This is a genomic window from Anoxybacillus sp. TBDG-1, from assembly GCF_054815885.1.
The window spans coordinates 1-56782 of the sequence record NZ_JBTZSY010000012.1 but is presented as its reverse complement, the minus strand read 5'-3'; the positions used below and the strand labels follow the sequence as shown (position 1 = coordinate 56782).

At 41.3% G+C, this 56782-nt stretch carries 62 protein-coding genes and 2 pseudogenes (1 of these 64 cut by a window edge); 53 read left to right on the top strand and 11 right to left on the bottom strand.

Annotated elements, in window-relative coordinates; genetic code table 11:
• The 3 genes in view from ACYQY7_RS05565 to dgt are tightly spaced (at most 22 nt apart) and all read left to right on the top strand, a layout consistent with a single transcriptional unit that may run on beyond the window.
• Positions 1–1115, top strand: the 3' portion of a protein-coding gene (locus ACYQY7_RS05565) for a restriction endonuclease subunit S (RefSeq protein WP_461201115.1). The gene continues 172 nt to the left of window position 1, outside the view; 1115 of the gene's 1287 nt are visible here — the last part of the coding sequence; the start codon falls outside the window, past its left edge; it ends in the stop codon at positions 1113–1115.
• A gap of 12 nt (positions 1116–1127) precedes the next feature.
• Positions 1128–4094, top strand: a complete 2967-nt coding sequence (locus tag ACYQY7_RS05560; protein ID WP_461201114.1) for a type I restriction endonuclease subunit R — start codon at positions 1128–1130, stop codon at positions 4092–4094.
• 22 nt (positions 4095–4116) lie between these two features.
• Positions 4117–4518, top strand: coding sequence for a dGTP triphosphohydrolase (gene dgt / locus ACYQY7_RS05555; RefSeq protein ID WP_461201113.1), 402 nt, complete (start codon positions 4117–4119; stop codon positions 4516–4518).
• Between the two features lie 433 nt (positions 4519–4951).
• Here dgt and tnpC read toward each other — a convergent pair.
• Positions 4952–6397 (bottom strand): annotated as a pseudogene (gene tnpC / locus ACYQY7_RS05550) (IS66 family transposase).
• Positions 6398–6562: 165 nt separating this feature from the next.
• Here tnpC and ACYQY7_RS05545 point away from each other — a divergent pair.
• Positions 6563–6901: pseudogene (locus ACYQY7_RS05545) on the top strand (AAA family ATPase); the annotation flags it as partial.
• A gap of 81 nt (positions 6902–6982) precedes the next feature.
• A complete protein-coding gene (locus ACYQY7_RS05540; RefSeq protein WP_461201124.1) occupies positions 6983–7201 on the top strand; it encodes a hypothetical protein in 219 nt (72 codons plus the stop codon).
• 127 nt (positions 7202–7328) lie between these two features.
• Here ACYQY7_RS05540 and ACYQY7_RS05535 read toward each other — a convergent pair whose 3' ends face one another.
• Positions 7329–8336 carry an SDR family oxidoreductase gene (locus tag ACYQY7_RS05535; RefSeq protein WP_461201112.1) on the bottom strand — a complete coding sequence of 336 codons (1008 nt, stop codon included), beginning with the start codon at positions 8334–8336 and terminating at the stop codon, positions 7329–7331.
• Between the two features lie 133 nt (positions 8337–8469).
• Here ACYQY7_RS05535 and ACYQY7_RS05530 point away from each other — a divergent pair, with 133 nt between their 5' ends.
• Complete coding sequence (locus tag ACYQY7_RS05530; RefSeq protein WP_461201111.1) at positions 8470–9264, top strand: DUF4405 domain-containing protein; 795 nt, start codon at positions 8470–8472, stop codon at positions 9262–9264.
• A gap of 36 nt (positions 9265–9300) precedes the next feature.
• Here the strand turns inward: ACYQY7_RS05530 and sigK are convergent, their stop codons facing one another.
• Complete coding sequence (gene sigK, locus ACYQY7_RS05525; RefSeq protein WP_461201110.1) at positions 9301–10014, bottom strand: RNA polymerase sporulation sigma factor SigK; 714 nt, start codon at positions 10012–10014, stop codon at positions 9301–9303.
• Between the two features lie 178 nt (positions 10015–10192).
• Here sigK and ACYQY7_RS05520 point away from each other — a divergent pair, with 178 nt between their 5' ends.
• On the top strand, positions 10193–11506 hold the full coding sequence (locus ACYQY7_RS05520; RefSeq protein WP_461201109.1) for a TrkH family potassium uptake protein: 1314 nt from the start codon (positions 10193–10195) through the stop codon (positions 11504–11506).
• 25 nt (positions 11507–11531) lie between these two features.
• Here the strand turns inward: ACYQY7_RS05520 and motB are convergent, their stop codons facing one another.
• The 3 genes from motB to pssA all read right to left on the bottom strand — a co-directional run bounded on the left by motB (position 11532) and on the right by pssA (position 13728).
• Positions 11532–12287, bottom strand: a complete 756-nt coding sequence (gene motB / locus ACYQY7_RS05515; protein ID WP_461201108.1) for a flagellar motor protein MotB — start codon at positions 12285–12287, stop codon at positions 11532–11534.
• Positions 12271–13071: a flagellar motor stator protein MotA gene (gene motA / locus ACYQY7_RS05510; protein ID WP_055441037.1), complete on the bottom strand. Its 801-nt coding sequence runs from the start codon at positions 13069–13071 to the stop codon at positions 12271–12273. Before motA ends, motB begins: the two co-directional genes overlap by 17 nt.
• Before the next feature lie 117 nt (positions 13072–13188).
• Entirely contained in the window at positions 13189–13728 is a 540-nt protein-coding gene (gene pssA / locus ACYQY7_RS05505) for a CDP-diacylglycerol--serine O-phosphatidyltransferase (protein ID WP_032100118.1), read from the bottom strand.
• 127 nt (positions 13729–13855) lie between these two features.
• Between pssA and ACYQY7_RS05500 the strand changes: the two genes are divergently transcribed.
• Positions 13856–14653, top strand: coding sequence for a phosphatidylserine decarboxylase (locus tag ACYQY7_RS05500; protein ID WP_461201106.1), 798 nt, complete (start codon positions 13856–13858; stop codon positions 14651–14653).
• A gap of 5 nt (positions 14654–14658) precedes the next feature.
• Here the strand turns inward: ACYQY7_RS05500 and sda are convergent, their stop codons facing one another.
• Positions 14659–14805: a sporulation histidine kinase inhibitor Sda gene (sda, locus tag ACYQY7_RS05495; protein WP_461201105.1), complete on the bottom strand. Its 147-nt coding sequence runs from the start codon at positions 14803–14805 to the stop codon at positions 14659–14661.
• 279 nt (positions 14806–15084) lie between these two features.
• Between sda and ACYQY7_RS05490 the strand changes: the two genes are divergently transcribed.
• The 8 genes from ACYQY7_RS05490 to ACYQY7_RS05455 are packed head-to-tail and all read left to right on the top strand — an operon-like array spanning position 15085 to position 20073.
• On the top strand, positions 15085–15597 hold the full coding sequence (locus tag ACYQY7_RS05490) for a YqeG family HAD IIIA-type phosphatase (protein ID WP_461201104.1): 513 nt from the start codon (positions 15085–15087) through the stop codon (positions 15595–15597).
• 5 nt (positions 15598–15602) lie between these two features.
• Positions 15603–16706 carry a ribosome biogenesis GTPase YqeH gene (gene yqeH, locus ACYQY7_RS05485; protein ID WP_461201103.1) on the top strand — a complete coding sequence of 368 codons (1104 nt, stop codon included), beginning with the start codon at positions 15603–15605 and terminating at the stop codon, positions 16704–16706.
• A gap of 20 nt (positions 16707–16726) precedes the next feature.
• Entirely contained in the window at positions 16727–17554 is an 828-nt protein-coding gene (gene aroE / locus ACYQY7_RS05480) for a shikimate dehydrogenase (RefSeq protein ID WP_461201102.1), read from the top strand.
• Positions 17548–17841 (top strand): ribosome assembly RNA-binding protein YhbY, encoded by a 294-nt coding sequence (gene yhbY / locus ACYQY7_RS05475; RefSeq protein WP_461201101.1) that lies wholly within the window; start codon positions 17548–17550, stop codon positions 17839–17841. Before aroE ends, yhbY begins: the two co-directional genes overlap by 7 nt.
• Before the next feature lie 10 nt (positions 17842–17851).
• Positions 17852–18418, top strand: a complete 567-nt coding sequence (locus ACYQY7_RS05470; RefSeq protein ID WP_461201100.1) for a nicotinate-nucleotide adenylyltransferase — start codon at positions 17852–17854, stop codon at positions 18416–18418.
• Positions 18408–18983: a bis(5'-nucleosyl)-tetraphosphatase (symmetrical) YqeK gene (yqeK, locus tag ACYQY7_RS05465; RefSeq protein WP_461201099.1), complete on the top strand. Its 576-nt coding sequence runs from the start codon at positions 18408–18410 to the stop codon at positions 18981–18983. Before ACYQY7_RS05470 ends, yqeK begins: the two co-directional genes overlap by 11 nt.
• Positions 18980–19336 carry a ribosome silencing factor gene (gene rsfS / locus ACYQY7_RS05460; protein ID WP_461201098.1) on the top strand — a complete coding sequence of 119 codons (357 nt, stop codon included), beginning with the start codon at positions 18980–18982 and terminating at the stop codon, positions 19334–19336. Before yqeK ends, rsfS begins: the two co-directional genes overlap by 4 nt.
• Entirely contained in the window at positions 19333–20073 is a 741-nt protein-coding gene (locus tag ACYQY7_RS05455) for a class I SAM-dependent DNA methyltransferase (RefSeq protein ID WP_461201097.1), read from the top strand. The genes rsfS and ACYQY7_RS05455 overlap by 4 nt, the downstream gene beginning before the upstream one ends.
• Before the next feature lie 52 nt (positions 20074–20125).
• Here ACYQY7_RS05455 and comER read toward each other — a convergent pair whose 3' ends face one another.
• Positions 20126–20956: a late competence protein ComER gene (comER, locus tag ACYQY7_RS05450; protein ID WP_461201096.1), complete on the bottom strand. Its 831-nt coding sequence runs from the start codon at positions 20954–20956 to the stop codon at positions 20126–20128.
• A gap of 77 nt (positions 20957–21033) precedes the next feature.
• On the opposite strand from comER, the gene ACYQY7_RS05445 reads away from it, so the two are divergent.
• The 3 genes from ACYQY7_RS05445 to ACYQY7_RS05435 all read left to right on the top strand — a co-directional run bounded on the left by ACYQY7_RS05445 (position 21034) and on the right by ACYQY7_RS05435 (position 24388).
• The gene (locus ACYQY7_RS05445) at positions 21034–21621 is read left to right on the top strand and encodes a helix-hairpin-helix domain-containing protein (protein ID WP_461201095.1); all 588 of its coding nucleotides are present in this window, start codon (positions 21034–21036) and stop codon (positions 21619–21621) included.
• Positions 21622–21667: 46 nt separating this feature from the next.
• Positions 21668–22135: a ComE operon protein 2 gene (locus tag ACYQY7_RS05440; protein ID WP_021095129.1), complete on the top strand. Its 468-nt coding sequence runs from the start codon at positions 21668–21670 to the stop codon at positions 22133–22135.
• An 84-nt stretch (positions 22136–22219) separates the two neighbouring features.
• On the top strand, positions 22220–24388 hold the full coding sequence (locus ACYQY7_RS05435) for a DNA internalization-related competence protein ComEC/Rec2 (RefSeq protein WP_461201123.1): 2169 nt from the start codon (positions 22220–22222) through the stop codon (positions 24386–24388).
• A 48-nt stretch (positions 24389–24436) separates the two neighbouring features.
• Here ACYQY7_RS05435 and ACYQY7_RS05430 read toward each other — a convergent pair whose 3' ends face one another.
• Positions 24437–24571, bottom strand: a complete 135-nt coding sequence (locus tag ACYQY7_RS05430) for a YqzM family protein (protein WP_003393868.1) — start codon at positions 24569–24571, stop codon at positions 24437–24439.
• Between the two features lie 239 nt (positions 24572–24810).
• Here ACYQY7_RS05430 and holA point away from each other — a divergent pair, with 239 nt between their 5' ends.
• The gene (gene holA, locus ACYQY7_RS05425) at positions 24811–25791 is read left to right on the top strand and encodes a DNA polymerase III subunit delta (protein WP_461201094.1); all 981 of its coding nucleotides are present in this window, start codon (positions 24811–24813) and stop codon (positions 25789–25791) included.
• Between the two features lie 8 nt (positions 25792–25799).
• Here holA and ACYQY7_RS05420 read toward each other — a convergent pair whose 3' ends face one another.
• Both ACYQY7_RS05420 and rpsT read right to left on the bottom strand, forming a co-directional pair.
• The gene (locus tag ACYQY7_RS05420; RefSeq protein WP_461201093.1) at positions 25800–26483 is read right to left on the bottom strand and encodes a Crp/Fnr family transcriptional regulator; all 684 of its coding nucleotides are present in this window, start codon (positions 26481–26483) and stop codon (positions 25800–25802) included.
• Between the two features lie 59 nt (positions 26484–26542).
• The gene (gene rpsT, locus ACYQY7_RS05415; RefSeq protein ID WP_021095125.1) at positions 26543–26809 is read right to left on the bottom strand and encodes a 30S ribosomal protein S20; all 267 of its coding nucleotides are present in this window, start codon (positions 26807–26809) and stop codon (positions 26543–26545) included.
• A 191-nt stretch (positions 26810–27000) separates the two neighbouring features.
• On the opposite strand from rpsT, the gene gpr reads away from it, so the two are divergent.
• The 33 genes from gpr (at position 27001) to ACYQY7_RS05250 (ending at position 56703) form a co-directional block, all read left to right on the top strand.
• A complete protein-coding gene (gene gpr, locus ACYQY7_RS05410; RefSeq protein ID WP_461201092.1) occupies positions 27001–28104 on the top strand; it encodes a GPR endopeptidase in 1104 nt (367 codons plus the stop codon).
• 73 nt (positions 28105–28177) lie between these two features.
• Positions 28178–29338 carry a stage II sporulation protein P gene (gene spoIIP / locus ACYQY7_RS05405; RefSeq protein WP_461201091.1) on the top strand — a complete coding sequence of 387 codons (1161 nt, stop codon included), beginning with the start codon at positions 28178–28180 and terminating at the stop codon, positions 29336–29338.
• Between the two features lie 9 nt (positions 29339–29347).
• Positions 29348–29653, top strand: coding sequence for a YqxA family protein (locus ACYQY7_RS05400; protein WP_461201090.1), 306 nt, complete (start codon positions 29348–29350; stop codon positions 29651–29653).
• A gap of 96 nt (positions 29654–29749) precedes the next feature.
• Positions 29750–31576 (top strand): translation elongation factor 4, encoded by a 1827-nt coding sequence (gene lepA, locus ACYQY7_RS05395; RefSeq protein ID WP_461201089.1) that lies wholly within the window; start codon positions 29750–29752, stop codon positions 31574–31576.
• A gap of 51 nt (positions 31577–31627) precedes the next feature.
• On the top strand, positions 31628–32770 hold the full coding sequence (gene hemW / locus ACYQY7_RS05390) for a radical SAM family heme chaperone HemW (protein WP_461201088.1): 1143 nt from the start codon (positions 31628–31630) through the stop codon (positions 32768–32770).
• 77 nt (positions 32771–32847) lie between these two features.
• Positions 32848–33882, top strand: coding sequence for a heat-inducible transcriptional repressor HrcA (hrcA, locus tag ACYQY7_RS05385; protein WP_461201122.1), 1035 nt, complete (start codon positions 32848–32850; stop codon positions 33880–33882).
• Between the two features lie 66 nt (positions 33883–33948).
• A complete protein-coding gene (gene grpE / locus ACYQY7_RS05380; RefSeq protein WP_461201087.1) occupies positions 33949–34527 on the top strand; it encodes a nucleotide exchange factor GrpE in 579 nt (192 codons plus the stop codon).
• A 13-nt stretch (positions 34528–34540) separates the two neighbouring features.
• Positions 34541–36358: a molecular chaperone DnaK gene (gene dnaK, locus ACYQY7_RS05375; RefSeq protein ID WP_461201086.1), complete on the top strand. Its 1818-nt coding sequence runs from the start codon at positions 34541–34543 to the stop codon at positions 36356–36358.
• Between the two features lie 131 nt (positions 36359–36489).
• Positions 36490–37611 carry a molecular chaperone DnaJ gene (gene dnaJ / locus ACYQY7_RS05370; RefSeq protein WP_183240956.1) on the top strand — a complete coding sequence of 374 codons (1122 nt, stop codon included), beginning with the start codon at positions 36490–36492 and terminating at the stop codon, positions 37609–37611.
• 23 nt (positions 37612–37634) lie between these two features.
• The gene (gene prmA, locus ACYQY7_RS05365) at positions 37635–38573 is read left to right on the top strand and encodes a 50S ribosomal protein L11 methyltransferase (protein WP_461201085.1); all 939 of its coding nucleotides are present in this window, start codon (positions 37635–37637) and stop codon (positions 38571–38573) included.
• A gap of 14 nt (positions 38574–38587) precedes the next feature.
• Positions 38588–39337 (top strand): 16S rRNA (uracil(1498)-N(3))-methyltransferase, encoded by a 750-nt coding sequence (locus tag ACYQY7_RS05360; RefSeq protein ID WP_461201084.1) that lies wholly within the window; start codon positions 38588–38590, stop codon positions 39335–39337.
• 10 nt (positions 39338–39347) lie between these two features.
• A complete protein-coding gene (gene mtaB, locus ACYQY7_RS05355; RefSeq protein WP_461201083.1) occupies positions 39348–40700 on the top strand; it encodes a tRNA (N(6)-L-threonylcarbamoyladenosine(37)-C(2))-methylthiotransferase MtaB in 1353 nt (450 codons plus the stop codon).
• Between the two features lie 100 nt (positions 40701–40800).
• Positions 40801–40974 (top strand): 30S ribosomal protein S21, encoded by a 174-nt coding sequence (rpsU, locus tag ACYQY7_RS05350; RefSeq protein ID WP_003393897.1) that lies wholly within the window; start codon positions 40801–40803, stop codon positions 40972–40974.
• A gap of 14 nt (positions 40975–40988) precedes the next feature.
• Positions 40989–41432 carry a GatB/YqeY domain-containing protein gene (locus ACYQY7_RS05345; RefSeq protein ID WP_003393899.1) on the top strand — a complete coding sequence of 148 codons (444 nt, stop codon included), beginning with the start codon at positions 40989–40991 and terminating at the stop codon, positions 41430–41432.
• Positions 41433–41523: 91 nt separating this feature from the next.
• Positions 41524–42186, top strand: coding sequence for an NfeD family protein (locus ACYQY7_RS05340; RefSeq protein WP_461201082.1), 663 nt, complete (start codon positions 41524–41526; stop codon positions 42184–42186).
• Entirely contained in the window at positions 42183–43172 is a 990-nt protein-coding gene (gene floA, locus ACYQY7_RS05335; protein WP_461201081.1) for a flotillin-like protein FloA, read from the top strand. Before ACYQY7_RS05340 ends, floA begins: the two co-directional genes overlap by 4 nt.
• 10 nt (positions 43173–43182) lie before the next feature.
• Positions 43183–43512: a hypothetical protein gene (locus ACYQY7_RS05330; RefSeq protein ID WP_461201080.1), complete on the top strand. Its 330-nt coding sequence runs from the start codon at positions 43183–43185 to the stop codon at positions 43510–43512.
• 53 nt (positions 43513–43565) lie between these two features.
• Positions 43566–43850 (top strand): sporulation protein YqfC, encoded by a 285-nt coding sequence (yqfC, locus tag ACYQY7_RS05325; protein ID WP_055441010.1) that lies wholly within the window; start codon positions 43566–43568, stop codon positions 43848–43850.
• Positions 43851–43862: 12 nt separating this feature from the next.
• Entirely contained in the window at positions 43863–45050 is a 1188-nt protein-coding gene (gene yqfD, locus ACYQY7_RS05320) for a sporulation protein YqfD (protein ID WP_461201079.1), read from the top strand.
• Between the two features lie 3 nt (positions 45051–45053).
• Complete coding sequence (locus ACYQY7_RS05315; RefSeq protein WP_461201078.1) at positions 45054–46016, top strand: PhoH family protein; 963 nt, start codon at positions 45054–45056, stop codon at positions 46014–46016.
• A gap of 60 nt (positions 46017–46076) precedes the next feature.
• Positions 46077–46544, top strand: coding sequence for an rRNA maturation RNase YbeY (gene ybeY / locus ACYQY7_RS05310; RefSeq protein ID WP_461201077.1), 468 nt, complete (start codon positions 46077–46079; stop codon positions 46542–46544).
• Positions 46545–46550: 6 nt separating this feature from the next.
• The gene (locus ACYQY7_RS05305) at positions 46551–46937 is read left to right on the top strand and encodes a diacylglycerol kinase family protein (RefSeq protein ID WP_461201076.1); all 387 of its coding nucleotides are present in this window, start codon (positions 46551–46553) and stop codon (positions 46935–46937) included.
• 66 nt (positions 46938–47003) lie between these two features.
• A complete protein-coding gene (era, locus tag ACYQY7_RS05300; protein WP_461201075.1) occupies positions 47004–47912 on the top strand; it encodes a GTPase Era in 909 nt (302 codons plus the stop codon).
• Between the two features lie 99 nt (positions 47913–48011).
• Positions 48012–48155, top strand: coding sequence for a YqzL family protein (locus ACYQY7_RS05295; protein WP_461201074.1), 144 nt, complete (start codon positions 48012–48014; stop codon positions 48153–48155).
• Between the two features lie 19 nt (positions 48156–48174).
• Positions 48175–48936 carry a DNA repair protein RecO gene (gene recO, locus ACYQY7_RS05290; RefSeq protein ID WP_461201073.1) on the top strand — a complete coding sequence of 254 codons (762 nt, stop codon included), beginning with the start codon at positions 48175–48177 and terminating at the stop codon, positions 48934–48936.
• Positions 48937–49027: 91 nt separating this feature from the next.
• Positions 49028–49657 carry a helix-turn-helix transcriptional regulator gene (locus tag ACYQY7_RS05285; protein WP_082180317.1) on the top strand — a complete coding sequence of 210 codons (630 nt, stop codon included), beginning with the start codon at positions 49028–49030 and terminating at the stop codon, positions 49655–49657.
• A 12-nt stretch (positions 49658–49669) separates the two neighbouring features.
• A complete protein-coding gene (locus tag ACYQY7_RS05280) occupies positions 49670–50476 on the top strand; it encodes a pyruvate, water dikinase regulatory protein (RefSeq protein ID WP_461201072.1) in 807 nt (268 codons plus the stop codon).
• A 306-nt stretch (positions 50477–50782) separates the two neighbouring features.
• On the top strand, positions 50783–52597 hold the full coding sequence (dnaG, locus tag ACYQY7_RS05275; protein ID WP_461201071.1) for a DNA primase: 1815 nt from the start codon (positions 50783–50785) through the stop codon (positions 52595–52597).
• Positions 52590–53708 carry an RNA polymerase sigma factor RpoD gene (gene rpoD, locus ACYQY7_RS05270; RefSeq protein ID WP_461201070.1) on the top strand — a complete coding sequence of 373 codons (1119 nt, stop codon included), beginning with the start codon at positions 52590–52592 and terminating at the stop codon, positions 53706–53708. Before dnaG ends, rpoD begins: the two co-directional genes overlap by 8 nt.
• Positions 53709–53782: 74 nt before the next feature.
• The gene (locus tag ACYQY7_RS05265) at positions 53783–54319 is read left to right on the top strand and encodes a hypothetical protein (RefSeq protein WP_461201069.1); all 537 of its coding nucleotides are present in this window, start codon (positions 53783–53785) and stop codon (positions 54317–54319) included.
• Between the two features lie 110 nt (positions 54320–54429).
• Positions 54430–54792, top strand: a complete 363-nt coding sequence (gene cccA / locus ACYQY7_RS05260) for a cytochrome c550 (protein ID WP_461201068.1) — start codon at positions 54430–54432, stop codon at positions 54790–54792.
• 91 nt (positions 54793–54883) lie between these two features.
• A complete protein-coding gene (locus ACYQY7_RS05255; protein WP_461201067.1) occupies positions 54884–55588 on the top strand; it encodes a tRNA (adenine(22)-N(1))-methyltransferase in 705 nt (234 codons plus the stop codon).
• A complete protein-coding gene (locus ACYQY7_RS05250; RefSeq protein ID WP_461201066.1) occupies positions 55585–56703 on the top strand; it encodes a Nif3-like dinuclear metal center hexameric protein in 1119 nt (372 codons plus the stop codon). Before ACYQY7_RS05255 ends, ACYQY7_RS05250 begins: the two co-directional genes overlap by 4 nt.
• Positions 56704–56782 lie beyond the last annotated feature (79 nt).

Sequence of the window (56782 nt, the reverse complement as noted above, 5' to 3'; positions counted from 1 at the left end):
AGCTCGAAAATGTCGCCAAAACCATACATAATGAAAACAGAAAAAAAGTATTAAAGGGCGATATTGTGATTAATAGTCGTTCAGATAGACGAGGCGCAAGCGGTTTAGCGATGTTGGATGGGTCTTGTTCGCTTATTAATCACGTACTCGAACCGAGAGTCGAACTTGAAGGGAAATATATTCACTATCTTTTCAAAAGTGTACCGTTTTGTGATGAGTATTATAGATGGGGTACTGGAATTGTAGACGACCTATGGTCTACGCAAAAAGATCGAATGAGCCAAATACAAATACCTTTTCCGCCGATTAATGAGCAGAAACGTATTGCTCGATTTTTAGATGATAAAACTAATGCTATAGCTAAGTTAAAAAAGATGCTAGAAGAAAAGATTAATAAATTAAAGGAATACCGTTCCTCTTTAATCACCCAAGCCGTCACAAAAGGACTCGATCCAAACGTTCCAATGAAAGACTCAGGGATTGAGTGGCTAGGGGAAGTGCCGAAACATTGGAGAATAAGTAAGATAAAGTACTTGGCTCATCCAACAGCAGAGAAGGTAGGAACTGGGTTCCAAGGATCATATATTGGGTTGGAAAACATTGAATCATCCACAGGTAAATTAATTGGAAATATGGCTATAGCTGAGATTACAGGGGAAGCACTTCTCTGTAAAAGAAACAACGTCTTATATTCCAAATTAAGACCATATCTGAAAAAGTGCATAACAGTAGACAAGGAATATGCATGTACAACAGAACTGATTATATTAAAACCTAACATGAAAGTCCTGCCTGATTTTTTAAAATATTTACTTATTTCTGATGGAATCACAGGTTGTATAGATTCTACAACATATGGTGCAAAGATGCCGAGAACTAACTGGGATGTAATCGGAAATGTATTGGTTTACATCCCACCTTTAGATGAGCAATCTAGAATCGTAGGTTTAATAGATAATAAATTAAAGTTGATTGATAATTTGATGCATAAGTTAAATGAAAAGTTGCATAGTTTAGACACCTACCGCTCTTCGCTTATTACCGCAGCGGTGACGGGGCAGATAGATGTTTCTGATTGGAAAGAAGCGGAGGAGGAGCTAGAGACGATTTTGTAAGGGGCGATGAGGATGGCAGTGGATCGTTCAGAAAGAGCGCTTGAAACGGCGATTGAAGTGGATTTATTGGAAGCTGGCTACGTGCGCGGAGTAGGCTACAACCGCGAGACGTGTTTAGACCATGACACGTTAATCGCATTCATCCAAACATCACAGCCTGCCGTATGGCAAAAGCTCGAAAAACATTTTAAATCGGATACAGCCGATCAGATTATTGCAAGATTAATGAAAGAATTGGAGCTTCGCGGTACGTTAGACGTATTGCGAAAAGGGATCGATTTGTTTGGACAACAAATTAAGCTCGTTTATTTTAAGCCGGAGCATGAACTTTCCGAACAGGCGTTGGCTCGCTATGAAGCGAACCGATTTACCGTGTCACGGCAAGTACACTACTCTAACCAACACCAAAAATCGCTAGACATGGTGTTAGGAGTGAACGGGATTCCGATTGTTACGATGGAGCTGAAAAACCGTCCCACCGGGCAAAACGTCAACCACGCGAAACGGCAATATAAACAAGACCGTGATCCAAGGGAAACGATGTTTAAGTTCACCAAACACCCGATTCGGACGCTTGTCCATTTTGCCGTTGACCATGATCTTGTGTATATGACGACTAAACTTGCCGGCGAATCGACGTATTTTCTTCCTTTTAACAAAGGATATAACGGTGGGGCGGGAAACCCTCCTTCCGCTGGATTCCAAACAGAATATTTATGGAAAGAAGTTCTCGTTCCCGATTCTTTGTTGGAGATTTTGCAGCGCTTTATGCACTTAGAAGTAGAAGAAAAGGACGGGAAGAAAAAAGTTGCGATGATTTTTCCGCGCTATCATCAACTCGATGCCGTTCGGAAGATCATCGCCGATGTGAAAGAGAAAGGGGCAGGAGAGTCGTATTTAATCCAACACTCCGCTGGTTCAGGAAAGTCCAACACAATCGCTTGGCTCGCTCATCGCTTGAGTGGTCTTCATAAAAATAACGAACCAGTTTTTCACTCTACCATTGTCATTACCGACCGTGTCGTTCTTGACCGACAGCTTCAGGGGACGATTGCCCAGTTCGAACAAACGTTAGGGGTTGTGCAAAAAATCGATAAAAACTCTGCACAACTAGCCGAAGCGATTCAAACCGGAAAGAAAATTATTATTACAACGCTGCAAAAATTCCCTTTCATTCTTGATAAAATCGAACAACAACAAGGGAAGCGCTTTGCCATTATTATGGACGAAGCCCATTCTTCACAAACGGGCGAAACAGCGCAAAAAGTACGTGAAGCGTTGCGCGATTATACGGTTAGCGAAAGGGAAGAAATAGAGGCGGAGCTTGCCGAAGCGACAACAGATAGTGAAGCGGAATTAATTAAAGAAGTGTCCAAGCGTGGACGTCCTTCTAATATTAGCTTTTTCGCCTTTACCGCAACACCAAAAGCGAAAACGCTTGAAATGTTCGGAACGTACGACGGAGAAGTGCCGCGCCCTTTCCATCTATACACGATGCGCCAAGCAATTGAAGAAGGATTTATTTTAGACGTATTGGCGAACTATATGACGTACAAAACGTATTACAAACTTTCCAAAGCGATTGACGATGACCCGGAATTAGATCAAAAGAAAGCGAAAAAAGCGTTGGCAAAATATATGGCGTTGCATCCGTATAACGTAGCACAGAAGGTAGAAATTATTGTGGAGCATTTTAAAACGGCTGTACGCCATAAAATCGCTGGACAAGCAAAAGCAATGGTTGTTACCGGAAGCCGCCAGCAAGCGCTTCTCTACTACCGAGCGATGCAACGTTACATGAAGGAAAAAGGATATCCATACGGGGTGTTAGTTGCCTTTTCCGGCACGCTGTATGACGATGTAACAGGAGAAGAAGTAACGGAAGCTCAAATCAATGGATTTGCAGAAAGTGAGTTACCAAAAAAATTTAAGACGGACAAATACCAGTTTTTAATTGTCGCCGATAAATACCAAACGGGTTTTAACGAACCGCTATTGCATACGATGTACGTCGATAAAAAACTTTCCGGCATACAGGCAGTACAGACGCTTTCTCGCTTGAACCGGACACATCGAGCGAAGCAAGATACGTTTGTCCTTGACTTTGTGAACGAAGCGGAAACGATTTATGAAGCATTTAAACCGTACTATGAGGCGACAAAATTGTCAGATGTAACAGACTTAAACGTAATATATGATTTGAAAAACCGTTTATTCGGTTATCAAATTTTTGAACAACGGGAAGTTGACGCGTATGCGGAAGTGTTTTTCCGTCCACAAAGCCGCCAGCGCAAAGGGGAATTGGCAGAGCTCCATCGCATCGTCGATCAGGCAGTTGTTCGGTATAACCGATTACCGGAAGAAGAGAAAGCAGAATGTAAAAGTGCATTAAATAAGTTTGTCCGCTCGTATTCGTATATTAGTCAAATTGCACCGTTTACAGATGCCAATTTGCACAAGCTGTTCGTATATGTACAAATGCTTGTGAAAAAGCTGCCCAATACAAATACAGGCGCTCTCCAATTGGATGATGAGGTGCAGTTAACGTATTATCGGTTAGAGAAAACGTTTGAAGGATCGATTGATTTATCAGAAGGCGAAGCGAAAGAGTTAAAAGGATTAACAGACGGAGTTGGAACGGCAGAGGAAAAGAAAGACCGATTAAGCGCCATTCTCGAATTAATCAATCAGCGGTTTGGCACAGACTTTAAACCGAGCGACCGCGTCTTTTTCGAGCAGGCAAAAGAAGAAATGCTTCATGACGAAATTACGATTCACCAAGCGAAAAACAGCTCGCGGGAAAACTTTATTCGCTCAAAAACCCCGCAAGCATTAAAAAGCTTCCTAGCAACAAAAAACTCTAACGAACAGCTATTTAAGCGGCTATTTACAGACAAAGACTTTCAAGAAACAGTGCTGCATGCGTTCTTAAACGAGGTGTATGAAGCGGCACGAGAGATTGACGTACAAAATAGTTGATAAATTTTGAGAGGTGAGTATGATGGATACAAAAATGAGTTGGGATTGCTTACTTAATACGAAAAGACAAAGGGAATCAAAGTCAAAAACTATGCTCCATCGTAACGAATTTGATAAGGATTATGAAAGAATAATTTATTCATCATCTTTGCGTAGACTCCAAGATAAGGCGCAAGTTTTTCCCCTGCAAGAAAACGATTTTACAAGGACCAGATTAACTCATTCCTTAGAAGTAGCATCTTTAGGAAGATCATTGGGCTGGCGTATCGGTAGATGGTTGCGTAAGATTGGAGAATTAAGAAGTTTTTGGCATGTTAAACAGTTAGCATCTTTAGTTGAAGTCGCATGTTTAGTTCATGACTTAGGTAATCCACCATTTGGACATTATGGAGAGGATGTTATCAGAAAGTGGTTCACTAATTGATTTGAAAGTAATAATTTTAAAGAAATAGAAAATACCTACGAAAGAATGGGATTTGGTCGCTTAAGTACGCAGCAAAAAAATGATTTTAAATATTTTGAGGGTAACGCTCAAACAATAAGAATATTATCAAAATTACAGTTTCTAAACGATCAATATGGAGCAAACTTTACCTATGGCACCCTAGCCACACTAATGAAATATCCGTGGTCATCAGATCATCCAAAAGCTATTGAGAAAAAAATTTGGTTATTTTTATGCTGAAAGAGAGCTTTTTGAAAAAATAAGAAATGAAGTTGGAATTGGGGAAAGAAGACATCCAGCTACTTATTTACTAGAGGCTGCAGATGATATTGCTTATTTGTAACTATTCACCCTGATAGTAGTATGTAAAGAAGCGCAACACAAATAGGGCATCCTCGTGATAGAAAATGCCCTAAGTGGTAGGAAGAACACGATCGAGCGTTTCGCCTGTCAACAGAAGACATAACGAGTCCCACACGTTTTTTTCGTGTTTCGTCAGTGTGGAAACGATGCTTCTTGTGATGCAAAACGACTGGGCGAATGTTTCTTCGCGAAACGTACCCGAAATGTTCTCTTTGATTTTGACCATGCGAAGATCGCGTTCGGCTTGGTTGTTGTCAAAAGGAACATGCACTTCACGTAAGAAACGCAGCGCTTCTTCCTTTCGTTTTTGAAGCCGTCGAACAAAAGCGAGTGCTTTTTTCGGAAGAGGCGTCATCGTTTCTAATCGGTGCTGTGCTTTCGCTAGGATGCGATCATACACTCGTTCTCATCGTTTCGCTTCTTTTTCGGAAAGTGCACCGTGACGGGCTTCGACGGCTTGTTTGGCGGCTAACAGAAACGTGGTCATGCGCGATGCCCATGTATGCCCTTGTTCGATGAAGCCCTTCAATTCACGCAAATGATGGGCGTGACAAAGGGCATGGGTGGCTTGCGTGTATTTTGGATACGTACCGAACCCATCGTGCATCATCGTCCCTTGATATCGCGGAAGAATCCCGATGTCATCGGTCGCTTTCTTTCCGCGAGAAACGTGAGGAGCCAAGTACGTATATTTCGATGTACATGCGACATGCACCCATGCGAGTTTCCCGTGGATGCGCAAACTCGTTTCATCGACATGCAGGATGTTGGATTCAAGTAAGGCGTCTTCGATCATGTCCATATTCGATTCTAGCTCTTCGCGTCCTCGTTTCACCATATTGGCAAGGGTTCCTGTACTGATTGGGTGTTGATATCATGCTTCGATCGTATCACTCAAACGTTTGTAAGGGATCAATTGAATATGGTGCAAATATACAGCGAGCGCCGTGAGCCGTGGACCGTATTGCACATGATTCGTGACATAGGATGGGAATTCGGCTTGTTGAACATATCGGCAATGTGGGCAGGATTTCACTTCACGCTCATGTTGTGTTACTTCGATCGTCACGGGAGGGAGATCGAACACTTGACGGACATCGACTTTGAACGGTTTGACTTCACACAAAGAAGCCCCACATCCTTGACACGTGTTCACACGATGGACGACACGATGATGTTGATGTTCCACTTGACGGAGCGTCGTTCCTTGATGTCCTTCTTGTCCGCCTGGCTTGTTGCCAGATGGCTTACGAGAAGAATGGGTGTGAAAACGGTCAGAAGATGGGGGCAAATGGCTATTAGAGCTGTTTTTTTTCGTGCGTGCTTCCAGCTCTTGAACGCGGTACTTGAGTTGTTCATTTTCTTTGCGCAGCTGTTTGTTTTCGTGACGCAAATGTTCATTTTCTTGAACGAGTTGATGAATGAGCTGTTTTTGTTGTTGGACTTTGCCGATGAAGCTCTCAACTGTAAATACAGCTTGTTGTACCGTCAACATGCGATTCACCTCCTTGTCTATCAGTATTCACATCATAGACAGGAAAAGCAAAAAATATTCAGCTCACTTTATGATGTGGCTGAATAGTTACCGGGAAACGAATCGATCTTTACGAGATCTGTCGCTACATATGATGTTAGTTGGTAATCCTGAACAGGGAAAACAGAAACAGCCCGAATGATCGCAAAAATATATGAAGCGCTAGGCATTTCAGAGAGAGGCGATCTAGTTGAGATTAAAAGGGATGATATTGTCAATACATTTGGTCCACCTGAGGAGATGATGGCGAGATATGTAGAAAAGGCGATCGGTGGGACTTTGTTTATTGACGAAGCGTATCAACTAACACAGTATGGGGCGCAGGATCCAGGACATAAGGCGGTAGAAGTATTATTAAAGGAGATGGAAGATCGACGTGGGCAGTTTATAGTCATTGTAGCCGGATATCCACAAGAGATGCAAAAGTTTTTAGCAAGCAATAAAGGACTAAGTAGACGGTTTGATTTAAAACTTGAGTTTGTTGATTATAATCCAGAAGAGCTCCTGCAAATTTCCGAGCAAATCGTACAAAAACGAGATTATATCTTGTCAGAAGAGGCAAAAGAAAAACTATTGCAATATTACAAATATGCTTATGAACACCGTGACGAAACGTTCGGAAACGGTGGTTTTGCCCGTAAAACTGTAATCGAGTCTATTAAAAATACCGACTTTCGTGTTTCAAACATGCCAAAACATTTACGTACAGAACAAGCCATTAAAACGATTTTACCTGAAGATATTGACTGTCATATTCCTTTGTAAAAGATTAAAATTGTCGTCGATCTCCAATATTAAAAAAGGGGATCGACGACAGATTGTTTTTGTGTAAATAATAAATTAATAAAGTAGTTTATATCTAAGTGTAAAGACTCCAATGAGGGTGTTTATTTTATCTTTTCAAAACACACTCAAAGATTTCCCGGCTAAACTCATATCCTCTCTCTTTTTCAATCAATTTGTTTGTGTTTGTATGTTCAAATTCGATGCGACGGTTTAAATATGGTTGAAATGGAGAAAGAGCGATCATTAGTCGTCTTTCTAATGTTGTCCAATCGTCGAATGGTGTTGATATAATTTGTAATTGTCCAAAAGAGGCAAGTTCTTTTAATGATTTCATAATTTCTAACATATGTAAATGATTGCTTGTGACAATATGATAAATGCGGTTTTTTTCGGCACGTTCTATCCCTTTCACTAGAGCATCTACGACAAAATCTACTGGGATAAAGTTTGCTGTCGCATGGTCTGATATAAATAATCGAATATGGTCTTTTTTTCTTTTTTCGCAAAAATCACGGAATGCTTCAAATACTTTTATAACTCCATAAATCGTATAGTCCGATTGAGCCACCCCATTTTGAGAATCACCGACAATAATTGAAGGTCTAAAAATACTAATATCAAATGTATCTTTATATTTCCAAACCTCATGTTCAGCTATGCATTTACTTTCTTCGTAAGGATTAGAAAAAAGTCTGTTTGTATCATATAGGGCTTCTTTTCCGTGTTCTTCACACCCTAATGTGTAGGCTGTACTTACGTGAAAGAATCTAGGAATATTCAACTCTTTAGCTAATTGCAACGTGTGCTTTGTTCCATCTATATTCGTTTGGAAAATTTGTTCTCTTAAATCCTCATCAAATTTGACAAGGGCAGCACAATGATAAATGATATCGATTTTATTTTTTATTGTTTGTCTCTCATTTTGCGATAATCCTAAAAAAGGAAGGCGAACATCTCCTTTAAGTATTCGAATATGAGGCATTTCATCTTGAAATATTTGTCGTGTTTTTTCCTCATCCCGTACAATTAAGTAAGTTGTATACCCCTTTCTTACTAGTGTTTTAACTAAGTTTTGTCCTAAAAAGCCTGTAGCTCCAGTAACAAGAATATTCATTTTTTCCTCCTAATTCGACATATTTTTCATTTTTACATTATTCAACATGAAAAACAGAAATTCCTTCTAGAATAACCCCTCCCCTTTTCACTTAATTTTCACCATCGGCTAGTACATTTACGGTATACGGTAAATGATATGTGAATGCGGGGGGATATGTGTTGAAGAAAAATATTGTAAAAATCATATTGATGTATTGTTGGCGATTACGTTTGTGTTGTTAATGAATCCGAGGGTATTTAATGGGCTGCCGTTTCATGAAGTGACAGGGTTAGTGATTGGCGTCGCTATTTTCGTTCATATTGCATTAAACTATAAATGGGTTGTCAATACGGCGAAAAAAATGTTTGATCGTTCACTTTCGGGGAAGACGAGATTTAGTTTTTTGCTAAATATATTGCTGCTTATGTCGATGACGGGAATGATTGTGACAGGCATTCTTATTTCCAAAGTCGTTTTTCCGCATATTGCAGGTGGGGAAAATCACGTTTTGCGAGAGCTTCATGATGTTTTTTCGAATGTGACGCTTGTGCTTGTCGGCGTTCACATTGCGTTACATTGGCACTGGATCATGGGTGTATGCCGAAAAATATTTAAGACAAAAGAAGGGCATTGGCGGAAAGGAGTGCTTGTGGCTTCCGCGTTGGTGCTTGCGTTATTTTTCGGAAGCATGCACTGGCTTGTGGTTCATGTAAAGCCGAGCGAAGAGGCGTTCAAGTCGAAATTTGAACATGAAGTGGCTCATGTGGGAGATATGCCTGCACTGCCGAGAAAGTTTCGCGAAGGGGAGTTTCCTCATAAAGAACATCACGGCAACAGCCATCCGTTGCTTGTTATTTTTGGTCACTTTACATTTTGGGTCGTTGTTATTGTTCTTGTTTACCACATTGAAAAACGAATGCGTCATAAACGACAAGTTCGTGTATGAAAAAAGGTGTCCCGAGTGTGGGGGACACCTTTTTGTTCATGAACCTTTTTTTCCTTTATCATGCTTATAACATTCATGAAATAACTTCATTAATGCACGTTTTTCGATACGTGAAACGTAGCTGCGGGAAATACCGAGTTCTTTGGCGATTTCGCGCTGGGTGCGTTCAGGTTGCATGTTTAAGCCGAAGCGGCTAATGATGACTTGACGTTCGCGATCGTCAAGGACGTGCAAATGTTGGGCAATGTTTTCAAGCTCGTTACTTTTTTCAATCATATCAATAATGTCTTCCTCTTCCGATTTTAATACATCCAATAAACTAATTTCGTTTCCGTCACGATCTTGCCCGATTGGATCGTGAAGAGAAACATCTTTTTTTGTTTTTTTGAGTGAGCGTAAATGCATAAGTATTTCATTTTCAATACAACGTGCCGCATAAGTGGCGAGCTTCGTTCCTTTTCCGGTTGAGTAGCTTTCGATCGCTTTAATTAAGCCGATCGTGCCGATTGAAATTAAATCTTCTGGATCTTCTCCGGTGTTTTCAAACTTTTTCACAATGTGCGCAACGAGACGTAAATTATGTTCGATCAGCTTGTTTCGGGCGTGTTCATCTCCTTTAGCCATCTGTTTTAAATACATCGCTTCCTCTTTTGCATCAAGCGGTTGTGGAAAGGCATTGTTTTTCACATAAGAAACTAAAAAGACAAGCTCTTTTATAAATAAAGCAAGTGCAGAAAAAATGGTGCCCATGATCGTTCACCTCACAGATGGTCATTTGTTGCTTATGTATGTATATGCATTAGAAAACTTGTTCGTGTTTGGACATTCGATTTTCTTTTTTATTCTTTGCTTGTTAGAAAACATCGTGTATAATCGAAAAATATAAAAACATGACGTGAAAGAAGGATGAATCGTGAGAAGGGCGATGATGAAACCGTTAAAACTGACACCGCCGCAACTATTAGCGTTTATGTTTCTTTTTCTCGTCGTTGTTGGTGGCGTGTTGTTGAAGTTGCCGATTGCAACAGATAAACATATTAGTTGGATTGATGCGTTCTTTTTATCCACGTCAGCAGCGACAGTAACCGGACTAGCGCCGATCGATCCCGGCTCTACGTTCACTTTGTTTGGGGAAGTCGTTTTAATAGTGCTCATTCAAGTTGGTGGGCTCGGGATTATGACCTTTGCCGTGCTTGTTGTCATTGTGCTCGGAAAAAAAATCGGAATGAAGCAGCGCATGTTGATGCAAGAAGCCCTAAATCAACCATCGCTTGGCGGCGTTATTCGTTTGGCGCGCAATGTATTATTGTTTGCTTTATTCATGGAAGTTGTCGGAGCGGCGTTGTTAGCGATCGATTGGGTTCCGAAAATGGGATGGGCAAAAGGGTTGTATTACAGTCTTTTTCACACCATTGCATCGTTTAATAACGCAGGGTTTGCCTTATGGCCTGATAATTTGATACGCTTTGTCGGCGACCCGATCGTCAACGTTACTGTTTCTTTGCTCGTTGTCATCGGAGGTCTTGGTTTTACCGTTGTGTTTGACGTATTGTATCAACGGCGCTGGAGAAAATTGTCTCTCCATACGAAGCTCATGTTAGTCATGACGCTTGTTGTGAATGTTGTGGCGATTGTCGCTATATTTTTATTTGAACATCATAATCCGAAAACGCTCGGTTCACTTTCGCTTCGTGAACAGCTATGGGCTGCATATTTTCAAGGCATTACACCAAGAACGGCAGGATTTAATACAATCGACATCGGCTCATTAGAGCAACCAACAGCGATGCTTATGATTTTTCTTATGTTTATTGGAGCGGGAAGCACATCAACCGGTGGAGGGATTAAGCTAACAACGTTTGCGGTCATCGTTTTTGCGGTGATGAGCTTTCTAAAAGGAAAAGAAGAAACAGTGATCGGGATGAGAACGATTCGCCATACGATCATTTTACGTGCGTTAGCGATTGCATCGATGAGCATGTTGTTTATTTTCGTTGTGACGATGATTTTAACGCTTACAGAAGATGCTCCATTTTTAGTTCTTTTATTTGAAGTTGTATCTGCGTTCGGTACCGTTGGACTCTCGATGAATTTGACACCTCATTTGTCAGCGGTAGGAAAAGGATTCATCATTGGTATGATGTTGTTCGGAAAACTTGGTCCGTTAACGCTCGTTTATTCGATTGCGAAGCCGAAAAAAACAAATATTCGTTATCCAAATGGCGATATATTGACAGGATGAAAAAGCGAGGGGGCGTCCCTCGCTTTTATTGCGTCGGCTCTTGTGGCATAATTAAAATTTCTACACGTCGGTTTTTCGCGCGTCCTTCAGGGGTAGCATTTGAGGCGATTGGCTTAAATTCGCCATACCCTTTGGCGCTAAATAGTTGCGGATCTAACTTTGTATTTTCAAGCAACAGTTTCATAAAGTTGACAGCGCGCATGACGCTTAGTTCCCAGTTTGAAGCAAATTTTGCATTATTGATCGGCACATTGTCTGTATGTCCGCTAATGACAATGTTGCGTGGCGGATTCATGACAAGCAAATTCGATATTTTTTTCGCAACATCGCGATATTGCGGTTTAATATCAGCACTACCTGAATCAAACAGCACATCGTTTGCGATCGTGACAAGTAGCCCTTCTTCCGTCATAGCGACAGATAATTCGCCGCTTAATTGATTCGTCTTGACGTATTCGTTAAATTTACTTTGAATCTTTTTTAATTCCTCGTATTCTTCTTTTGAAATTTTTACATAAGGCTTTTGATTTGGCGAGTCTTTAATGACAGAGTCCATTTCCTCTCGTTCAATCGGACTTAAATATTGCAACGCTCCTGTACCGCCTGTAAATACGCTATTAAAGGCGCGCGCAATTTCCATAAACTTTTGTGAGTCAATTTGACTACTTGCGAATAATACAATAAATAACGCAAGCAACAATGTCAATAAATCCGCATACGGAATGAGCCAGCTTTCATCGACATGTTCTTCGTGGTGATGTTTTTTATGCTTTTTCGCCATTATTTTGAGCTCCTTGTCCTAAAAGTTTTTGACGTTCGCTCATCGGTAAATACGAAGCTAATTTTTGTTCAATCGCCCGCGGTGCTTGTCCTTCAATAATCGAAAGCACACCTTCAATCATCACTTGCCGCACTTTAATTTCTTCTTTTGATTTCCGTTTTAATTTGTTCGCAAAAGGGTGCCAAAGAACGTATCCTGTAAAAATTCCCATGAGTGTCGCAACGAACGCGGCACTAATCGCATGGCCGAGACGCTCAATATCAGACATATCTTGCAAAGCAGCGATCAATCCAACGACGGCACCAAGCACCCCGAGCGTTGGGGCATATGTACCAGCTTGTGTAAAAATGGTAGCGTTCGCTAAGTGTCGTTCTTCCATCGCTTCAATTTCTTCTGTCATGACATCGCGAATAAATTCTTGTGACTGTCCGTCGATCGCTAAACTTAATCCGTTACGTAAAAATGGGTCATCAATTTCAGCTACTTTTGCTTCTAACGCTAGCAATCCTTCGCGACGAGCGATGTTTGCCCATTCAACAAACAGCGGGATAAGTTCTTCAATTTTCGGCGTTTTTGACTCTTTGAAAATAATCCCAAATAATTTTGGCACTTTCGAAATTTCTTTCGTTGGAAAGGCGATCGTGACGGCGGCCGCTGTCCCTAATAAAATGATTAAAATCGCAGCAGGGTTAATGAGCACAGCTGGGCTTACCCCTTTAAACACCATTCCGACACCGACAGCGATAATGCCAAGAATGAGCCCAATTAAGGACGTACGGTCCATGATATCACCTCTAGTTGTAGAATGAAAAATAAATCCAAGTTTATCATATAATTTATCCGAATGTTTGAAAAGGGAAATTTGTACGAAAAAAACCCTTGAAGTGGAAAACTCCAAGGGTTAAATTTTCTTTAGCTTGAATGGACCAACCATTAAAAGAGAAAGCGTAAAAATAATAAAAATAAAGACGTAAGGCGGGAAGTAATGAATCGTTAAATAACTAAGCGTCAATAAACAACCTGCCGCTGTAATCGGCAAACCAGTGAAATATCCGTTGCTTTCAGTAATGTTAAATCGTGCTAGGCGAAAAGCTCCACAACCGATATAAAAAATCGTAAAAAATGAGCCAGGTGCGCCAAATTCGTGCAATAATCCTTGATAAAGTAATAGTGCAGGTGCTACTCCAAATGATATAATATCACTCATTGAGTCCAATTGTTTCCCCAAGTCCGATTCAATGTTCATTTTCCGAGCGACTGTCCCGTCAAAACGATCGGCAAGTGCTGCTAAAAAAATAAATAATACAGAGACGTTCAGCTGACCTTTCACCGCAAATAAAATGGCGAAACCGCCTAAGCTTAAGTTTGTCAACGTCAATACGTTTGCCGTATGCGCTTTAAGTTTTTTAATGGTATGATCAATATAATCCGATAAAAACATACTATATTCACTCCTTATATTAAAATCGTGACGATCCACTTGCCAAACATATCACTCGGTTACTAATATTTTATTGATAATAAGCAAACTAGTAAAGGATATTCTTTACTTTAGGAGGGAAAAATCATTGGTTAAATGGCTATATCGCCTATTTATTGAATTAACAAATCAACCATTGACATCGAAATGGCTCGCTTCGTTTACACGTTCGAAATGGAGTCGCTTAGTTATTCCATCTTATGCGAAAGTATACAAAGTCAATGAAGAAGAAATGGAAAAAAAGTTGCATGAATATGAAACGCTTCAACAACTGTTCGTGCGCACGTTAAAAGAAGGGCTTCGCCCAGTTGATGCACATCCAGATAGCGTCGTCAGCCCTGTCGATGCGGTCATTGAAGATGTCGGCATCATTACGGATCAAAAAGAAATCATTGTCAAAGGAAAAACATATTCGATTCGTGAAATGCTCGGTGATGACCGAATAGCTGAAAAATATTTGCATGGAACGTTTATTATTTTGTATTTAAGTCCGAGTCATTATCATCGCATTCATAGCCCAATATGTGGGGAAGTTGTGAAGCAATGGGCGCTCGGGGGCAAGTCATACCCTGTCAATCGTCTTGGATTGAAGTATGGTAAGGATCCACTTTCTAAAAATTACAGAAGAATTACGGAATTGTGTACAAATGGCATGTATACAGCTATTGTGAAAGTCGGAGCGATGTTTGTCAACAGCATCGAATTAACGCACGAACATGGTTATGTGAAAAAAGGGGAAGAAATTGGATATTTTTCGTTCGGCTCAACCGTTGTGTTATTGTTTGAAAAAGATACGTTCACGTTAGATGAACAAATCGTTCCCCCACTCGAAGTAAAAATGGGACAACGGATCGGCTTTTTGACGCAAAAGAAAAAGAGCCAATAAGAGGCTCAAGCGGATGACGATTTCTTTAGTTTATGGTCAAGGCGACGACGGAAAATTTCACTTTCAATTAGTTCAATAAAATCTTTACTTAATTGTAATTCTTTCGCTTTGTAGTATGATTCAATTAACAAGTCATCAGGTAAACATTTCATTTTTTCGCCTCCTCGGTATACATTTACGTATGTATACATATAATGGTAGGTTTATCTTCACTTTACCATAAATCAACGACGAGAACAATTGTTCCGATTATCCACAAGTGGTGGTGGATAAGTTGTGGATTCATTGTTCATAATGTGAAGAAAAAGTTGATAAATATGTGTGGGTAATGTGTATAAAGTTATCCACAATACACGAAAGTCGTCGGGTTTTGTCGAAAAATTTTACAATTTGTTTATTTATGTAAAAAATTAAAGAAGGAATGAGGAAGTATGTTAAAATATTTTTTGCCAAACGAACATGCGAAAAGTATTTTTGAAATTACCCCACAACATTTAAAACAAAAAGGAATTAAAGGGATTATTACTGATTTAGACAATACGTTAATTGAATGGGATCGTCCGCTAGCAACGCCTGACGTTGTTCGGTGGTTTGAACAAATGAAACAAAGCGGCATTCAAGTCACCGTCGTATCCAATAACAATAAAAAGCGAGTGGAAGCGTTCGCTAAGCCGCTTGGCATTCCGTTCATTTTCGAGGCACGCAAGCCGTTGATGCGAGCGTTTCAACAAGCGTTGCGCGACATGAAGCTAAAAAAGGAAGAAGTCGTCGTCATCGGTGATCAGCTTCTTACCGATGTATTTGGTGGCAATCGTCTCGGATTACATACGATTTTAGTCGTTCCTGTTGCGCAAACAGACGGCTTTTTTACTCGTATAAACCGAAATATTGAACGGAGAATTTTAAATATGATGCGAAAAAAAGGTATGATTCATTGGGAGTGATGATGATGGGTGAACGAATGATTTGTATTGGATGTGGAGTAACGATTCAAACCGAAGATGAAACGAAAATCGGATATGCGCCTCCTTCAGCGCTTGAACGCGATCCGATGATTTGCCAGCGCTGTTTTCGGTTAAAACATTATAATGAAGTGCAAGATGTATCGTTAACGGATGATGACTTTTTAAACATTTTGCATGGCATTGGACAAGCGGATGGGCTCGTAGTAAAAATTGTTGACATTTTTGACTTCAATGGCAGTTGGTTGTCGGGCTTACATCGATTTGTCGGAAAAAAAGATGTGTTACTTGTCGGCAATAAAGTTGATTTGTTGCCAAAGTCTGTGAAACATGAAAAGGTTACGCGTTGGATGAAACAAACGGCGCGTGGGCTCGGATTGCAGCCATGTGATGTCTTTTTAGTGAGCGCCAATAAAGGATATGGAATGAAAGAAGTGATGGCAGCGATTGATGAGTATCGCAATGGAAAGGATGTATATGTCGTCGGCTGTACAAACGTTGGAAAATCGACGTTTATTAATCGCATCATTAAAGAAGCGACGGGAAAAGGAAACGTCATTACGACATCATATTTCCCGGGAACGACATTAGATATGATTGAAATTCCGCTCGATGACGGATCGGCGCTTTATGATACGCCAGGCATTATAAATCATCATCAAATGGCGCATTTCGTCGATAAAAAAGATTTAAAAGTCATTACGCCGAAAAAAGAAATTAAGCCGAAAGTATATCAATTAAACGAACAACAAACGTTATTTTTTGGCGGGCTTGCTCGGTTAGATTATGTGAGCGGCGGAAGACGTCCGTTTGTATGTTATATGTCAAATGAATTATTTATTCATCGGACAAAACGCGAACATGCGGATGAATTGTATGAGAGACATCTTGGCGAACTGTTGCAGCCGCCGCGTAAAAGCTATTGTGACCAATTGCCACCACTTGTCGCCCATCATTTTACGTTAAAAGAACCAAAAACAGACATCGTTTTTTCGGGGCTCGGTTGGGTGACATGTCACGAACCGGGAGCACAAGTCATTGCGTATGCACCAAAAGGTGTCGGTGTTATGTTGCGTAAATCGCTCATTTAACATAAAAGGGGGAGAGGGATTTGAAACTATTTGGGCTTATCGGCTGTCCTGTTCATCATTCGCTATCGCCACTTATGCATAACGATGCGTTTCAATCGTTACATATCGATGCGCATTATCATGCGTTTCACGTCGAGCCGCATATGTTAAAAGAGGCGGTAGAAGGTTTAAAGGCGTTACAATGTGCCGGGTTTAATGTGACGATCCCACATAAGACAGCGGTGATGGAATATATGGATGAGCTTGATGAAACGGCAAAACAAATGGGAGCAGTGAATACAGTTGTTAATGAAAATGGGAAATGGGTTGGCTATAATACAGATGGGGAAGGATTCGTTCGAGCGTTATGCGAGCAAATGAACATCGCCTTATCGGGTGCGCGCATTTTGCTTGTCGGTGCAGGTGGAGCAGCGCGCGGCATTTATTTTACCCTTTTAAGACATCAAGTGTCCGCTGTTGATATATGTAATCGCACACTAGGAAGGGCGGAAGCGTTTATTAAAAAAGAAAAGTCAGCTGTGTATTCGCTTGAACAAGCAGAAGAGCGTTTATCGGAGTATGACATCGTCATTAACACAACGTCTGTCGGCATGTATCCGCATGTCGATGAGATGCCGATTTCCCTTCGGAATTTAAAAAAAGATACAATCGTCAGCGATATCATTTATAATCCACTGATGACGAAATGGTTGCAAGAAGCAAAAGAGAAGGGAGCGCACGTGCAAAACGGCGTCGGGATGTTTGTCTATCAAGGGGCGCTAGCGTTTGAAAAATGGACAGGCATCTTCCCAAATACGAAACGAATGGAACAAGTTGTAATGCAACAGTTAGGAGGAAAAATATGTTAACAGGAAAACAAAAACGATTTTTACGTTCTTTAGCTCATCATTTAACACCGATTTTTCAAGTAGGAAAAGGTGGCGTCAATGACAATATGATTAAACAAATTGCGGATGCGCTTGAAGCGAGAGAGCTCATTAAAGTGAGTGTACTAAAAAATTGCGAAGAAGAAAAAGAAGTAGTTGCAGAGCAATTAGCGAAAGGTGCAGGGGCGGAAGTCGTCCAACTGATCGGGCATACGATCGTGTTATATAAAGAATCGCGTGAACATAAACAAATTGTGTTACCAAAATAGGAGCGATGCGGTGAAAAAAGTAGGCATTTTAGGTGGGACGTTTGATCCGCCCCATTACGGGCATTTATTAATTGCGGATGATGTACGAACGGAATTAAAGCTCGATGAAATATGGTTTATGCCAAACTACATTCCGCCACATAAAGACAAAAAAGTGACAGATCATGTGCACCGCGTCAATATGTTGCATGCAGCGGTTGCCAATCAGCCGCACTTTCGCGTTGAAACGATTGAACTTGAACGAAAAGAGCGGTCATATACGTACGATACGATCGTTTTGCTAAAGAAAAAACATCCGCATACGATATTTTATTTTATTATTGGCGGAGATATGGTGGAATATTTGCCGCATTGGTATCGTATTGATGAGCTCGTTCAGCTTGTGCAATTTGTCGGTGTGAAACGACCAGGTTATTCGCTTTGTACATCGTATCCGATCATTGAAGTCGATGTTCCGATGTTTGCAGTTTCTTCTTCGCTCATTCGTGAACGTATACAAAGCGGAAAAAGCGTGGCGTACTTGTTGCCCGAAGCGGTTCAATTATATATAAAGGAGAATCGGTTGTATGAAACGTGAAGAAGCGTTAGCGATTGTGCGCAAGCAATTAAAAGAACAACGTTACATCCATACGGTAGGCGTGATGGAAACAGCGATTGAACTTGCGAAAATATATGGTGCGGATGTTCAAAAGGCGGAATTAGCTGCCATTTTTCATGACTACGCCAAATTCCGCACGAAAGAAGAAATGAAGCGCATCATCATGGAACAACAAATGCCACAAGACTTGTTATCATATAGCCCAGAGTTATGGCACGCGCCGGTCGGGGCATACTTAGTTCAAACGGAAGTCGGCATTCAAGATGAAGACATTTTGCAAGCGATTCGTTATCATACATCAGGACGTCCAAATATGACGTTGCTTGAAAAAATTGTGTACATCGCAGACTATATTGAGCCGAATCGCTCGTTTTCAGGCGTTGATGAAGTGCGAGCGTTAGCGCGGAAACATTTGGATCTTGCGCTTTTTCGGGCGTTGCAAAATACGATTCAATTTTTAATGGACAAACGCGAACCGATTTATCCAGATACGTTTCATACGTATAATGATATAGCGAAAAAATTAAAGGGGGTTTCATCGTGACAGAACGAGATATTTTACGCATCGCCGTAAAAGCAGCAGATGAAAAAAAGGCAGAAAACATTGTAGCATTAAATATGAAAGGCATTTCGCTTGTCGCTGACTATTTTATAATTTGTCATGGCAATTCAGATAAACAAGTACAAGCTATTGCGCGCGAAATTAAAGAAAAAGCAGCAGAACATAACGTTGTAGTGAAACGTGTCGAAGGGTTTGATGAAGCGCGTTGGATTTTAGTCGATTTGGGAGATGTTGTTGTCCATATATTTCATAAAGAAGATCGTGAATATTACAATCTCGAACGGTTGTGGGGCGATGCGCCTCTTGAACAAATTGAGAGTGATCTTGGAGCATGACGTACGAACGATTGGCGAGTTGGTATGATCAATTAATGAGCGATGCCCCGTATGATGCGTGGTGTGCATTCGTTGAACGAACGGTTGCTTCCCATCACGTTGGAAAACGGCTGCTTGACCTCGGATGTGGTACGGGGGAGCTTGCGATTCGGTTAGCGGAAAAAGGGTTTGACGTCACGGGTGTCGACTTATCAGAACAAATGTTGGCTATTGCGCAAATGAAGGCGCAAGAACGTGGTGTCGATCTTTCGTTTTTTCAGCAAGATATGCGCGATTTTGGTCCGTTTGAGCCGTTTGATACGATCGTCATTTTTTGCGATTCACTCAATTATTTATTGCAGGAAGAAGATGTGGTCGCTACGTTTTCGCGCGCATATGATCAATTGCGTCCGGGTGGCTTGTTTTTATTTGATGTCCATTCTTTATTTAAAATGGACAATGTCTTTTTGCATCATAGAACGTTTGCGAGCAACGATGAACAAGTGAGCTATATATGGAATTGTTACGAAGGACCGTGGCCGCATAGCGTCGAACATGAATTGACGTTTTTTGTCCGATTAGATGAAGGGGTATATGAGCGAGTTGATGAAATGCATGTGCAACGAACATATGATGTGGATCGATATGTGATGTGGCTAAAACAAGCTGGTTTTCGCTTATTACATGTATGGGCGGATTTTACAGAACAGAAACCGACAAAAGAAAGCGAGCGCATTTTTTTCATTGCGAAAAAATAACGTCCCAAAAGTGTTTGCTTTTGGGACGTTTTAATTAGGAGGATTTTTTTTATTAATCGCGAATATAATCGATTTGTTGGCGCACCTTTTCCTTTTCTTCGTCAAATTTTTCATGTGTTTTTTGAAAAATGTGAACGAACAAGTCCCCGACTTCTTTTTCTAACACGTCAATGCCAGCCCCTGTAATGCCGCCTTTCACGCACACTTTTTCTTGCAATGTTGGTAGCGTATATAATTGTTGTTCAAGCAATGCTCCAAGCCCAATGATCATGTCTGTTGCTAACGTTGTCGCTTGTTCTTTCGTAATGGACGTTTGTTGAACGGCTGCATCGATAAACTTTTGAATTAAGTAGCTGAAAAAAGCAGGACCGCAGCTCGTTAAATCAGAAGCGATGCGCGTAATAGGCTCGTCTATGTATATTGGACGAGAAATGGAACGGAATAGCTGCTCAATTGTCGCTCGGTACGCATTTGCACAACGTTCGCTTACAGTAATTAAAGAGCTTCCTGCAAGGGCACGGTTCGTAATGCTTGGGATGACACGAATGACGTGACAAGGCACAAGTGACTCGAGCTGTTGAACGGAAATCGGGCTCGTAATGGATACGATGCAATGATCATCTGTTAAATGTGGACGTAGTTCCTTTAAAACGGCAGGCATATGCAACGGTTTTGTACAAATAAAAACAATGGTCGCATGTTTGGCTACTTCTTCATTTGTCGCCATGACGTGGATGTCTGGGTAACGTTTTTGTATATTGTACGCTTTTTCAAGCGTTCGGTTCGTAATGAATAGTTGTTCTTGTTTCACAGCCTTTCCGTTAATAAACGATTCAATTAAAATCGTTCCCATGTTTCCTGTTCCAATAAACCCTATATTCAACGGTATTCCCCCCTTATCCGTCACCACTATACGTTATATGTATGCGATGATGGCGTTTTTTATGAAAGGGTGAGAAAATGAAGTGGATAAAAACGCATGAACGTTGGATATATATTGGGGCGCTTGTTGTTAGCGCGATCGTTTGGGGCATGCAACAGCAAGAGGAAATAACGATGCAACCACTACCTTTAGAACAGGTAGAACAACAAGAACAGCAAGAAAAGCAAGTAGAGGAACAATCATCCGTTGTTGTCGATGTGAAAGGAGCGGTAAAACAAGCGGGAGTATATGAAGTGGCACCGACAAGTCGCATTCATGATGTTATTCAACTAGCAGGAGGATTAACAGACGAAGCGGATGAAACGAAAGTGAACTTTGCGATGAAAGTGCATGATGAAATGGTCATTTACGTGCCGAAAAAAGGTGAGGACATCCTCGTGGAAACAGCCAGTCAAACGAACATGTCAAACAGCAAAGTCAACATTAATACCGCAACCATAGAACAGTTACAAACATTACAAGGAATTGGTCCTGCGAAAGCATCTGCGATTATCGCATATCGCGAGGAACACGGACCATTTCAAAAAGTCGAAGATTTATTGAATGTGAGCGGAATTGGGCAAAAATCGCTTGAAAAAATAAAGGAACAAATTGTCGTGCGTTAAAATTGGCGATAAACTAAAGGCATAATGGACAAGGGGGAGAAGCGATATGAACCGAATTACATGGGATCAATATTTTATGGCGCAAAGCCATTTATTAGCGTTACGTAGCACGTGTACAAGGCTGGCGGTCGGCGCAACGATCGTGCGCGATAAACGTATCATTGCGGGAGGATATAACGGCTCAATCGCAGGCGGGGCGCATTGTATAGACGAAGGATGTTATGTCATTGATAACCATTGTGTGCGTACGATTCATGCGGAAATGAACGCCATTTTACAATGCGCAAAGTTTGGTGTGCCAACAGAAGGGGCGGAAATATACGTCACCCATTTTCCTTGTTTACAATGTTGTAAAGCGATTATTCAAAGCGGGATCAAAGCTGTTTATTATGCGAATGACTATAAAAATCATCCGTTTGCTTTGCAATTGTTTGAACAAGCAGGAGTAACGGTCAAGCACGTCCCGTTTGATGTGGAATCTATTCCGACATTTTTACATGCGAAGGGGAGATGATGTATCGTTTATGTAGCGATGGCGGCCGTTTTGGCCGTCTTGTCTATGCTAACGAAATCGTCTGTTTGTTTTGTATTGTCATTTGTGTATAGTTTCTTTTTATTTTGGAGGAAGCGGGAGTTGTTTTTCGCTTGTATATGTTGTTATTTGCTTTTCTCGTTATGGAGCAAATGGGTGGATGCACATAATGTGACGACGCTCTCGGGAAACGAAACGACATTTGTCGTGCGATTTATTGCTCCAATTTATATTGATGGGGATCAAGTAAAAACGATTGTACAATGGCAGTATGAGCGGTTACAGCTCGTACATCGCCTTCGTACTGAAGAAGAAAAGAAACGATGGGGCGAGCTTCAAATCGGTACGGCATGCATGATGAAAGGGGTGTTAGAACGTCCGTCTTTACCAACAAATCCGTATGCTTTCAATTATCATCGTTATTTATTTTACCAACGTACTCATTGGATCGTTCGCCCGATTTCACTCGAACGTTGCATGCGTACCAATATAACATGGATGGAACGATTACAAACGATTCGACAACAAGGCATTCTCTATATTCGTAATCATTTTCCTGATGACGTAAGTGCGTTTATGCAAGCGTTGATTTATGGTGAGCGAAGCGATATAGACCCAACGGTGTTGTCGAGTTATCAAAAGTTAGGGCTTATTCATTTACTTGCGATTTCAGGCTTGCATATGACATTGCTTGCTGGTGGTTGTTTTTATTTGTTTATTCGCTTCGGCATCCCGAGGGAACGAGCGACAATGATATTGCTTGGGTGCATTCCGCTGTACGTCATTTTAGCAGGAGCTGCACCGTCAGTGATGCGTGCAGCAGTGATGACAAGTTGTTTTCTCCTTTTTTCTTCCCGCCTTCGTACACTTGATGCATTAAGCGTCGCTTGTCTTCTTTTACTACTAAAAGACCCATATATGATATTTCATCTCGGTTTTCAATTATCTTTTCTCGTTTGTTTTGCGTTAATCATTTGCTCTACATTCATTCAAAACGAGCCCTCTGTTGTTCGTCAATTGTTCATGACATCCTTTATTGCACAAATAAGCACATTACCGCTTTTGCTTTATCATTTTTACGAAGTGTCTTTTTTATCCATTCCGTTAAACATCATTTTTGTTCCACTTTATTCGTTTATTATTTTGCCGCTTTCCTTTTTAGCGTTGTTCATCCACTTGTTTATGTCATTTGCTAGTCCTCTCATCACATATGTACTAGCGATTGTGATTGAACATGCGAACACCCTTGTTCTTGCACTAGCCGATACATTCGTGCTTACGCTCGGTCGTCCGCCACTATTACTTCTTGTTGCTTATATCATCTCGATTTTCCTTTTTTTTCTTTCTTTCGAATACGGAAAGCGCGCGGTTATTTTTCGTTTTTCGTTTATTTTTGTGATCATTATCCATTTCATTTGGCCGTTTTTTCGTCCGAACGGGGAAGTTGTTATGTTAGACGTTGGACAAGGAGATAGTATATATATTGAGCTGCCGTATCGAAAGGCGATTTATATGGTTGATACGGGCGGAACGATGTCGTTTAGCGATGAACATTGGAAAAAGCGAAAGCAGTCATTTCGTGTCGGAGAAGATGTGATCGTTCCATTTTTAAAAGCAAAAGGAGTTCGCACGCTTGATGCGCTCATTGCAACACATGGTGATTTCGATCATATGGGGGATGCAAGCGATGTATTGAATGCTGTTCGTGTGCGAAAACTGTTTGTCGGTATGCACCAAAATGATTTACTGCAAACGGTCATTGCACAGGCGATCAATAAAGGGGCGCATGTGGAAATGGTGAAAAGCGGCGATCGTTGGACGGTTGGGAAAGCGCAATTTCACATTCTTTCTCCATTTGGAAATGAAGGGACGACAAATGACGGTTCGATTGTGCTGTATGCGTTTATGGGAGGAGCATACTGGCTATTTACAGGTGATTTAGAAGAAAAAGGAGAACAACAACTCATAACGATGTACCGCTCATTGCCCGTTGACATATTAAAAGTCGGGCATCATGGAAGTAAAACGTCAACGTCTGAACCGTTTTTACGACATATACGTCCGAAATTGGCACTTATTTCAGTCGGACGACGCAACCGATATGGTCACCCGCATCGTGAAGTCATCGAACGTTTACGTCACTATGATGTGCACATATTTCGAACGGATGAACAAGGAGCGATTGTGATTCGTTTTCATAAGCGGATAAGCACCATTCAGACGTTTTCACCATAACATACAAGAAAAAAGAGACTGCAACAAGCAATCTCTTTCGGGCGTTCATTATGCACCGAAAAATTTTACAAGTGTGGCGATAATGAACATAGTGGCGAAAAAGCCGAATGATACGATGAAGCCAACAGCCGAGTCAACGGCATCGTTGCGCGTACATTGAACGTTTTTTTCAAATTCGTTCATGACCATCCCTCCTATTTTCTCACCATTAGTATAAGGGAAAAATGAAAGAAAATCTACATCGTTGACAACAGTTGTCACAAATAGTTCGCGCCAGATCGGAAAAGATAATGATACCCGTTGGACAAATAAGTTCCTAGGGCTTGTTTTCCAACGTTTAAATAAATGGGAGTTGGCGATTTTCATCTGCTAACTCCCTTGTAAAATGCTCCGAAACGTTGTATGTTCTTTAAAGAAAGTCGATGAAGAATGGGGAAGAGAACATGGAACAACTATATGTCATATATGGTACGGAGCATTTCTTAATAAAACAAGCGCATGAGCAAATCGTTCGCCGAGCACTATCGGATGAAGAGCGTGAATGGAATGTGAGTACATACGATTGCGAAGAAACGCCGATTGAAGTAGCGCTTGAAGACGCAGAGACGCTTCCGTTTCTCGGTGAACGGAAAGTTGTGATCGTCAAGCAACCATATTTTTTAACGGCAGAAAAAGGAAAAGAAAAAGTAGATCACGATGTGAAAAGGTTAGAAGCTTATATTGACAAACCTGCTCCATTTTCAAGCGTCATTTTTGTCGGTTCGTACGAAAAACTCGACGAACGAAAAAAAGTGACGAAAGCGTTATTAAAAAAAGCGCATATCATCGTTGCGAAACCGTTGAATGAAAAAGAATTAAAACAATGGGTGAAAGGACAATGTCAAATTGATGATGATGCAATTGACGTATTGCTTACATTAGCAGGAACTGATTTAGTGACATTAGCGAACGAAATTGAAAAGCTTATGCTTTTTGCTGGGCGCCGTTCCATTACAGCTGAAGATGTTCGGTTGCTTGTATCACGTACGCTTGAACAAAACGTATTTACCCTTGTAGAGCAAATCGCCAAGCACAACATTTCAGCCGCCCTACAAACATTGCAAGACTTATTGCGCCAAAATGAAGAGCCGATTAAGCTTGTCGCATTGTTGGCTAGCCAATTTCGGCTCATTTATGAAGTGAAAGAACTGATGAAAACAGGATATGGCCAACAACAAATTGCCTCGATGTTAGGCGTTCACCCGTTTCGTGTAAAAATGGCAGCAAGTTATGCGAGCGGATTTTCAGAACAGCAGTTGATGCACATTTTATATGATTTAGCTGAAACGGATTATGCACTAAAAAGCAGCGCGATGGATAAACAGTTATTGTTGCAGTTGTTTTTCTTAAAGTTACAGCGGTAGAGAAGAATCTACCGCTTTTGTTGCAGTGCATCGACATCAATAATATAGTAGCCCCCGTCATCCGTTGTTACGACACCTTGCTGTTTCAATTGGCTGAGTACGCGACTAACTGTTTCGCGCGCTGTGCCGATCATATTTGCTAATTCGCGAGTAGTGATTGTTGCTTTTAGTCGATAACGACCGTTAACATACACGCCGTTTGTTTTCGCTAGTCGGATGAAAAGTCGGGCTAATTGTTCAGTTGTATTGTGAAAAACAAGCTCTTCTAAGCGTGTTTGTAATTCAATAATTTTTTCACCCATGATGTGAAACAGCTTTACGCATAGTTGTGGATAACAAATAAGTGTTTGTTCAAATTGTTCAATTGGAATAATGATGAGCGTCGTTTCACTCATCATTTCCGCATGTGCAGGATACGTGCCACGTCGAAAAAAGCCGGTGTGCGGGAACATATCCCCTTCTTGTAAAATAGATACAATTTGCTCTTTTCCGCTCACATCTATTTTGTAAATTTTTACTGTTCCAGAAGCGATAAAGAAGACGCGATCGAGCGGATCACCTTGCATAAAGGCAAGCGTTTTCGGTTTGTATGTGCGGACGGTTGCGATATGTATAATCGCATCTAATTCCTCATCGGATAGTTGAGAAAATAACGAAATCATTTTTAACTGTTCTTTTACCCAATGAAACATATATATCCCCTCCCGAAATGGAAAAAACAGCTTGCCTCGTATGACAAGCTGTTTTTTCATTATGCTGTAATGCTGTTTAATTTTTTCGCTAAACGTGATTTATAGCGATTTGCAGCATTTTTGTGGATTAAGCCTTTGCTAGCTGCTTTGTCGATTTTTTTCGTTGCAAATGCGAAAGCTTCTTTTGCTTTTTCCACGTCTTTTAATTCAACAAGCGCTTCAAATTTTTTAATTGCAGTGCGCATTGCTGACTTCATAGCTGCGTTATGAGCGCGGCGCTTTTCGCTTGTTTTTGCACGTTTAATTGCTGATTTAATGTTTGCCATTTTTTTCACCTCCGTTAACCGATCGCCAATATATACGTTCAATACGCGACAGTTCGATGAACAATAAGAACAAGTGATATTCTACCAAACTGCTCTTAATTATGCAATAGGGCAAGGCCGGAAAAGTGTGATTGTATGAAAAAGGCGGAAAATGGATAAAACAAATGATAAAAAATAATGGAGGAGAATGTATGATCGATTTACGACCGTATAGTGTGCGAACGGATTTAGCGATTGAAGCGCATGAAATAGCGATTGAAGAACAATTACAAAGCAAGCAGGAAACTTCGCTTAAAGGGGTATTGATTCGCGATTGGGAAGAAGATGGTGTTCATTTTTCATTCGTAGAAGTGACAGAAGAAGGGGCAAAGGCGTTAGGAAAAAAAGCTGGAAAATATTTAACGATTGAAGCGCAAGGTATTCGAACGCAAGATACTGACTTACAACAAAAAGTAGAAAAACTATTTGCAAAACATTTTCATGCTTTTTTACAGCAACTTGGTATTCCAAAAGAAGCGAGTTGCCTCGTCGTTGGATTAGGGAATGCAGAAGTGACACCGGATGCACTCGGTCCACTAGCTGTGTCTAACTTATTGGTGACGCGTCATTTATTTCAGTTACAGCCTGAAAGCGTTCAAGATGGATTTCGCTCGGTAAGCGCGCTCGCTCCAGGGGTGATGGGGATGACTGGAATTGAAACGAGCGACGTGATTGCGGGTATTGTAGAAAAAATTCAACCTGATTTTATTATTGCGATTGATGCTCTAGCAGCGCGTTCGATTGAACGAGTAAATGCTACCATTCAAATTTCTGATACAGGCATTCACCCGGGATCAGGAGTGGGAAATAAACGAAAAGAACTTAGTAAACAAACGTTAGGTATTCCTGTCATTGCGATTGGTGTGCCGACGGTTGTTGATGCTGTGTCAATTGCAAGCGATACGATTGATTTGTTATTAAAACATCTCGGTCGTGAGATGAAAGAAGGCAATCGCGCAGCGCGCGCGTTGGCCCCAGCTAATCTTGTATTCGGGAAGAAAAAAAAATTAACGGAAGAAGATTTGCCAAATGAGTCAAATCGTTCTGCTTTTTTAGGCATGGTCGGCATGCTAGATGAAGAAGAAAAGCGGCGATTAATTTATGAAGTGCTTGCTCCGCTCGGTCATAATTTAATGGTTACGCCAAAAGAGGTTGATGTATTTATTGAGGAGATGGCAAACATATTAGCGAGTGGTTTAAACGCTGCTTTGCATCATCGGATTGATCAAGAAAACGTCGGGGCATACACGCATTAGTTTTTCGTTCTATCTTTCAAGGCGTTGTCATATTGATAGAGTAGACAAGCTTTGAAAGGGTGAAGTGATAAAAATGATGGTGACCGTTCACGGTACAAGTATAAAAAAGTGGCTTGTATTTATTTTGTTTACATTTATGGGGACGCTGACAGTTGTCGCTATGATAACAGCGACATCGACATATCGTCTTTCTTCTTCTTCTGTTCATGAAGTGACGAATCGGTTTTCAACGGAATCACTTGTTCATTTACTCTCGTTTGAAAATGCATACTTTCGCGAAATGATACCGAAAGAAAAGCAGCGATTGCCGTATTCGACATATTTTTTTCAAATGATGACAAGCGTCAATTTGAACGATCCGCGCAGTTTGCTTGGAAGGGAGCTACCGGGGTTTTCGTTGTACGATAGCGAAATTATTTTAGCTGGAGAAGGAACGAACTTTACAAACATTCCGTACGAGTCGCCCCCTCCTTTAGAAGTGTTGCTTGCTGAGCGAGAAGCTGCCCAAGAACAACTTCAGGAGGAAGAAACACCGTCTGCCCCTCTTCCTTCACAAACGACAGAAGGAAAAAAGGTTGTTTATATTTATCATACCCATACACAAGAGTCGTATTTACCAGCGTTAAAGGGTGTCACGAATCCAAACTTCGCCCATCATCCGACTGTGAATGTGACGAAAGTCGGGAAAAAGTTAGGAGAAGAATTAGAGAAGCGAGGCATTGGCACCATTGTTGATACGACAGATTTCATAAGTAAATTATTAAAGAACAATAGACCATATTATCAAGCATATGATATGTCGCGTAAAACGGTTGTTGAAGCAATGACAAATAATCGTGACGTGCAATATTTGATTGATATTCATCGTGATTCTCGTCGCCGCAATGATACGACCGTAACGATTAACGGGGTCGACTATGCGAGGGTGTCGTTTATTATCGGCGGGGAAAATGCGAAATATGAAAAAAACTTACAGCTTGTCACAAAATTGCATGAGTTACTTGAAAAAAAATATCCAGGGTTAAGCCGTGGAACGTTTGAGAAAAAAGGAGTCGGCACAAACGGAAAGTTTAATCAAGATTTATCGGAAAACGCCATTTTAATTGAATTTGGTGGTGTGGATAATACGTTTCAAGAATTGTATCGAACGGTTTCAGCTGTTGCTGACGTGTTTAGTGAATATTATTGGCAAGCGGAAAAAGTGAATGCGACACAACCAGCAGAAAAAAAGTAGGTGAGTAATATGGTGAAATTTACAATTCAAAGTTTACTCATCGCCGTCATTTTTTTAGTCGGAGTATTGCTCGGCATGCAACAAGCAAACGAAGGAATGCGAAAAATGAAAGGGTATAACGATCCGTCGCTTGAGCGGGTTGTACACGTATCAAAAGATGAAACGATCGTCCTTGGACGATCCATCGAAGAGAAAAAAGAAAAACTGCAACAAATTGAAGCGTTTAACATATTTTCAAAGGCGGGGCAGAAGCTTGCAACGTTCGTTCATTCGATCGTTGAACATATGCTTTCATTGGCGCAAAAGGCAGGATAGTGATCCGCCTTTCTTTTTATTTTGCGTTGAATATTGTGAACGTTGTTGTTATAATCAAAGCTAGCGTATTTCGGAAATTATAGGAGTGGAATATAGATGAATCGTGAAGAAAGATTAAAAAGAAGGGATCGCATTCGTAACTTTTCGATTATTGCACATATTGACCACGGAAAATCTACGCTTGCAGACCGCATTCTTGAAAAGACGGGTGCGCTATCTGAGCGCGAAATGAAAGACCAAGCGCTTGATTCAATGGAGTTAGAGCGCGAGCGCGGCATTACGATTAAATTAAACGCTGTTCAACTTCATTACAAAGCAAAAGACGGCGAAGATTACATTTTACATTTAATTGACACGCCGGGGCACGTCGATTTTACGTATGAGGTGTCACGCAGTTTAGCGGCGTGTGAAGGAGCGATTTTAGTCGTCGATGCAGCGCAAGGCATTGAAGCACAAACGCTAGCGAACGTATATTTAGCGATTGATAACAATTTAGAAATTTTGCCTGTTATCAATAAAATTGATTTACCAAGTGCAGACCCTGAACGTGTTCGTCAAGAAATTGAAGATGTGATCGGTCTTGATGCATCGGAAGCGGTGTTGGCATCAGCAAAAGTTGGCATTGGGATCGACGAAATTTTAGAGCAAATTGTTCAAAAAATTCCTTCTCCATCTGGCGATCCAGATGCTCCGCTCAAAGCGCTCATTTTCGACTCGTTGTATGATCCGTATCGTGGGGTTGTCGCGTATATTCGCGTCGTCGAAGGAACGGTCAAAGCGGGGCAAAAAATTAAAATGATGGCGACAGGAAAAGAATTTGAAGTCGTTGAGGTCGGCGTATTTACACCGAAAGCGAAAGTCGTTGATGAATTAACGGTCGGCGATGTAGGCTATTTAACGGCTTCGATTAAAAACGTCAGCGATACGCGCGTCGGGGATACGATTACGCATGCGGACAATCCAGCGAGTGAACCGCTTCCAGGGTATCGTCGATTGAATCCGATGGTGTTTTGCGGATTATATCCAATCGATACAGCGCGCTACAACGATTTGCGTGAGGCGTTAGAAAAATTACAATTAAACGATGCAGCGTTGCAGTTTGAGCCGGAGACGTCACAAGCGCTCGGTTTCGGCTTCCGCTGTGGCTTCTTAGGACTGTTGCATATGGAAATTATTCAAGAGCGATTAGAGCGCGAGTTTAACATTGACATCATTGCAACAGCGCCAAGCGTTATATATAAAGTATATTTAACAGATGGAACAGAGTTAGCTGTCGATAACCCGTCAAACATGCCAGATCCGCAAAAAATTGAACGTGTGGAAGAGCCATATGTACGCGCGACAATTATGGTGCCAAACGATTACGTCGGTCCTGTCATGGAATTATGTCAAAAGAAACGCGGTATTTTTGGAGATATGCAATATTTAGACGAACGGCGTGTCACATTGACGTATGAATTGCCGCTTGCTGAAATCGTATACGACTTCTTTGATATTTTAAAATCGAGCACGAAAGGATACGCATCGTTTGACTATGAGTTGATCGGGTATAAGCCGTCTAAGCTTGTAAAAATGGACATTTTATTAAATGGTGAAAAAGTTGACGCTTTATCGTTTATTGTCCATCGTGATTCAGCATACGATCGTGGAAAAGTGATCGTTGAAAAATTAAAAGATTTAATTCCGCGCCAACAGTTTGAAGTGCCTGTTCAAGCAGCCATTGGTAATAAAATTATTGCCCGTTCAACGATTAAAGCATTGCGTAAAAACGTATTAGCGAAATGTTATGGGGGTGACATTTCCCGTAAGCGGAAGTTGCTTGAAAAGCAAAAAGAAGGGAAAAAGCGCATGAAGCAAGTCGGCTCTGTTGAAGTGCCACAAGAAGCGTTTATGGCTGTATTAAAAATGGATGATCAAAAATAAAACAACCGCAGAACCATTCTGCGGTTTTTTGTATAGAAAAGGGTGAAACGAGTGATTCAAGCAGCATATATTCATATTCCGTTTTGTACGCACATTTGTCATTATTGTGATTTTAATAAAGTATTTTTACATCAACAACCGGTTGATGCTTATATTGATGCATTAATTATCGAAATGGAGCGGACGTTTGAACGTTTTCCAACGCCGCGATTACAAACGGTATTTATCGGTGGGGGAACGCCGACGTCGCTTGCCGCCAAACAACTCGAGCGATTATTGCGTGCCATTCATCGTATTGTTCCACTTGCTTCGAATGTGGAGTTTACCGTTGAAGCGAACCCAGATGGAGTAAGTGACGAACAGTTGCATGTGCTCAAGCAATGGGGAGTGAATCGCCTTAGCTTTGGAGTGCAGACGTTTGACGATGAGCTGCTAACACGCATTGGACGTACGCATACGAAAGAAACAGCGATCGAAACAATCGAACGAGCGCACGAGCTCGGTTTTCATAATATAAATATCGATTTAATGTACGGATTGCCGACACAAACGATCGCTCAACTAAGAGAGACGTTGCACATAACGTTTTCATTGCCGATTCAGCACGTTTCTGCTTACTCGTTAATTATTGAACCGAAAACGGTATTTTACAACTTAATGAAAAAAAGCACGTTGCCGCTACCGAGTCAAGAAGAAGAAGCATATATGTACGAAATCATTATGGAACAAATGGAACAACGTGGGTATAAACAATACGAACTAAGCAATTATACAAAAAACGGGTTTTATAGCCGTCATAATATGACGTATTGGAATAATGAGTATTACTACGGATTTGGTGCAGGAGCGCATAGTTATATGAACGGCGTAAGATATGTAAATGCGGGACCAATTAAAAAATATATCCAACTCATTGAACAAGGGAAGCTCCCATATGTTGATACACATGTCGTTTCGAAAGAAGAGGAAATGGAAGAGCATATGTTTCTTGGGTTGCGAAAAACAGAAGGGGTAAACAAACGGGAATTTTTAGAGCGATATGGAAAAACGATGCATGATGTTTTTCGTGAAGCGATTGTGTTGCAAAAACAAAAAGGGCTGCTTGAGGAGACAGATGAGGCAATTGTTCTTACCCATCGCGGCAAATTGCTCGGTAATGAAGTATTTCAGTCGTTTCTTGGCGTTTCATCTTGACATGGCAAGTGCAATTTGATACTTTAATAGTAGATTTAGCACTCGCTTTGTTAGAGTGCTAACAGAGGTGATGAGTGTTGCTAACAGATCGCCAATTGTTAATTTTAAAAATTATTGTCGATGACTTTATTCGTTCAGGACAACCGGTTGGTTCGCGAACATTATCGAAAAAAGAACAAATTACGTTTAGTTCGGCGACCATTCGCAATGAAATGGCGGATTTAGAGGATCTTGGCTTTATTGAAAAAACACATATTTCTTCTGGTCGCGTTCCGTCCCAAAAAGGATATCGGTATTACGTTGATCATTTATTACCACCTGTTCGATTAACACAAAAAGATGTCCAAACGATTCAATCGATTTTTAATGAACAAATATATGAATTAGAAAAGCTCATTCAAAAATCGGCACAAATTTTATCAGATTTAACGAGTTATACAACTGTTGTGCTCGGTCCTTCTGTGAAAGAACATAAACTCAAAACAATTCAAATCGTTCCGCTTACCGCAGAAACAGCCGTTGCAATCATTGTGACGGATACGGGATATGTAGAGAAGCACGTTGTCACGCTTCCACCGTCTATTCCGCCATCTGATGTTGAAAAGATGGTAAACATTTTAAACGATCGGTTGACGGGTGTGCCTTTAGAAGACTTAACAGATAAAATTCAAACGGAAGTTGCGCATGTTTTGCGTGAACATATCCAAAGCTACGACCACATGTTGCGGATGATTTCTTCTTCTTTAGATTTAAATGCGCCTGCACAAATGTTTTTAAGCGGAAAAATGAATATGCTTCGTCAACCGGAATTTAACGATATCGATAAACTTCGTGCTTTATTTAACGTTATTGAACAAGAAAAAGAATTTTATCGTTTGTTAAGAAAACATAAACAACAAGGTATTCAAGTGAAAATTGGCACGGAAAACGATGTCGAAGGAATGGAAAGCTGCAGTTTGATTACAGCAACGTATTCTGTTGGGGGAGAAAAGCTTGGCACAATTGCAGTTCTTGGTCCAACTCGTATGGAATATTCGCGTGTCATCTCATTGTTGAGCCTTATTGCGACCGATTTATCGAACGTATTAACGATGTGGTATCAAAAAGATTAGCGATGTCAATATTATGGATGGGGAATTTCCCCATCCGCTTTTCAAGTGTTTGAGGGAGGTGAGAAGATGGAGAAAGAACAGCGTACATATGATGAAACGGCTGGACAACATGAAGATATACAAACTGAGCAACGGCAAGATGAGCCAATGCAAAGTGAAGAAGCAAAAGAAGAAAAAGACGAGTTGGCACTTGCTTATGAAAAAATTGCGCAACTCGAAGCGAAGTTAGCAGAGACAGAAAATCGGTTCCTTCGTTTACATGCTGATTTTGACAATTATCGCCGCCGTGTGCGTTTAGATATGGAAGCTGCTGAAAAATATCGTGCGCAAAGCTTAGTTGCTGACTTGTTGCCGATTTTAGATAACTTTGAACGCGCATTACAAGTGCAAGTAGAAGATGAGAAAGCAAAATCGCTCTTACAAGGAATGGAAATGGTTTATCGCGCGTTAATTGAAGCGCTGAAAAAAGAAGGGGTCGAAGCGATTGAATCGGTTGGAAAACCGTTCGATCCGCATGTGCACCAAGCAGTCATGCAAGTCGACGATCAAAACTATGAACCAAACACAGTTGTTGAAGAGTTTCAAAAAGGCTATAAACTAAAAGATCGTGTCATTCGTCCGGCAATGGTCAAAGTAAATCAATAAGGAGGGATTATGTATGAGCAAAATTATCGGTATTGACTTAGGTACAACAAACTCTTGCGTTGCTGTATTAGAAGGCGGTGAGCCAAAAGTTATTCCAAACCCAGAAGGAGGTCGCACGACACCGTCTGTCGTTGCATTTAAAAATGGTGAGCGTTTAGTTGGTGAAGTCGCAAAACGTCAAGCAATCACAAACCCAAACACAATCATTTCAATTAAACGCCATATGGGTACAGACTATAAAGTACAAATCGAAGGAAAAGAATATACACCTCAACAAATTTCTGCGATGATTTTACAATACTTAAAATCATATGCAGAAGCATATTTAGGTGAACCTGTGACACGCGCGGTCATTACCGTTCCAGCTTACTTTAACGATGCACAACGTCAAGCGACAAAAGATGCTGGTCGCATCGCTGGCTTAGAAGTTGAGCGTATCATTAACGAGCCGACAGCGGCAGCGTTAGCATACGGATTAGATAAAATGGATGAAGATCAAACAATTCTCGTCTACGACTTAGGTGGCGGTACATTTGACGTATCAATTCTTGAGTTAGGCGACGGCGTATTTGAAGTAAAAGCAACAGCCGGTGACAACCACCTCGGCGGTGACGACTTTGACCAAGTCATTATTGATTACTTAGTAGAAGAGTTTAAAAAAGAACATGGCATCGATTTATCGAAAGACAAAATGGCGTTGCAACGTTTAAAAGATGCAGCAGAAAAAGCGAAAAAAGAACTTTCGGGCGTCATGCAAACGCAAATTTCGTTGCCGTTTATTACCGCGAACGAAAACGGTCCGCTTCATTTAGAAATGACGTTGACGCGCGCAAAATTTGAAGAATTGTCCGCACACTTAGTTGAGCGCACGATGGGACCTGTTCGTCAAGCGCTAAAAGACGCTGGCTTGACGCCTGCGGATATCGACAAAGTCATTCTTGTCGGTGGTTCAACGCGCATCCCTGCCGTTCAAGAAGCGATTAAAAAAGAAATCGGAAAAGAGCCGCATAAAGGAGTAAACCCAGATGAAGTCGTTGCAATTGGTGCTGCCATCCAAGGTGGAGTGATTGCTGGTGACGTGAAAGACGTCGTATTATTAGACGTAACACCACTTTCGCTCGGTATTGAAACGATGGGTGGCGTCTTTACAAAATTAATTGAACGCAATACGACGATTCCGACAAGCAAATCGCAAATTTTCACAACGGCAGCGGACAATCAAACAGCGGTAGACATTCACGTCTTGCAAGGTGAGCGCCTAATGGCTGCCGACAACAAAACGCTCGGTCGCTTCCAATTAACTGACATTCCACCAGCCCCGCGCGGTGTGCCGCAAATTGAAGTGACGTTCGATATTGACGCAAACGGTATTGTGCACGTGCGCGCGAAAGACTTAGGTACAAATAAAGAACAATCAATTACAATTAAATCTTCGTCTGGTTTGTCTGAAGAAGAAATTCAACGCATGATTAAAGAAGCGGAAGAAAATGCAGAAGCAGACCGGAAGCGAAAAGAAGAAGTTGAACTTCGCAACGAAGCAGATCATCTCATGTTCACAACAGAAAAAACATTAAAAGAATTAGAAGGAAAAGTAGACGAAGCGGATGTGAAAAAAGCGCAAGAGGCGAAGGACGCATTAAAAGCAGCGCTTGAAGGAAAAGATATCGAAGACATTCGCGCGAAGAAAAATGCGCTTCAAGAAGTTGTACAACAGCTTTCAATTAAGTTATATGAGCAAGCAGCTCAACAAGCGCAAGCCCAACAAAGCGAAGGCAAAAAAGACGATAACGTCGTCGATGCCGAATTTGAAGAAGTGAAAGAAGATAAGTAAACAAACAAAAAGTCAAAGTCAGGCCTGCCTTGGCTTTGACTTTTTTGCTATGGAAATATCAAATATATTGCGTAATAAGATGATACAATGATAAAATTACGTTCATGTGAACGAGTCGGGAGTGGGTGATCATGAGTAAACGGGACTATTATGAAGTGCTCGGTGTAAGTAAAAACGCAACAAAGGAAGAAATTAAAAAAGCATATCGGAAGTTATCAAAACAGTATCATCCAGATATTAATAAAGCGCCCGATGCAGCAGAAAAGTTTAAAGAAATTAAAGAAGCATACGAAGTGTTAAGTGACGATCAAAAGCGTGCTCACTACGATCAGTTTGGTCATACAGATCCGAACCAGCAGTTTGGTGGATTTGGTGGTGCTGATTTTGATTTTGGTGGGTTTGGTGGCTTCGAAGATATTTTCAGCAGCTTTTTCGGTGGTGGGCGCCGACGTGATCCGAACGCCCCACGTGCAGGGGCAGACTTGCAATATACGATGCGCTTGACGTTTGAAGAAGCGGTATTTGGAAAAGAAACAAATATTGAAATTCCGCGTGAAGAAACGTGCGATACATGCCACGGTTCTGGTGCGAAGCCGGGAACGAAAAAAGAAACGTGCGCACATTGTCATGGTACAGGGCAATTAACGATCGAACAAGCAACGCCATTTGGTCGCATCGTAAATCGACGCGTTTGTCATCATTGCGGCGGAACAGGGCAGTGGATTAAAGAAAAATGTACAACATGTCATGGAACAGGTCGTGTAAAAAAACGGAAAAAAATTCATGTCAAAATTCCTGCTGGTGTCGATGACGGTCAGCAACTGCGTTTAGCAGGTCAAGGAGAGCCAGGAATCAACGGTGGGCCATCAGGAGATTTGTACATCGTTTTCCACGTTGAGCCACATGAATTTTTCGAACGCGATGGCGATGACATTTATTGTGAAATGCCAATTACATTTACGCAAGCAGCGCTCGGTGCAGATATTGAAGTGCCGACGTTGTATGGAAAAGTAAAGTTGAAAATCCCAGCTGGTACGCAAACAGGTACAAAATTCCGTTTAAAAGGAAAAGGAGTGCCGAATGTGCATGGGTACGGGAAGGGAGATCAACATATTCGCGTGCGTGTCGTCACGCCAACGAAATTAACGGAACGTCAAAAACAATTATTGCGTGAATTTGAACAACTCAGTCAAGGGAATGGCCAAGAAGACAGCTTTTTTGCAAAAGTGAAGCGAGCATTTAAAGGGGAGTAACGTGAAGGAGGAGTTGGTAGATCATGAAATGGTCAGAAATAAGCATTCATACAACACACGAAGCGGTCGAGGCGATTTCGAATATTTTACATGAAGCAGGTGCAGGTGGCGTTGTCATTGAGGATCCGTTTGAACTAACGAAAGAGCGTGAAACAACTTACGGGGAAATCTACCAACTCAATCCTGACGATTACCCCGAAGAAGGAGTTATTATTAAAGCATATTTACCGGTGAATAGTTTTTTAGGTGAAACGGTCGAAGAAATTAAACAAGCGATTAACAACTTAATGTTATATAACATTGATATCGGGCGAAATAAAATTACGATCAGCGAAGTGAATGAAGAAGAATGGGCGACGGCGTGGAAAAAATATTACAATCCGGTGAAAATTTCTGAACGCTTCACGATCGTCCCGACATGGGAAACGTATGAATCGGTTTCAAGCGATGAATTAATTATTGAGCTAGATCCGGGCATGGCGTTTGGCACAGGGACGCATCCAACAACCGTCATGTGTATTCAAGCGCTTGAAAAAACGGTTAAAGAAGGAGATACAGTCGTTGATGTCGGTACGGGATCAGGCATTTTAAGCATTGCTGCTGCGATGTTAGGAGCGAAACGCGTTCATGCGCTCGATTTAGATCCGGTTGCGGTAGAAAGTGCAAAATTGAACGTGAAGTTAAATAAAGTACACGATGTCGTTACCGTTTCGCAAAACAATTTACTTGATCGAATCGATGAACAAGCAGATGTCATCGTCGCAAATATTTTAGCTGAAATTATTCTTCGTTTTGTTGATGATGCGTATCGCCTGTTGCACTCAGGTGGCGTATTTATTACATCAGGTGTCATTCAAACGAAAAAACAAGAAGTGAAGGAAGGACTTCTTCGCGCTGGTTTTACAATTGAAGAAACGTTAACGATGGAAGATTGGGTTGCGTTTATTGCAAAAAAACAATAAAAAGGGTGTTCGTGTTGCAACGATATTTTGTACGTAACGAGCAAATCATTGGCGATCACGTCATGATTTCTGGCGATGACGTCCATCATATCGGACGGGTGATGCGGATGAATGAAGGTGATCGTCTTCTTTGTTGTAATGAACGTAGTGAAACGATGCTCTGTGAGATCGAACAAATTTCCAATGATTTTGTGCGTTGCCGTATTATACAATGGATAGAGGCAAACGTTGAACTTCCTGTACACGTATATGTCGCAAGCGGATTGTTAAAAGGAGATAAATACGAACTCGTTTTGCAGAAAGGGACAGAGCTTGGGGCAAAAGGATTTCTTCCGCTCATAACCTCTCGTTCGATCGTGAAATGGGACGAGAAAAAAGGCGATAAAAAGGTGGAACGTTGGCAAAAAATTGTGAAAGAAGCAGCTGAACAATCGCACAGAGCTTATATGCCATCTGTTTATGCTCCGATAACAGTTCGTGAACTCATCTCATGGGCGCACGATGTCGATTATAAATGTATCGCATATGAAGAGGAGGCGAAAGAAGGAAACCATCATTCGTTTGCTCATCTTCTTCAGACGATGAACGACGGGGACTCTCTCCTCATCGTTTTTGGACCAGAGGGCGGACTATCTGAGCAAGAAGTTGCGCTATTAAAAGACCATGGGTTTGTCGTATGTAGTCTTGGACCGCGTATTTTACGGGCAGAGACGGCGCCGTTATACGCATTATCAGCAGTATCTTATGAATGGGAACTCAAGTGAGGTGATATACATGCCAACGGTTGCGTTTCATACGTTAGGATGCAAAGTGAATCATTACGAAACAGAAGCGATTTGGCAGTTGTTTAAACAAGCAGGATATGAGCGAAAAGATTTTGAAAGCCACGCCGATGTATACGTTATTAATACGTGTACAGTAACGAATACAGGGGATAAAAAAAGTCGCCAAGTCATTCGTCGTGCGGTGCGCCGTAATCCTGATGCGGTCGTCTGCGTAACAGGCTGTTATGCCCAAACGTCTCCTGCGGAAGTTATGGCAATTCCAGGCGTTGATATTGTCATCGGTACACAAGATCGCGGCAAAATTTTAGAGTACATTGAGCAGTTTAAACAACAGCGCCAGCCGATTAACGGTGTGCGCAATATTATGAAAACACGCGTATATGAAGAGCTTGATGTGCCTGCGTTTACGGATCGAACACGCGCATCGCTGAAAATTCAAGAAGGATGCAATAACTTTTGTACGTTTTGTATTATTCCATGGGCGCGCGGCTTAATGCGATCACGAGATCCGAAAGAAGTCATTCGTCAGGCGCAACAACTCGTTGATGCAGGCTATAAGGAAATCGTGTTAACGGGCATTCATACAGGCGGATATGGAGAAGATATGAAAGATTACAATTTTGCCATGTTGTTGCGCGATATCGATGAGCAAGTGAAAGGATTAAAACGATTGCGTATTTCATCGATTGAAGCGAGCCAAATTACAGATGAAGTCATCGCCGTATTAAAACAGTCCGATAAAATTGTTCGTCATTTACACATTCCGTTGCAATCTGGTTCAAATACGGTGTTAAAGCGAATGCGCCGCAAATATACGACGGAATTTTTTGCAGAGAGACTGGCACGTTTACGCGAAGTATTTCCAGATTTAGCTGTTACATCGGATGTGATTGTCGGTTTCCCAGGTGAGACGAAAGAAGAATTTATGGAGACATACGAATTTATTCGCGAGCAACGCTTCTCCGAACTGCACGTCTTTCCATACTCGAAGCGGACAGGTACACCAGCAGCAAGAATGCCAGATCAAGTTGACGAAGAAATAAAAAATGAGCGCGTTCATCGCTTAATTGCACTTTCTGATCAATTAGCGAAAGAGTATGCATCAAAGTTTGAAGGACAAGTGCTTGAAGTCATTCCAGAAGAGCTTTATAAAGAAGATCCAACGAGCGGCTTATATGTCGGTTATACGGATAACTATTTAAAAGTGAAATTTCCAGCAACAGAAGACATGGTAGGTAAACTTGTGAAAGTGAAAATGACAAAAGCAGGCTACCCATATAACGAAGGGGAATTTGTTCGCGTCATCGATGATGCACATGAAGCTGTTCGGTTAAGCTCATAAAAAGAAGTTGACTTATGAACTTGGTTATATTATACTTTGAAAGTACATGTTCTAACATGTGCCAAGGATTAGCGGTTTTGTTCGGAGGGAGGGAAGTAGGATGTCGAAAACGATCGTTCGTAAAAACGAGTCGCTTGAAGATGCTCTTCGTCGCTTCAAACGTGCGGTTTCAAAAACAGGTACGTTGCAAGAAGCAAGAAAGCGCGAATTCTATGAAAAGCCAAGCGTAAGACGTAAGAAAAAGTCTGAAGCGGCTAGAAAGCGCAAATATTAAAAGAGGGTGTATTTATGAGTCTTCTCGAACGTTTGAACAATGATATGAAGCAAGCGATGAAAAACAAAGAGAAGGACAAATTATCGGTCATTCGCATGGTGAAATCCGCTTTACAAAATGAAGCGATTAAACTTGGCAAAACGTTGACCGAGGATGAAGAATTAACCGTACTTTCTCGCGAATTAAAACAGCGTAAAGACTCCCTCCAAGAATTTGAAAAAGCTGGTCGCACAGACCTTGTTGATAAAGTCAAGGAAGAGATTACGGTTCTTGAACTTTACATGCCGAAGCAGTTGAGCGAAGAAGAGCTTGTGCAGATCGTAAAAGAAACGATTGCCGAAGTAGGCGCTTCCTCAAAAGCGGATATGGGTAAAGTGATGGGAGCGATCATGCCGAAAGTGAAAGGAAAAGCAGACGGCTCGCTCGTAAACAAACTTGTTCAGCAACATTTAAGCTAAAAACGCCTTACGATATCGTAAGGTGTTTTTCTGTTTTTGAAACTTTTTTTCTTTTCATACGTACATATAAAAGGTGAAGGGAGGAAAAACGATGGCCGGTTTCATTATTGCTTTCACGCACCCATTTCTTGTTGCGCTTTTACTCATCGCCGGTAGCGTGACGTTTGTTTGGCAACTGTACGATGCACGATGGAATTGGAAAGGAACAACAAGTTTCGTTTGTTTTTTTCTTTTTTTCTCGTCGCATTTAGCGGCTGGTTTAACAAGTGTCGGGGCGATTATATTATTTGGTATTGGTCTTATTTTGTTAGTCATTGAGTTGTTTGTGCCGGGCGGGGTAATCGGTGTTGCTGGAGTGAGTACGCTCGTGTGGAGCTTATTTTTAGCCGCAAAACATTCCCCTTTTATCACTGTTTCTTTATCTGTAGCTGTTGTGAGTGCGCTCATGATGGGATTATGGCTCAGTCGGGTTAGCAAAAAAAAGATGGTGCTTTTTGAAAAAATTGTGTTGACCGATGAACAGCGAAATGAAAAAGGATATGTGTCTCATGAAGCGCGCATTGATTTAATTGGAAAGCGCGGAGTGTCACTTACTGTATTGCGGCCAGCGGGAACAGCACTCATTGATGAAGAACGTGTAGATGTCGTCACAGAAGGGGAATATATTGAACGACATCGTCCAATTGAAGTAATTGATGTAGATGGGGTAAAAGTTGTCGTTCGAGAATGTAAAAAAGAGGAGGAAATTGTATGACACCAGATCAATTTTTGTTTATTATTGCAATTGCTTTAGGACTTGTGTTGTTAGCTGTATTTTTTTCGTTCGTTCCAGTTATGCTTTGGATTTCAGCACTTGCTTCCGGAGTGCCAATTAGCATTTTTACGCTTATTGGGATGCGTTTGCGTCGCGTCATTCCATCACGTGTCATTAATCCGTTAATTAAGGCGAAAAAAGCAGGATTAGATGTAACGATTAATCAATTAGAAAGTCATTATTTAGCAGGTGGAAATGTCGACCGCGTCGTTAATGCCTTAATTGCTGCACAACGCGCCAATATTAATTTAACGTTTGAACGTTGCGCTGCCATTGATTTAGCAGGAAGAAACGTATTAGAAGCTGTCCAAATGAGCGTCAATCCAAAAGTCATTGAAACACCGTTTATTTCGGGTGTGGCGATGGATGGCATTGAAGTGAAGGCGAAAGCACGCATTACTGTACGAGCAAATATTGATCGATTAGTGGGTGGAGCAGGAGAAGAAACGATTATTGCTCGTGTAGGTGAAGGTATTGTATCAACAATCGGCTCTCAAGACGATCATAAAAAAGTGCTTGAAAACCCAGATATGATTTCTCAAACGGTATTAGCTAAAGGATTAGACTCAGGAACAGCGTTTGAAATTTTATCGATTGATATTGCGGATATTGATATTGGGAAAAATATCGGGGCAGAATTGCAAACAGACCAAGCGGAGGCAGATAAGAAAATTGCGCAAGCGAAAGCAGAAGAACGCCGTGCGATGGCCGTTGCGCTTGAACAAGAAATGAAAGCGCGCGTGCAAGAAATGCAAGCAAAAGTCATTGAAGCAGAAGCACAAGTGCCGCTTGCCATGGCAGAAGCGCTTCGTTCTGGAAAGCTCGGCGTGATGGATTACATGAACTTAAAAAACATTATGGCTGATACAAATATGCGCGATTCGATTGGGAAACTCACGCAACAACCAGATGATGAGAAAAAGTGAGGAATAAATGATGGTGCTAATCGATTGGCTCCTTAACAACTTATTTGTCGTCTTTGTTTTAGTCGCATTTATTTCGTGGATTGGAAAAAGAATAAAAATAGTAGAGGAAACGATTGAACAAAAACAACAGCAAGAACAACAACCGACCGTCGTTGTGAAAGAAATAGAGCCAGAAACGAGACGTGAAGTTAAGAAAGAGCGAGAAATTATTGTGCCACAGCAAATGATCGAGCAACAAGCAAAAGTAAAACAATTACCAAAACATCCGCTCGTACAAGGTGTGATTTTTTCCGAAGTGCTTGGTCCACCGCGAGCCAAGCGTCCGTACAGTAGAAAATAAGTGCTATAACCCCCGTTTCGCTCATACATATGAGATGAAAGGGGGTTTTGTTTATGATCGGAAAATGGAAAAACAACATGCGACAATGGTTAACAAATCAAATGGAATTACCTGCAGATGTTGTCGCTGACCTCCCCCGTATTACAATGATTGGGCATATTCATATTTACATAGAAAATCATCGCGGGTTACTTTTGTTTACAGATCGCGAATTGCGCTTGTTGTTAAAAAACGGGCAGCTACTTGTCAAAGGGGAATCGTTTAGTATTAAAACGATTTTGCCAGAAGAAATTTTGCTCGAGGGAAAGATTAGCCAAGTGTTATATTTGGAAGAATAAGGGGGGGCGAGTGTGAAAAACGAATGGATGTATCGCGTGGCCGGACATTTGCGTATACGTATTGTTGGAAAAGGATTAGAGCGATTATTAAATGAATTTACACGGCGAGGAATATACGTATGGAACGTGAGGCGAGAGGACGAAAGCTCGCTCACGTGTTACATGTTTCTTCGCGATATTCGTCATGTGCGAGTAGCGATGCGAAAAAGTGGATGTAAGCTATATGTTCTCGAACGGCGAGGAGCACCGTTTTGGTTGAAAACGTCATGGAAAAATAGCGGTATCGTTGTCGGATTAGTTGCCTTTATGTGCGTCGTTTTTTTATTATCTAACATAATTTGGCGTATTGAAGTCACAGGGGCGAATCCAGAAGTCGAACATACTGTGAGACAACAATTAAAAAAAATAGGGGTTGAACGTGGTGCGCTACAGTTTGTCATCCCTACTCCTGAAGCGATTCAGCGAACGTTAATGAACAATATGGATACGATTACGTGGATTGGTGTTGAATGGCGCGGGACGACGCTATATTGCCAAGTCGTTGAAAAAAAGAAGCCGACACAAACGAAAGCGAATGCGCCACAACATCTTGTTGCGAAGAAAAAAGCGGTCATTACGTATATGTTTGTTGAGCAGGGTCAAGCGGTTGTAGAAGTGAATGATCATGTCGTTCCAGGGCAGTTGCTCGTTTCCGGTTTTATTGGAAAAGAAGGACAGACAGAGATCGTGCCAGCGCGCGGTCAAATTTTAGGGGAGACATGGTACAAGTCTACGGTCGTCGTTCCGTTAAAAACGACGTTTTATATGTTTACGGGAAAAAAGCGTGAAACACATTACATTCGTTTTTGGTCGTGGAAAATCCCGATTTTTTGGGATCATGAAGAGCAGTTTTCACAATTTGAAAAGCAAGTAGACGAAAAAACGTTTCGCTTTTTCACATGGACGTTACCGATTGTTTATGAAAAAGTCGTGTGGCGTGAAAAAGAAGTGGCCGTTCGTGAGTATTCGTACGAGCAAGCAAAAGCGGTAGCGAAACAAATTGCGCGCGAGCAGTTACAGCGACAACTGCCTGCGGATGCGAACATTCAAGGTGAAAAAGTTTTGCATGAGTCGAAAGAGAATGGTAAAGTAAAAGTAGAAATGCATTACCAAGTCATTGAAAACATTGCGATACCACAACCAATTATTCAAGGAGACTGAGGAATGTCGGAACAGTTTGTCACGATTTACCCTAACGTACAAAATGCAGATGAGGCGCTTGCTTTGTTCGGTACGCACGATGTTCATTTAAAACGCATTGAACAAGAACTCGGTGTTTCAATTGTGACGCGTGGCGAATCGGTAAGCGTGTCAGGAAATAAACAACATATTGAGCTCGTTGATGAGTTGTTGCGTCATTTGTTGCTTGTTATCCGCAAAGGCATTGTCATTAGCGAACGTGATGTGCTTTATGCGCTACAAATGGCGAAGAACGGTACGATTTCTTATTTTGTAGAGTTGTACAACGAAGAAATTGGAAAAAACGCAAAAGGAAAAGCGATTCGTGTTAAAACGCTCGGTCAGCGTCAATACGTTTCTGCCATCCAGCGCCATGATTTAATTTTTGGCATTGGACCAGCAGGAACAGGAAAAACGTATTTAGCGGTTGTGATGGCTGTACAAGCGTTAAAAAACGGACAAGTCAAGCGGATTATTTTGACGCGTCCAGCTGTTGAAGCAGGGGAAAATTTAGGCTTTTTGCCGGGGGATTTAAAAGAAAAAGTCGATCCGTATTTACGGCCGCTTTATGATGCGCTTCATGACGTGCTTGGTCATGAACATACCCAACGATTAATTGAGCGCGGTGCGATTGAAATTGCTCCGCTTGCATATATGCGCGGGCGAACGTTAGATGATGCGTTCGTCATTTTAGACGAAGCGCAAAATACGACGCCTTCGCAAATGAAAATGTTTTTAACACGTCTCGGTTTCGGCTCGAAAATGGTGATTACGGGAGATATTTCACAAGTCGATTTGCCAAAAGGAGTTCGTTCTGGGCTTGCGATTGCAAAAGACATTTTGACGAATGTAAGCGGAATTTCATTCGTCTTTTTGGAGCAAGCTGATGTTGTACGCCATCCACTCGTCGGCAAAATTATCGCTGCATACGAAGATGCTGGAATGTAAATGCGACCCATGTTGATGTGGGTCCTTTTTGTACTTTAACAGAAGAAAGAGGGGAATTTTATGTTAGTGATTGACTTTATGGATGAAACAAACGAGATGACAGAAGAACAAGTAGAACTGATTGAAAAACTATTGCAACATGCTGCAAAGGAAGAGAATGTGCCAGATGGCGCAGAGGTGAGCATTACGTTTGTTGACAATGAAAAAATTCGTGAAATCAACCGCGACTATCGCGGAAAAGATCAGCCGACAGATGTCATTTCGTTCGCCCTTGAAGAAATGGGCGAAGAAGAAATCGAAATTGTCGGTGTAGATGTTCCACCTGTGCTCGGGGATATTATTATTTCTGTGCCGAAAGCACGCGAGCAAGCGGAGCAATACGGTCATTCATTTATGCGTGAACTCGGTTTTTTAGCGGTACACGGTTTTTTACATTTGCTTGGCTATGATCATGAAACAGAGGAAGAAGAAAAAGAGATGTTTACGAAACAAGAGCTAATATTACAACAATTTGGCCTAACGAGATGATTGATGATGCGTTGGAAGCGGTTTGTCGCTAGCGTATTATATGCTCTAAATGGCATTCGTCTTGCCGTTTGTCATGAACGAAATATGCGCATTCATCTCGTGGCAACGGTTGCTGTTATCGTTGCTGCAGCGATGTTTCGTATCTCGAAAATGGAATGGCTCGTGTTGCTTTTGACGATCGGGGCAGTCATTAGCTTAGAAATCGTCAATAGCGCAATAGAGCGGACGGTTGATTTAGTGACGGACGAGCATCGACCGTTAGCAAAAGAAGCGAAAGATTTAGCTGCTGGCGCTGTACTCGTGTTTGCTTTTATATCCGTGATAATAGGAATTTCCATTTTCCTTCCTTATCTGTATGTATTTTTTAAAAATTCTTTACATTTTCATAAATAGTAGTGAAATTGGGTTCATATTTTGGTAAAATAAAAAGCAAGCATATTTTATGCGATGGAGGTTTTTATGATTCGAGAAGGATATAAATCAGGATTCGTAGCAATTATCGGAAGACCGAATGTAGGAAAATCTACATTTTTAAATCGCGTCATCGGTCAAAAAATTGCTATTATGAGCGACAAGCCACAAACGACGCGCAATAAAATTCAAGGTGTGTACACAACAGATGACGCGCAAATTATTTTCATTGATACGCCGGGCATTCATAAACCGAAACATAAGCTTGGCGATTTTATGGTCAAAGTGGCGCAAAGCGCGTTGCAAGAAGTTGATTTAATTTTATTTATGGTGAATGCTGTCGAGGGGCTCGGTCGCGGTGATGAATTTATTATCGAACGTTTAAAACAAGTGCAAACACCAGTATTTTTAGTCATCAATAAAATTGATCAAATACATCCCGACGATTTATTGCCGCTCATTGAGCAATATCGCTCACTCCATTCGTTTGCCGAAGTCATTCCTATTTCAGCGTTGCAAGGCAACAATGTAGAGACGTTGTTGCAGCAAATTAAAAACTACTTGCCTGAAGGACCGCAATATTATCCTGCGCATCAAGTGACGGATCATCCAGAGCGATTTATTATTGCTGAATTTATTCGCGAAAAAGCGCTCCATTTAACGCGCGAAGAAGTACCACATTCCATTGCGGTTGTCATAGACTCGATTGAACGTCGGGAAAATAGCGATACCGTATATGTTGCAGCGACCATTATCGTTGAGCGCGATTCTCAAAAAGGAATTATTATCGGCAAGCGCGGTCAAATGTTAAAGGAAATCGGTCAGCGAGCGCGAGTCGATATTGAAGCGCTGCTCGGTTCAAAAGTGTTTTTAGAACTATGGGTGAAAGTACAAAAAGACTGGCGAAATAAAATGGCACAGTTGCGAGACCTTGGCTATCGCGAAGATGAATATTAATACTGTAAAATTTTAAAAGACATCGTGACAGCGACAAACGGGCAAACTACAAGTGAGCTGCTCAATCACCGTCAACTAACGAGAGAAAGGTGTGGTTCGATGCTCGATTTTACCTGGAAGCTATTTAGTCAAACAGGGAATATTGACACGTATCTGTTATTTAAGGAGCTAGAACGCGAAGCGCAAGAGCAAGCGAGCGATTCAACGTATCATTTAACTGAGCGAGATTATCACGTCCTGTAACTTTGGAAGGTTATGTTATATGTTTGAAAAGTGTGAAGGAATTGTCATTCGAACGATTGACTATGGAGAGACAAATAAAATCGTTACAATATTTACACGCGAATGGGGAAAGGTCGCTGCGATGGCAAGAGGTGCGAAAAAGCCGAGCAGCCGCCTTTCTTCTGTTACGCAAATGTTTACATACGGTATTTATTTGATTCAAAAAAGTCGCGGTGTTGGAAGTTTACATCAAGGAGAATTGCTTTCAACGATGCGCCATATACGTGAGGACATTTTTTTAACAGCATACGCCTCGTATGTTGTTGAATTGACAGATAAAGCAACGGAGGAAAGAAGACCAAATCCGTATTTGTTTGAACTTCTTTTACAAACGCTCACGTATATGAACGAAGGACTTGACGCGGAAGTGTTGACGTACATATACGAAATGAAACTGCTTCCGGCATTCGGATTGTATCCGAAGTTAGACGGCTGTGCTGTTTGCGAAGAGAAAGAAGGCACGTTTGCTTTTTCGATTGCGCAAGGAGGATTTTTGTGTCACCGTTGTTTTGAGCACGATCCATACTGTATTCCGATGGCTCCGTCGGTTTTAAAATTACTTCGCCTTTTTTACTACGTAGATTTGTCTCGCATTGGTCAAATCGCTGTCAAGCAGGAAACGAAAAAACAATTACAAACGATTATTTCAGCTTATTACGATGAATATTCGGGTCTTTCGCTGAAGACGAAACGTTTTTTACAGCAGCTCCATACGTTAAAAGGTGAAAGCGGACAAATATAATATTGTCCGCTTCCCACTTTTGTTTGCAAAATGTAAAGATGAATTATAATATGGTCTTATAGTGTAGCCTATTGTAAGGTGGTGAGCGACAATCGAACTCAATAAACGTCAAGAACAAATTTTGCAAATCGTCAAAGATCACGGACCGATTACAGGAGAACATATTGCTGAGAAGCTCAACTTAACACGTGCGACGTTACGGCCGGATTTAGCGATTTTAACGATGGCGGGGTATTTAGAAGCGAGACCTCGTGTTGGTTATTTTTATACAGGAAAAACAGGAACGCAACTGCTTGCTGATAAAATTAGAAAAATTAAAGTGAGCGACTATCAGTCTATTCCGGTTGTTATTCACGAAAACATGAGCGTCTATGATGCGATTGTTACGATGTTTTTAGAAGATGTCGGCACGTTGTTTGTTGTGGATGAAGAGTCGTTGCTTGTCGGTGTGCTGTCCCGAAAAGATTTGCTGCGCGCCAGCATCGGAAAACAAGAATTGACGTCTATTCCTGTTAACATTATTATGACGCGAATGCCAAATATTACGTTTTGTGAAAAAGATGATTTACTCATTGATGTCGCCCAAAAGTTAATTGAAAAGCAAATTGATGCGATGCCAGTCGTCAAAAAGGTGGACAAAGGGTATGAAGTCATCGGGCGTATTACAAAAACGAATATGACAAAGGTACTTGTCGCGTTAGCAAAAGAAGACGTGCTTTAAAGGGGGAAAACCATGAGTCAAATCGTATACGTCGTATCCGATTCAGCAGGAGAGACGGCCGAACTCGTTGTAAAGGCAGCAGCGAGTCAGTTCCAAGGGGTGCTCGTTCAATTTCGGCGTGTTCCTTACGTAGAAGACGTTGAAACGTTATCAGAAGTTGTCGCGTTAGCAAAAATGAACCGAGGTATTATCGTTTTTACATTAGTTATACCGAAAATGCGCCAATTTTTATTAGCTGAAGCGGCACGTGAAGGAGTTCCTGTATACGACATTATCGGACCGCTCATTGAACAAATGGCAAAGTTGCTACAAATGCCACCACGTTGCGAACCAGGGCCTATTCGCGTGTTAGATGAAGATTATTTCCGTAAAATTGAAGCGATTGAATTTGCGGTAAAGTATGATGATGGACGTGACCCTCGTGGTATTTTGCGAGCCGATATCGTTTTAATCGGAGTATCGCGCACGTCGAAAACGCCGCTATCGCAATATTTAGCCCATAAGCGCTTTAAGGTTGCTAACATGCCGATTGTTCCAGAAGTTGATCCACCAGAAGAATTATTTCAAGTGCCGCCTGAAAAATGTTTTGGTCTAAAAATTAGTCCAGAGAAGTTAAATGAAATTCGTCGTGAGCGGTTAAAATCGCTCGGTTTAGATGACCGCGCCATTTACGCAAACATTGATCGAATTAAAGAAGAATTGCAATATTTTGATGGGATTGTGAAAAAAATTGGTTGTGAAGTCATTGATGTGACAAATAAAGCGGTTGAAGAAACAGCGAATGTCATTATGAATATTATGCGCAAAAGAGAAAAATAAACAGACGAAGCACAATCACAACAAGTGATATGTGCTTTTCCTTTTTCATAAAAACGTTTATGCATTTATATAGCCAACGGACGTTTTTTATATTATAATAAAAAATTGTGATAAAACAGGTTTAGACTGAACATAGGACGAATAAACTATTTATAGCTAATTGTCAAGTGACAATGCATCGGGATTTTCGACAATATTTTTTTGTCAAAAAGAAGGATTGTTTCGCGCAATGGAGAATAAAAACAATACGAAACAACTGGATCAAAGCCACACGTTTTGTCGAAATATGTTTGGAGCTGTTGAAATATGGGACAACGCATTCCTGAAGAAACGGTTGAGCACATTCGTCGCTCAGTCGACATTGTAGACATCATTGAGCAGTATGTCTCACTCAAAAAACAAGGACGCAACTATTTTGGTTTATGTCCTTTCCACGGAGAGAAAACGCCTTCTTTTTCTGTTTCACCAGAAAAGCAAATTTACCACTGTTTCGGCTGTGGAGCAGGCGGAAATGTGTTTTCATTTTTGATGGACATCGAAGGAATCACATTCATAGAAGCGGTGAAGCGATTGGCACCGCGAGCAAACGTAGATTTGTCGCACGTTGTCGATGATCATCCGACAGCTGAGCGGACAGAAACAGCAACGATGATCGCTGCGCATGAGCTGCTAAAAAAGTTTTATCATCATTTGCTTATGCATACAAATGAAGGAGAGGAAGCATTAAGCTACTTACTTCATCGGGGATTTACGCGCGAAATCATCGAACAGTTTGAAATTGGCTACGCTTTGCCATCTTGGAATGCGGCTGTTACATTTTTAACAAACAAAGGTTTTTCGCTTTCTCTGATGGAACAAGCAGGATTAATCGTAAAAAAGTCAGGAGAGGACTCATATTTTGATCGTTTTCGTCATCGCGTTATGTTCCCGATCCATAACCATCACGGAGAAACGGTTGCGTTCTCGGGGAGAGCGCTCGGAAACGAAGATCCGAAGTACTTGAACAGTCCTGAAACACCTATTTTCAACAAACGAAACATTTTATATCACTTTCATGAGGCGCGCGTGCCGATGCGCCAAAAACAGCAAGTAGTGTTGTTTGAAGGTTTTGCGGATGTAATTGCTGCTGTGCAAGCTGGCATTTCCCATGCGGTAGCAACGATGGGAACAGCTTTATCAGAAGAACAGGCGCGCATGCTACGGCGAAACGCTTCATCTGTTATCGTTTGTTACGATGGCGATCGAGCCGGAATAGATGCTGCGCTCAGAGCTTCGGAGACGCTTACGGAGGCTGGTTGTTATGTCAAAGTGGCGATGATACCAGATGGGCTCGATCCTGATGAATATGTGCGAAAATATGGTGCCGACCGCTTTCGCCATCATGTGCTTGATGCAAGCTTATCGCTTACTGCATTTAAGCTAGAATATTTGAAGCGTGGGCGTCATTTACAAAATGAAAGCGAGCGACTTCGTTACATTGAAGATGCAGTCAAAGAAATTAGTCGCTTATCTAATGCTATTGAAGCTGACTATTATTTGCGACAACTAGCGGATGAGTTTTCGATTTCTATGGATGCGTTACGCGAGCAAATGATAGTATACGGAAAAAAGCAACAAACTGACCGAAAGCAAGAACGCCGCGAGACAGTAATTTTACCTGCGAAGGCGAAATTGTTACCTGCTTTTCAAAAAGCAGAACGGATATTAATTGCTCATATGTTGCGCGATAAAACGATCGCATTAACTGTGCAAGAGGCGATCGAAGGCGCATTTAACATCGAAGAACATCGCGCTATTGTCGCTTATTTATATGCGTTTTACGAAGAAGGACACGAACCCGATGTAAGCTCGTTACTTGAACGCATTCATGATCCGCAATTAAAACGCATTGTTACAGAGTTGTCCATGATGTCGATCAACGAAGATATTTCATCAGCGGAGTTACAAGATTACATTCAATGCGTGCTCAATTATCCGAAAGAACAGTTGCTTAAGCAAAAAGAAACGCAGTTGCGCGAAGCTGAACGCCAAAAAGATTATGAACGCGCCAAACGCATTGCTAGCGAAATCATCGCGATGCGAAAGTCTTTGCATTTTGGAAGGAGGGGAATAAATGGCTGAAAAGTCAACACATTCCGATTTAACGTTAGAACAAGTGAAAGAACAATTAGTTGAACTAGGTAAAAAACGTAGTGTTCTTACCTATGAAGAAATCGCTGAACGATTATCCCCGTTTGATCTTGATTCTGATCAAATGGACGAATATTATGAATATTTAAATGAGCAAGGTATCGAAGTCGTCGGTGAGTCCGATTTAGATGATGAGAATTTAGATGATCCGGACTTCGACGATTTAAAAGACGAAGAGTTCGATTTAAACGATTTAAGCGTTCCGCCAGGTGTGAAAATTAACGACCCTGTTCGTATGTATCTAAAAGAAATTGGTCGTGTTCCATTATTGTCAGCAGAGGAAGAAATTGAGTTAGCGAAACGGATCGAACAAGGTGACGAAGAAGCAAAGCGCCGTCTTGCTGAAGCGAACCTCCGCCTCGTTGTGAGCATCGCCAAACGTTACGTTGGTCGCGGCATGCTTTTTCTTGACTTGATTCAAGAAGGAAATATGGGCTTAATTAAAGCAGTCGAAAAGTTCGATTACCGCAAAGGATATAAATTCAGCACATATGCAACATGGTGGATTCGCCAAGCGATTACGCGTGCGATTGCGGATCAAGCACGTACGATTCGCATTCCTGTTCACATGGTTGAAACGATTAACAAACTCATTCGCGTTCAACGGCAACTTTTACAAGACCTCGGTCGCGAGCCATCTCCGGAAGAAATTGCGGAAGAGATGGATTTAACGCCAGAAAAGGTGCGTGAAATTTTAAAAATTGCCCAAGAGCCTGTATCGCTTGAAACGCCGATTGGTGAAGAAGACGACTCCCATTTAGGCGATTTCATTGAAGACCAAGATGCGACATCTCCAGCCGAACATGCAGCGTATGAACTGCTGAAAGAGCAGCTTGAAGACGTGTTAGATACGCTAACAGATCGTGAAGAAAATGTTCTTCGTCTTCGCTTCGGTCTTGACGACGGTCGTACACGAACGCTTGAAGAAGTCGGAAAAGTGTTCGGTGTAACGCGCGAGCGCATTCGCCAAATTGAAGCAAAAGCGTTGCGGAAACTGCGTCACCCAAGCCGTAGCAAGCGTTTAAAAGACTTTTTAGAATAACCGTTTACAAGAAATAGTTTACTTCTTACAATGGAAGTAAGCTATTTCTTTATTTAGGAAGGAATGCGTATTCAATGGAACAAAAACGAAAAGAAATTATTATTAACGAAATTAAATATTGGAAACGAACGCGATTGTTGCCGGAACAATATTGCGATTTTTTGCTTGCGTTGTATACCGAAGGGAATCATAACGATGATGTTGCTCAACCGACGAAGCAAGTTCCGACATGGGCCGTTCGATTTACGATGATCATGATCGGCATCTTTTTACCTTTTGCCCTTCTTGTCATTTATTTTACTGAATTGTCGTTCGTTTTGCAAACGCTCATTTTGTCACTTTTTGTCATAGTTTGTTTGATGACCGTCCGTTTTTTTGCACAACATAAAATGCTTACCCATATTTCCCTTATCGTTGGCGCATTGTCTCTTCTTTTACTTTCGATCCGCGCATGCGATGTTTATTTTTCGGGAAGTACGAGCGCATTAGCAATTACAGTAATATGTAATTGCTTTGTTTGGCTATTGATCGGTTGGCGTTTTTCACTCATGTATTTTGTCATTTCGGGGGTTGTCGGCATCATCCTTCTTTTTTCTTCGTTTTTCATTTAAAAAAATTTACATACAGGGCTTTTCCTTTATGGGAATTTAAAGTACAATAAAATTGTTTGTAACGTTTTCATTTTGAAAAACATGCTTTATTACATAAGGGAGGGTAAAGTATGAATCGTAATCCGTTAATCCCATTTGCACTCATTATGGTGATGGGAATTGGCCTCATTTTCTTTCTGTCTGTAAAAGGCCTCGGGGATATGAAAGAAGTTGCGAAAGAGAAAGAAGGCGGCGCGAAGACAGAAGAAACAGCTGCTGCGGGTCCAGAAGACATTTACAAAAAAAGCTGTGTAGCATGTCACGGTGCGAACTATGAAGGTGGCGTTGGTCCAGCGTTAAAAGGTTTAGGTGACCGTCTATCTGTTGATCAAATTAAAGAGGTATTAGTAAACGGTCGCGGAAGCATGCCAGGTGGATTAGTCCCTGCCGATCAAGCAGAAGAGATGGCAAAATGGCTTGCTGAATTGAAATAAACGAAGGAGAAAAGTCCCTTTACCTTAGTGAAGGGATTTTTCGTTTTTTGAAAAACATGATAAACTGAAGAAAAAAGTGTGGTGACCATCATTGGACGAATTACAGCTATCTAAACGGTTGCAAACGGTTGTTTCATTTATTCCAAAAGGAAGCGTACTAGCAGATATCGGTTCAGACCATGCATATTTGCCATGCTATGCATATTTGCACGGATACATAACAAAAGCGGTTGCGGGGGAGGTCGCGGATGGGCCGTTTCGCTCAGCAAAGCAACAAGTGGAAAAATGTGGACTTTCCCACGTTATTTCCGTTCGTAAAGGAGACGGCCTACAAGTTGTAGCGCCAAATGAAGTTGATTGTGTCACAATTGCCGGGATGGGGGGCACGCTCATCTCGAACATTTTAGAAGCAGGAAAAGAAAAGTTAACAGCTGCGAAGCGTCTTATTTTGCAGCCCAATGTCGGTGCGCATATTGTGCGAAAATGGTTGTTAGAAAATGGGTGGGAGCTAATAGATGAACGCATTTTAGAAGAAGATGGGCAAATTTATGAAGTGCTCGTTGCGGAGCGCGGCAATCCTTATCTACCATATACGCAGCTCCATGTCGAATTGTTGCTCGGTCCGTTTTTATTAAAAGAGCGAAATGAAGTGTTTGAAAAAAAATGGACGCTAGAAATGAAACATTGGCGGGATGTTATCGAGCAACTGAAACATGCAAAAACAGAAGAAGCAATGAAAAAGAAACAACAATTTGTTGAAACATTGCAGATGGTGGAGGAGGTTTTAAACAGATGAAAACCCCAAATGGATATGAAATGATTCAACTGTTCGAACAGTTTGCTCCAAAACATTTAGCAATGGAAGGCGATAAAATCGGTTTGCAAATTGGTACGTTAAACAAGCCAATTCGCCGCATCATGATTACGTTAGACGTATTAGAGCATGTCGTTGATGAAGCGATTGAACATAAAATTGATTTAATTATTGCGCATCATCCACCGATTTTTCGTCCGCTCAAACATATTGTTACTGATCAGCCGTATGGTCGTATGATTGAAAAGTGTATTAAACATAATATAGCCATTTATGCTGCCCATACGAATCTAGATATAGCTAAGGGCGGGGTGAACGACTGGCTCGCTGAAGCGTTGCAATTGCAAAACGTTAACGTTCTCGTACCAACGTACGAAGAGCAACTGAAAAAAATTGTTGTATATGTGCCACGCACACATGCGGATGTCGTGAGAAAAGCGATGGGTGATGTAGGGGCTGGACATATCGGAAATTATAGCCATTGTACGTTCAATACCGAAGGCATAGGTACGTTTTTACCGAGAGAAGGAGCAAGTCCGTTTATCGGTCAACAAGGAAAGTTAGAAACAGTAGAAGAAGTACGCATCGAAACGATCGTTCCTGCACGCTTGCAACGAAAGGTCATTCAAGCGATGTTACAAGCTCATCCGTATGAAGAAGTGGCATATGATGTATATCCTCTCGACAACAAAGGAACGACATATGGGCTGGGACGAATCGGGACGTTAAGCGAAGAGATGACGTTGCAACAATTTGCCCAACATGTAAAAACATCATTGCGTGTACCGTCTGTTCGTGTCGTTGGCGAGCTGACGAACCGCGTTCATAAAGTAGCGGTCATCGGCGGTGACGGAAATAAATATGTTCACGAAGCAAAAATGAGCGGTGCTGACGTGTACGTAACAGGTGACTTATATTATCATGTCGCACATGATGCGTTAATGCTCGGTTTAAATGTCGTTGACCCAGGGCATCATGTCGAAAAGGTGATGAAAGAAGGAGTTGCGAACGTATTAAAAACGATATGTGCACAACAAAAATTCGATGTCGATATATACGTGTCGCAAACGAATACAGAACCGTTTACGTTCATATAAAAAAGAGGCTTATTCGCCTCTTTTTTCAGACTGTTGAAAAACGATTTTGTCAAGGACAAAATCGTTTTTCTTTTGTTAA

What these genes read in the sequence shown, in the direction of transcription:
- ACYQY7_RS05560 (WP_461201114.1), top strand. Translation starts at nt 1,128, where the DNA reads ATGGCAGTGGATCGTTCAGAAAGAGCGCTTGAAACGGCGATTGAAGTG.
- dgt (WP_461201113.1), top strand. Translation starts at nt 4,117, where the DNA reads ATGGATACAAAAATGAGTTGGGATTGCTTACTTAATACGAAAAGACAA.
- ACYQY7_RS05535 (WP_461201112.1), bottom strand. Translation starts at nt 8,336, where the DNA reads ATGAATATTCTTGTTACTGGAGCTACAGGCTTTTTAGGACAAAACTTA.
- ACYQY7_RS05530 (WP_461201111.1), top strand. Translation starts at nt 8,470, where the DNA reads ATGATATGTGAATGCGGGGGGATATGTGTTGAAGAAAAATATTGTAAA.
- sigK (WP_461201110.1), bottom strand. Translation starts at nt 10,014, where the DNA reads ATGGGCACCATTTTTTCTGCACTTGCTTTATTTATAAAAGAGCTTGTC.
- ACYQY7_RS05520 (WP_461201109.1), top strand. Translation starts at nt 10,193, where the DNA reads ATGAAACCGTTAAAACTGACACCGCCGCAACTATTAGCGTTTATGTTT.
- motB (WP_461201108.1), bottom strand. Translation starts at nt 12,287, where the DNA reads ATGGCGAAAAAGCATAAAAAACATCACCACGAAGAACATGTCGATGAA.
- motA (WP_055441037.1), bottom strand. Translation starts at nt 13,071, where the DNA reads ATGGACCGTACGTCCTTAATTGGGCTCATTCTTGGCATTATCGCTGTC.
- pssA (WP_032100118.1), bottom strand. Translation starts at nt 13,728, where the DNA reads ATGTTTTTATCGGATTATATTGATCATACCATTAAAAAACTTAAAGCG.
- sda (WP_461201105.1), bottom strand. Translation starts at nt 14,805, where the DNA reads ATGAAATGTTTACCTGATGACTTGTTAATTGAATCATACTACAAAGCG.
- ACYQY7_RS05490 (WP_461201104.1), top strand. Translation starts at nt 15,085, where the DNA reads ATGTTAAAATATTTTTTGCCAAACGAACATGCGAAAAGTATTTTTGAA.
- yqeH (WP_461201103.1), top strand. Translation starts at nt 15,603, where the DNA reads ATGGGTGAACGAATGATTTGTATTGGATGTGGAGTAACGATTCAAACC.
- yhbY (WP_461201101.1), top strand. Translation starts at nt 17,548, where the DNA reads ATGTTAACAGGAAAACAAAAACGATTTTTACGTTCTTTAGCTCATCAT.
- yqeK (WP_461201099.1), top strand. Translation starts at nt 18,408, where the DNA reads ATGAAACGTGAAGAAGCGTTAGCGATTGTGCGCAAGCAATTAAAAGAA.
- ACYQY7_RS05455 (WP_461201097.1), top strand. Translation starts at nt 19,333, where the DNA reads ATGACGTACGAACGATTGGCGAGTTGGTATGATCAATTAATGAGCGAT.
- ACYQY7_RS05445 (WP_461201095.1), top strand. Translation starts at nt 21,034, where the DNA reads ATGAAGTGGATAAAAACGCATGAACGTTGGATATATATTGGGGCGCTT.
- ACYQY7_RS05440 (WP_021095129.1), top strand. Translation starts at nt 21,668, where the DNA reads ATGAACCGAATTACATGGGATCAATATTTTATGGCGCAAAGCCATTTA.
- ACYQY7_RS05430 (WP_003393868.1), bottom strand. Translation starts at nt 24,571, where the DNA reads ATGAACGAATTTGAAAAAAACGTTCAATGTACGCGCAACGATGCCGTT.
- holA (WP_461201094.1), top strand. Translation starts at nt 24,811, where the DNA reads ATGAAGAATGGGGAAGAGAACATGGAACAACTATATGTCATATATGGT.
- ACYQY7_RS05420 (WP_461201093.1), bottom strand. Translation starts at nt 26,483, where the DNA reads ATGTTTCATTGGGTAAAAGAACAGTTAAAAATGATTTCGTTATTTTCT.
- rpsT (WP_021095125.1), bottom strand. Translation starts at nt 26,809, where the DNA reads ATGGCAAACATTAAATCAGCAATTAAACGTGCAAAAACAAGCGAAAAG.
- gpr (WP_461201092.1), top strand. Translation starts at nt 27,001, where the DNA reads ATGATCGATTTACGACCGTATAGTGTGCGAACGGATTTAGCGATTGAA.
- spoIIP (WP_461201091.1), top strand. Translation starts at nt 28,178, where the DNA reads ATGATGGTGACCGTTCACGGTACAAGTATAAAAAAGTGGCTTGTATTT.
- ACYQY7_RS05400 (WP_461201090.1), top strand. Translation starts at nt 29,348, where the DNA reads ATGGTGAAATTTACAATTCAAAGTTTACTCATCGCCGTCATTTTTTTA.
- lepA (WP_461201089.1), top strand. Translation starts at nt 29,750, where the DNA reads ATGAATCGTGAAGAAAGATTAAAAAGAAGGGATCGCATTCGTAACTTT.
- grpE (WP_461201087.1), top strand. Translation starts at nt 33,949, where the DNA reads ATGGAGAAAGAACAGCGTACATATGATGAAACGGCTGGACAACATGAA.
- dnaK (WP_461201086.1), top strand. Translation starts at nt 34,541, where the DNA reads ATGAGCAAAATTATCGGTATTGACTTAGGTACAACAAACTCTTGCGTT.
- dnaJ (WP_183240956.1), top strand. Translation starts at nt 36,490, where the DNA reads ATGAGTAAACGGGACTATTATGAAGTGCTCGGTGTAAGTAAAAACGCA.
- prmA (WP_461201085.1), top strand. Translation starts at nt 37,635, where the DNA reads ATGAAATGGTCAGAAATAAGCATTCATACAACACACGAAGCGGTCGAG.
- mtaB (WP_461201083.1), top strand. Translation starts at nt 39,348, where the DNA reads ATGCCAACGGTTGCGTTTCATACGTTAGGATGCAAAGTGAATCATTAC.
- rpsU (WP_003393897.1), top strand. Translation starts at nt 40,801, where the DNA reads ATGTCGAAAACGATCGTTCGTAAAAACGAGTCGCTTGAAGATGCTCTT.
- ACYQY7_RS05345 (WP_003393899.1), top strand. Translation starts at nt 40,989, where the DNA reads ATGAGTCTTCTCGAACGTTTGAACAATGATATGAAGCAAGCGATGAAA.
- ACYQY7_RS05340 (WP_461201082.1), top strand. Translation starts at nt 41,524, where the DNA reads ATGGCCGGTTTCATTATTGCTTTCACGCACCCATTTCTTGTTGCGCTT.
- floA (WP_461201081.1), top strand. Translation starts at nt 42,183, where the DNA reads ATGACACCAGATCAATTTTTGTTTATTATTGCAATTGCTTTAGGACTT.
- ACYQY7_RS05330 (WP_461201080.1), top strand. Translation starts at nt 43,183, where the DNA reads ATGGTGCTAATCGATTGGCTCCTTAACAACTTATTTGTCGTCTTTGTT.
- yqfC (WP_055441010.1), top strand. Translation starts at nt 43,566, where the DNA reads ATGATCGGAAAATGGAAAAACAACATGCGACAATGGTTAACAAATCAA.
- ACYQY7_RS05315 (WP_461201078.1), top strand. Translation starts at nt 45,054, where the DNA reads ATGTCGGAACAGTTTGTCACGATTTACCCTAACGTACAAAATGCAGAT.
- ybeY (WP_461201077.1), top strand. Translation starts at nt 46,077, where the DNA reads ATGTTAGTGATTGACTTTATGGATGAAACAAACGAGATGACAGAAGAA.
- ACYQY7_RS05305 (WP_461201076.1), top strand. Translation starts at nt 46,551, where the DNA reads ATGCGTTGGAAGCGGTTTGTCGCTAGCGTATTATATGCTCTAAATGGC.
- era (WP_461201075.1), top strand. Translation starts at nt 47,004, where the DNA reads ATGATTCGAGAAGGATATAAATCAGGATTCGTAGCAATTATCGGAAGA.
- ACYQY7_RS05295 (WP_461201074.1), top strand. Translation starts at nt 48,012, where the DNA reads ATGCTCGATTTTACCTGGAAGCTATTTAGTCAAACAGGGAATATTGAC.
- recO (WP_461201073.1), top strand. Translation starts at nt 48,175, where the DNA reads ATGTTTGAAAAGTGTGAAGGAATTGTCATTCGAACGATTGACTATGGA.
- ACYQY7_RS05280 (WP_461201072.1), top strand. Translation starts at nt 49,670, where the DNA reads ATGAGTCAAATCGTATACGTCGTATCCGATTCAGCAGGAGAGACGGCC.
- dnaG (WP_461201071.1), top strand. Translation starts at nt 50,783, where the DNA reads ATGGGACAACGCATTCCTGAAGAAACGGTTGAGCACATTCGTCGCTCA.
- rpoD (WP_461201070.1), top strand. Translation starts at nt 52,590, where the DNA reads ATGGCTGAAAAGTCAACACATTCCGATTTAACGTTAGAACAAGTGAAA.
- ACYQY7_RS05265 (WP_461201069.1), top strand. Translation starts at nt 53,783, where the DNA reads ATGGAACAAAAACGAAAAGAAATTATTATTAACGAAATTAAATATTGG.
- cccA (WP_461201068.1), top strand. Translation starts at nt 54,430, where the DNA reads ATGAATCGTAATCCGTTAATCCCATTTGCACTCATTATGGTGATGGGA.
- ACYQY7_RS05250 (WP_461201066.1), top strand. Translation starts at nt 55,585, where the DNA reads ATGAAAACCCCAAATGGATATGAAATGATTCAACTGTTCGAACAGTTT.